Here is a 54,764-nt window from a genome sequence, read left to right as displayed (position 1 = left end):
TGGAGCAGATGGAGAAGTCCGGCCTGGTCTCGGCCATGGCCACCAATGGCAATCGCGACATCGTCGTGCCGCGCCGCAACGAGGAATGATGAAGTTCAAGTCCCTGATCGCCGGTGCTTCCCTGCTGGCCACCGCTGCGGCCCAGGCAGCTGGCCTGGAGCAGTTGCTGCGTTTCCAGAAGGAGATCCAGAGCGCGCGGGTGCAGTTCGTGCAGACCGTCAGCTCGCCCGACGGCAAGAAGCAGAAGCACAACAAGGGTCAGTTCGAGTTCCAGCGCCCCAACCGCTTCCGCTTTGACTACGCCGCCCCGCAAAACCAGGTGCTGATCGGCGATGGCAAGAAGGTTTGGATGGTCGATCCGGACCTGAACCAGGCCAGCAGCCGTCCACTGGATGCGGTGCTCTCCAGCACCCCGGTGGCTCTGCTGGCCGGTGCCTCGTTGGGCGAGGCGTTCCAGCTCAAGGACGACGGTGAGCAGGGCGACATCGCCTGGGTGGCGGCCACGCCCAAGCAGGCGGATCAAGGCATCCAGAGCCTGCGCATCGGCTTGAAGGGCCGTGAGCTCGCGGCACTTGAGATCGTCGATGGTCTGGGCCAGCGCTCGCGTCTGGTTTTCAGCGGCTTCGAGGCCAATGCCAAGCTGGATGCCGAGCGCCTGCGCTTCACGCCGGCGCCGGGCATGGACGTGATCGACGGCAAGTGAGCGCTTCCGGCGACCTTTTTGCCGCCGGCACGCCGGCCCCGCTAGCCGAGCGCCTGCGGCCTCATCGGGTGGACGAGGTGGTGGGCCAACAGCATCTGCTCGGGCCGGGCAAGGTGCTGCGCATGGCCGTGGAGCGCAAACAGCTGCACTCGATGATCCTGTGGGGGCCACCGGGAGTGGGCAAGACCACCCTGGCGCGTCTGCTGGCGGAATCCAGCGGGCTGCCCTTCATCGCCATCAGTGCGGTGCTGGGGGGTGTCAAGGACATCCGCGAGGCGGTCGAGCAAGCGCGCATCCAGGGCCAGGCAGTGGTCTTTGTTGATGAGGTGCACCGCTTCAACAAGGCCCAGCAGGATGCGTTCCTGCCCCATGTCGAGTCGGGCTTGTTCGTGTTCATCGGCGCCACCACCGAGAACCCGAGCTTCGAGGTCAACGCGGCCTTGCTTTCGCGCGCCCGGGTGCATGTGCTACAGAGCTTGAGCGAGGACGAGCAGCGCCAACTGCTGGCGCGCGGTGCCCAGGCCATGAGAGTGGCGCTGGACGGGCCCAGCGGCGATGCCCTGCTGGCATGGGCCGATGGTGACGCCCGGCGCCTGCTGAACGCCGTCGAGGCCGTGGCCCAGGGGGGCGAACCCATCACGCCCGAGCTCGTGCTGCAGGTGCTGGGGAGCCGGCAACGCCGCTTCGACAAGGGCGGTGACAGCTTCTACGACCAGCTCTCGGCCTTCCACAAGTCGGTACGCGGGTCGGACCCCGATGCCGCCATCTACTGGCTGGTGCGCATGCTCGATGGCGGTGCCGACGGCAAGGTGCTGAGCCGGCGCATGCTGGCCATCGCGGCGGAAGACGTGGGGCTGGCCGACCCGCGCGCCTTGCAGCTCACCGTGGCCGCAGCCGAAACCTTCGAGCGCCTGGGCTCGCCAGAGGGCGAACTGGCGCTGGCGGAGGCGGCGCTCTATCTGGCCGTGGCGCCCAAGTCCAATGCCGGATACCTGGCGCTGAAGGCGGCGCGCGCGCTCGTCGAGGCCGATGGGGCGCGGCCCGTGCCCCTGCACCTGCGCAATGCCCCGACGAAGCTGATGAAGCAGCTGGGTGCCGGCGCCGAGTACCGCTATGCCCATGATGAGCCGGATGCCTTCGCGGCCGGCCAACGCTACCTGCCCGAGGGCTTGGAGGCGCAGCGCTTCTACGAGCCGAACGAGCGTGGCCTGGAGGCCAAGATCGCTGAGAAGCTCAGGCGTCTGCGTGAGTCCAATGCCCAGGCTGGGGTGGGCTGAGATCAGTCCCGGCTGAGGGCGAGTTCGCACTCGCCCAGGCCATCGATGCGGGCCCGCAAGGTCTCGCCGGCCTGCAAGGGCAGGGCGGGGGCGAGGGCACCAGTCGTGATCAGCTCGCCGGCCTGCAGGGCGGGCGCGCCCTGTTTGGCCAGCAGGGCCATGAGCTCTGCCAGGGCCGTCAAGGGGCTGCCGAAGACGAGGGCGCTGCTGCCGCGGCTCTGATGCGTGCCGACCTGCAACTCGGCCTGCAGTTCGCGCAGCAAGGCCGGGTCTGGCGCCCGCCAGGGGCCGACGCGCAGGCCCGCATGCACGCCGCCGGCCGCCACCGAATCGGCAACCGAAATCTGCCAGCTGGGGTAGGGCCGGTCGACGATTTCCAGCCCGAGGGCCATGGCATCGACGCAGTCGGGCAAGTCCGCCGCGCTGCGCGGGCTGTGCCGTAAGCGCAGCACGCACTCAAGCTCGACCTTGGGCTCGCGCCAGCCGGCCAGGCTCAGGCACCCGCCTAGCGGTGCCGTGCTGGCCGCGTAGAGCCAGCCCCAACTCGGACCCGCAATGCCCTGGCTCGCCCAGTTGGCACGATTGGTGTGGCCGATCTTGCGGCCGACGGCGCGCTCGCCGCGGACCAGACGTAGCTGGTGCCGGCGTGCGGCGATCTCATAGGCCTGCGGCAGACTCAGTTCCGGCCAGGGTTCCAGGAGTTCGCCCGCCTGCAGGGCGGCGGCATAGGTATCGATCGGATTCATAGCGGATAGGCCCGCAGCGGGATGACGGCGCGCATGGCAAAGGCCGTGCGTAGGCGCGCCACATGGGGCAGGGCGCTGATGCTGTGGCGGTGCACGCGCTCGTAGTCGGCCATGTCGGCCACTGCCACCCGCAGCAGGTAATCGAAATCGCCACTCATCAGATGGCACTCCAGCACAGCGGGGCAGGCGGCCACGGCACGCTCGAAGGCGTCCAGCGCCGGGCTGCCCTGGCCGGAGAGCGTGACCTCGATGAACACCGTCATCGAACGCCCGATGGCTTCCGGGCTGAGCAGGGCGCGGTAGCCGTGGATGGTGCCGCTCTGCTCCAGGCGCTGCAGGCGCCGCAGGCAGGCCGAGGGGCTGAGCGCGACCTGCTCGGCCAGCTGGGCATTGCTGAGCCGTCCGTCCTCTTGCAGCAGACGCAAGAGTTCACGGTCTATTCGGTCCAATTCGATTTCCATGCGGCGCAGTTTCAGCGAATTTTCGAACGAAGTTGCGTGAACCTAGGGTTTTCTAGGGTTGCGAACGCGATCTTCTGCGGACGCAGGCACCCGACGATGAAGCTCTTTGCATCCAACCCCTCGGAGACTTCCATGCGCATCGGCGTCCCCACCGAAATCAAGAACCACGAGTACCGCGTCGGCCTGACGCCCCCCAGCGTCCGCGAATTGGTGGCCGCCGGCCATGAGGTGTTCATTCAGGCAGGGGCCGGCAACGGCATCGGCTGCCCGGACGCCGAGTACCAAGCCATGGGCGCCAAGATCCTGGCCGACGCCACGGCGGTGTTCGAGCAGGCCGAGATGATCGTCAAGGTCAAGGAGCCCCAACCCTCCGAGACGGCGATGCTGAAGAAGGGCCAGCTGCTGTTCACCTACCTGCACCTGGCGCCGGATCCGGTGCAGGCCGAAGGCCTGATCAAGAGCGGCTGCACGGCGATCGCCTACGAAACCATCACGGATTCGCGCGGCGGCCTGCCCCTGCTGGCCCCGATGAGCGAAGTGGCCGGCCGCATGGCCATCCAGGTGGGCGCGGTGGCGCTGCAGAAGGCCAATGGTGGCCGCGGCGTGCTGCTGGGCGGCGTGCCCGGCGTGGCCCCCGCCAAGGTGGTGGTAATCGGTGGCGGCGTGGTGGGCACGCATGCGGCCCGCATGGCCATGGGCCTGGGCGCCGAGGTGGTGGTGCTGGACCGCTCGCTGCCGCGCCTGCGTCAGCTCGACGAGGTGTTCGGCGGCCGTCTCGTCACCGCCTACGCGAACCTGGACAACACCGAGGCCGCCGTGTTGTCGGCCGATCTCGTCATCGGCGCTGTGCTGGTGCCGGGCGCCGCCGCACCGAAGCTGATCCGCCGCGAGCAGCTGTCGCGCATGAAGCCGGGTTCGGTCATCGTTGACGTTGCCATCGACCAGGGCGGCTGCTTCGAAACCTCGCACGCGACCACGCATGCCGAGCCGACCTACGAGGTGGATGGCGTGGTGCACTACTGCGTGGCGAACATGCCCGGAGCAGTGCCGCGCACCTCGGCCTTCGCGCTGAACAACGCCACCTTGCCGTTCACGCTGGCCCTGGCCAACAAGGGCTGGCGCGCCGCCTGCGCCGCCGATCTCCATCTGGCGGCCGGCCTCAATGTGCACGAAGGTCAGATCACCTACGAAGCCGTGGCGCGCGAACTGGGCAAGCCCTTCGTCGACCCCAAGCAACTGCTGGCCTGAGCGCAGCAGCGCGGAACGACGGGGCGCCCTGCGGGGCGCCCTTGTTTTTTGGCCGCCAAGTCCAGCGGGTTATCCCAGGCAGGAAGGCGGGAAGGGCCTTCACATAATCGGCCGCAACCTGTGCCCTGGCGCACTGCCAAGGAGAACGACTTGGAAGTCCTGATTCAGCAAATCATCAACGGCCTGGTCCTGGGGAGCATGTATGCCCTGGTGGCCCTGGGCTACACGATGGTCTACGGCATCATCAACCTCATCAATTTCGCCCACGGCGAGATCCTGATGATTGGCGCGCTGACGAGTTGGACCGTCATCGGCGCACTGGCCGGCTCGGGCCTGCCCGGCTGGGCCCTGATGATCGTGGCCCTGGGCTGTGCCATCGTGGTCTGCTCCGCCGTCAACTTCACGATCGAGAAGATCGCCTACCGGCCGCTGCGCAGCGCGCCGCGCCTGGCCCCGCTGATCACCGCCATGGGTATGAGCCTGATGCTGCAGACGCTCGCCATGGTGATCTGGAAGCCCAATCCCAAACCCTTCCCGCTGCTGCTGCCCACCGATCCGATCAACCTCGGCGGCCCGGTCATTTCCGTCACCCAGGTGCTGATCCTGGTGACCACCGGGGTGCTGCTGGCCGCGCTGATGTGGCTGGTCAACAAGACCAAGCTGGGCCGCGCCATGCGCGCCACGGCCGAGAACCCCAAGGTCGCCTCGCTAATGGGCGTCAAGCCCGATTTCGTGATCTCGGCCACCTTCGTCATCGGTGCGGCGCTCGCCGCCGTGGCCGGCCTGATGTGGGCCGCCAACTACGGCACCGCGCAGCACACCATGGGCTTCATGCCGGGTTTGAAGGCCTTCACGGCCGCGGTGCTGGGCGGCATTGGCAACCTGGCGGGCGCGATGGTGGGCGGCATCCTGCTCGGCCTGATCGAAGCCATCGGCGCGGGTTACCTGGGTGAGCTGACCGGCGGCGTGCTGGGCAGCCACTACGCCGACATCTTTGCCTTCGTGGCCCTGATCCTCGTCCTCACGTTGCGCCCCTCCGGCTTGCTGGGCGAACGCGTGGCCGACCGCGCCTGAGGGAGTTCGCATGCAACAGACCAAGAAACTCGCCGTCTTCCTGGCCAGTGCGCTGGCCCTGCTGATCCTGCCGCTGATCGCGCAGCAATTCGGTTCCGGCCCGGTGCGCATCATGGACACGGCCTTGCTGTACGTGATGCTGGCCCTGGGCCTGAACATCGTGGTGGGCTACGCCGGCCTGCTGGACCTGGGCTATGTGGCGTTCTACGCCGTGGGCGCCTACATGTTCGCGCTGCTGGCCAGCCCCCATCTCTGGGACACCTTCCCGGCCATTGCGCAGATGTTCCCCGACGGCCTGCACACGCCGCTCTGGGTCACCATCCCGCTCGGCGCCGGGCTGGCGGCGCTGGCAGGGGTGCTGCTGGGGGCGCCCACGCTGAAACTGCGCGGTGACTATTTGGCCATCGTGACCCTGGGCTTCGGCGAAATCATCCGCGTCTTCATGAACAACCTGGAGCACCCGGTCAACATCACCAACGGGCCGCGCGGTCTGGGTCAGATCGACTCGATCGCCGTCTTCGGTGTGCCGCTCTCGCAGAAGACCTCGCTGTTCGGCTTCGAGCTGCCCGGCGTGACCCTGCACTACTACCTGTTCCTGACGCTGGTGGTGGTGTCGGTCTTGATCTGTTACCGCCTGGAGAACTCGCGCATCGGCCGCGCGTGGATGGCCATCCGCGAAGACGAGATCGCCGCCAAGGCCATGGGCATCAACACCCGCAACCTCAAGCTGCTGGCCTTCGGCATGGGCGCCACCTTCGGCGGCGTGGCCGGTGCGATGTTCGCGGGCTTCCAGGGCTTCGTCAGCCCCGAGTCCTTCAGCCTGCAGGAGTCGGTGCTGATCGTCGCCATGGTGGTGCTCGGCGGCATGGGCCATCTGCCTGGCGTCATCCTGGGCGCGCTGCTGCTGGCCGCGCTGCCCGAGGTGCTGCGCTACGTGGCCGGGGACATCCAGCAGATGACCGACGGCCGCATCGATGCCGCCATCCTGCGCCAGGCCCTGGTGGCGCTGGCGATGATCGTCATCATGCTGATGCGTCCGCGCGGCCTGTGGCCTGCGCCCGAGCACGGCAAGCCCGCTCCAAACACTCCTGCCTGAACACCATGAGCACGGACATCGTCTTGAAAGTCCAGGGGGTCTCCAAGCGCTTCGGCGGCTTGCAGGCGCTCTCCGAGGTCGGCGTTGAGATCCGCAAGGGCCAGGTCTATGGCCTGATCGGCCCCAACGGCGCCGGCAAGACCACCTTCTTCAATGTCATCACGGGGCTGTACACGCCGGATGGCGGCAGCTTCGAGTTGGGCGGCATGCCCTACCGGCCGGCCGCCGTGCACCTGGTGGCCAAGGCGGGCATCGCCCGCACCTTTCAGAACATCCGTCTCTTCCCCGAGATGACGGCCCTGGAAAACGTCATGGTGGGTCGCCATGTACGCACGCACAGCGGGCTGCTCGGCGCGATCTTCCGCACGCCGTCCTTCAAGAAGGAGGAAGCCGAGATCGCCCAGCGTGCGCGCGAGCTGCTTGAGTACGTGGGCATCGGTCGGCATGCCGAGTTCCGTGCGCGCACCTTGAGCTACGGCGACCAGCGGCGCCTGGAGATTGCGCGCGCCCTCGCCACCGACCCCCAGCTGATTGCCCTGGACGAGCCGGCCGCCGGCATGAACCAGACCGAGAAGGTGGTGCTGCGCGAGCTGATCGACCGCATCCGCAAGGACGGCCGCACCATCCTGCTGATCGAGCACGACGTGAAGCTGGTGATGGGGCTGTGCGACCGCGTCACGGTGCTGGACTACGGCAAGCAGATTGCCGAAGGCACGCCGGCCGAGGTGCAGAGCAACGAAAAGGTCATCGAGGCCTATCTGGGTGCCGGCCATGCGCAGGCGCCCGCCGCCACCCACTGAGGAAGCGCCCATGGCAGATGATGTGTTGTTGCAGGTCTCGAACCTGAAGGTGGCCTACGGCGGCATTCAGGCCGTCAAGGGCGTGAATTTCGAAGTCCGCGCTGGGGAACTGGTCAGCCTGATCGGTGCCAACGGCGCCGGCAAGACCACCACGCTCAAGGCCGTCACCGGCCTGCAGCCGGTGGCTGATGGCGACGTGCTCTACCTGGGCAAGTCCATCAAGGGCCAGGGCGCCTGGGATCTGGCCAAGCAGGGCCTGGTGATGGTGCCGGAAGGGCGGGGCACCTTCACGCGCATGACCATCGTCGAAAACCTGCAGATGGGCGCCTACACGCGCAATGACAAGGCGGGCATCGACGCCGACATGGAGCGCGTGTTCACCTTTTTCCCGCGCCTGAAGGAGCGGCGCGACCAGCTGGCCGGCACCATGTCCGGCGGCGAGCAGCAGATGCTGGCCATGGGCCGCGCGCTGATGGCCCGCCCCAAGGTGCTGCTGCTGGACGAACCCTCGATGGGCCTGTCGCCCATCATGGTCGACAAGATTTTCGAGGTCGTGAACGAGATCCACGGCCAGGGCGTGACCGTGTTGCTGGTGGAGCAAAACGCCAGCCGCGCGCTGCAGCTGGCGAACCGTGGCTATGTGATGGAGTCCGGCCTGGTCACGATGACGGGGCCAGGGGCGGAGCTGCTGGCCGACCCCAAGGTGCGCGCCGCCTACCTCGGCGAGTAAGCCCTCAGGAAGGCCGGCACAGCTGGGTGATCAGCTGGCTGGCCATGTCGGTGGCCTGCGCCTGCACCAGTTCCAGGAAGGCGTTGCTGACGTCGGCGCCGGCGTAGGACTCTTCACGCCCCATCGCGCTCGCGACTTCCTGGCCGCTCGCGCTGATAAGGCTCAGCGCGGCGTTCACCGACACCTCGTTGACACGCAGCAGGTGGTGGCGGTTCGCGGTGCTGCTCACCGTGCCCTGCACCACGTAGCCGCCCGCCTGGCCGACCTTCATGCCGGCCTGGCGCAGACGCTGGGCCAAGGCCACGCTGAACTGTCCGCCCCCGGACTCGCTGAGCTTGAGTTGGACACGCGCCTGCCGACGCGCCGGCGCGCATTCCAGCGAGGCGAGCGTGCGCTCGAAGGCCACCTCACGCCCGGCCGCCGTGGCGCGGTCCATCTTGGCTTCCTCTTCCGAGAACGAGAAGCCCCCGGTGGAGCGGGCAACGTTCTGCCGCCCCAGCGCTGCGGGTGCTGCCGCGCCCTGGGTGGCAGGTGCGGTAGCCGCTACCAGCTGCGCGGCCTGCACACGCGCCTGCTCGGCATAGCGGCCATTCGGAAAACGCTCCAGATAGGCGCGGTAGGCCGAGGGCTTGCCGGATTCGGCCACCAGCTGCCACATCTCCTGGTCCAGATCGGCCGGCAGCGCCGCGCTTGCCGAGCCGGCGCCGGCATTGCCAGTGAAGAAGAAGTCGCCTTCCAGCGAGGTGCTTTCCCAGGGGATCTGGCGGCCGTTCGAGGCCTGGCGCACCGCCACGCGGGTGCGCTTGAACACGTCCTCCACTTTGAGGCCCGGCGTGTTCATATTGCGCAGCAGATGGCTGGTGTAGAGCCCGTTGTTGCCGGCCCCGTCGGCGGCTTCGGCGCCGGGCGCCGTGGCGAAGGCAATGATGGAGCCGGTGGGGGCATCCATCTGTGCCAGGCCACTGGCACCCGAGCGGGCGCCACGCGTGAAGGGGTTGTTGCGGCAGGCGTCCAGGATGACGATGTTGAGCGGGTTCTTCGCGCTCTCCATCTTCTCCAGCACCTGGCCGATGTCGAAGGCCTTGTAGGCCACCTCGTCCTCGCGCTCGATGTGGGCGTCCACCGGCACCAGGAAATTGCGGCCTTTGACCTGGACGCCGTGCCCGGCGTAATAGAAGAGCCCGACACCATCTTTCAGCTGATCACCGAACTCTCGCGTGGCGTCGAACATCTGCTTTTGCGAGGCGTTCTCCAGGCTGATGACCTTGAAGCCGAGGCGCCGCAGGCTGTCCGACACCGCACGGGCATCGTTCAACGGATTGGCCAGGGGCGAGCTCTTGTAGGCCGCATTGCCGATGACCAGGGCGATGCGCTTGCCCTTGTCCAGACTGGAGGCTGCGGCCGGCCAGGCGGCCAGCGCCCACAGCAACAGGGAAAGCAGGAAGGTGCGCATGGCCATGGCCCTCGGGTCTTACTTGTGACGGGCGTCAATTTCCGACACCCCGCGTTGCACCAGGCGTTGCACCAGGGTGTCAAGCCCCACGCCACCGGTGGCGTTGCTGCGCACGCCGGCAATGGAGGTCACCTTAGCGCCCACTTCCATCTTTTCCTCGAAGTAGCCGTTGGCCACCTGCTCCGAGGTGTTGGCATCCAGGATCTTGTAGCGCATGCCCACGTTCCAGACCACGGCCTGCTGGTCGGTCCGCACCGAGCCCGCGACGGTGGAGCCGGCAGCGGCGGCCTTGCCGCGGCCGAAGATGTTGAGCAGGTTCGCTGCGGTGCTGCCGTCGATGCCGCCACCCGAGGAAGCCACCGGCTCGGCCTTGAGCACATCGAACTTCACGACCCAGCGGGTGGTGGAGATCTTGCCCTTCTGGAAGGCGCGCTGGGCCTGCTTGACGTCGCCCACGTTGTAGGCCAACTCAACTTCGCGCAGCAGCGCCCCCAACTGGGCGCGCTCCAGCACCGTGAAATTGGCGCGCGTCAACTCCAGCTCGACGAAGTCGGCGATGTTGTTGGCGGTGACGCGCTGGGTGAAGGTGGCGTTGGCGCCCTTGATTTCACCGGGCAGCACGATGATGCGCGGGCCTTTCTTGGCGGCATTCGCGTACTCGATGGCCTGGTACTGGCCCATGTCGGCGCGGCGGTTGGCGTCGTTGGAGACCGCCGAACCTGCCACCGGCGAGGGGTTGTTGCCCATGCCGCCGCCGGCCGCGCAGGCCGTCAGCAGCACCACCAGCAGCGCGCCGGCGCCGCGTCGAACGAGAGATTTCAAAGCCTCGGAGTTCATGTCCGTCTCCATCGCTGCAGGCCCCCTGGCCCGCTCTGTTTCGCAGTGTAAGGAGCGGTGCGCCAGGGCGACATGGGTCACAGCCGAGGCAGGGGGGCGAGCACAAAAAAGCCCTGGGCGCGCCCAGGGCTTCGTAGTGGGGCGCTGGCGCTCAGGGCTTGACGAGCAGGCTCTGCGCCCAGGCATCGGCCTCGGCCGCGGGGGTGCGGCCGCTGGTCTTGATACGCACCAGCAATTCGTTCACGCGCTCGGCGATGCGGCTCACTTCGGCCATCACCGCGCCTTCTTCGCCTTCGCCGCGGTATTCGCGCGCCACGGAGATGATGCCGCCGGCATTCACCAGGTAGTCCGGAAGGTAGGTGATGCCGCGCTTGGCCAGCTCATCACCGTCGTGCGGCAGGGCCAGCTGGTTGTTGGCGGCGCCGCAGATCAGCTTGGCCTGCAGCGTGGGGATGCTGGTGGCGTTCAGCGAGGCACCGAGGGCGCAGGGTGCCAGCACGTCGCAGGGGGCGGCCAGGATCTGATCCACCGTCACCACCTCGGCACCGAACTGGGCCTGGGCCTTGGCGGTCTTGGCGGGGTCGATGTCGGCCACCACCAGCTGGGCGCCGGCCTTGTGCAGGAACTCGGCGAGGTGCCAACCCACGGCACCCAGGCCCTGGATGGCGACCTTCAGGCCCTGCAGGTCGCTGCGGCCCAGCACGGTCTTCGCGCCGGCCTCGATGGAGACGAACACGCCCCAAGCGGTCTTGGGGCTGGGGTCGCCGCCAAAGGCGCCTTCGCGCGGGATGCCGGAGACGTACTTCGTCAGGGCCTGCACGCCGCGCATGTCGGCGGTGGTGGTGCCCACGTCCTCGGCGGTGATGTAGGCGCCTTGCAGGCTGTCCACGGCGCGGGCGAAGGCGGCAAACAGCTTGGCGCGGTCGAACTCACCTTTGGGCTTGACGATCACGGCCTTCCCGCCGCCGAAGGGCAGACCGGCCAGGGCGTTCTTCATGCTCATGCCTTGGGAGAGGCGCAGCGCGTCGTGGTGGGCGGCCAGGTCGTTTTCATAGGCCCAGAGGCGGCAGCCGCCGAAGGCGGGGCCGCGGGCGGTGCTGTGCACGGCAATCATGGTGCGCAGGCCGGATTCGGCGTCGGCGGCGATCAGCACGCGTTCGTGCGGGGCTTGGTGGGGCAGGCCGAAGAAGGAAGGCATGGGGTAGGGCTTTCGCTTGGGGAGGTTCAAACGCCGTCCGCGCTTGTGGCGCAGGGGCGAGGAGCACGTTCAGGGGCCTTGAAAGCCGCCGGAACGCAGGGTGATCACGAGGGTATCGCGGTGGCCGCGTGCCGCCCCATCGGGTTGGATGGGCGTGGCTTCGTGAATCATGCGGGGGTCGTCGAGTAGCAGCAGGCTGCCGGGTTCGGTCAGCGTGAAGCGCTGGCCGGCCGGGCCAGTGGCCTCGAAGACACGGGTCTCGCCGCCCTTGATGTGCTGGCGTGCCAGCAGCAACACCGCCACCAGGTCCACGCCGTCGCGGTGGGCGCCCTCGGGCGTCGGGCGGCCGATGCCGCCTTCGGTGTCGATGCGGAAGGGGTGGACCTCGATGAACCAGGGCTGAGCACCGCGCAAGCGATCGGCGCTGCGTGCCAGGCGGCGTAGCAAGGCCTGGAACGCCGGGTGCACGGCCATGGCGGGGTCCACGGGTTCGTACCAGCGCTCGATGCCGCCGTGCAGGGCGTTGTAGTCCAGCGGCTGCCAGTGGGCGCGGCGCGGGGTTTCGGTGACGGCGCTGCCGTCGACGACGAAGCAGCTGTGGCGGCGCGAGCGGTAGCGGCCGCCGTCCTTCAGGTAACCGTCCGGGCGCAGGTCGTCCCAGTAGGGCTGCAGCGCCAGCAGTTCAGGCAGCGGCAGGCCCAGCCACCCGGCCGTGCCCTGCGGCGACAGCACGGCCTGGCCGCTTTGCAGCAGGGACTCATCGGCCGCCGAGGCGGCCACGAAGGGCGGCTGGAACATCAGGCGGTGGCGCCGTGCTTGTCGGCTTCGCTGGTGAAAGCGTCGGCGAAGAAGCAGTCATCCGGCAGCCCGGCGCTGGCGTAATCGCGCTTGGCCGATTCGATGACGATCGGGGCGCCGCAAGCGTAGACCTCGTAGCCGGCGAGATCCGGCAGGTCCTGCAGCACGGCCCGGTGCACAAAGCCGCTGCGGCCGCTCCAGCCGTCCTCGGGCAGGGCATCCGAGCACACCGGCACGTACTGCAGCCAGGGCAGGCGGGCCGCGGCCTCGCGCACCCAGGCGTCCAGGTACAGATCGGCCGGACGGCGGCCACCCCAGTACAGGCTGACCGGCCGGGTGTTGCCGTCCGCTTCGAGTTGTTCGATCAAGGCCTTGATGGGGGCGAAACCCGTGCCGCTGGCCAGGAAGACCATCGGCTTGTCGGATTCGCGGCGCAGGAAGAAGCTGCCGAACGGCCCCTCGGCGCGCAGGATGTCGCGCTCCTTGAGGCTGCTGAAGGCGTGGTCGGTGAACTTGCCACCCGGCATGTGGCGGATGTGGAGCTCGATCGCCGGCGGGTCGCCCAGTTGGGACGGGGCGGTGGCCATCGAATAGGCGCGGCGGCTGCCATCGCGCAGGATGAACTCGAGGTACTGGCCGGCATGGAACTGGAAGTTCTGCGTGGCCGGCAGTTGCAGGCGCAGGCGCAGCACATCGGGAGCGGGCTTCTCGGCGGAGATCACGCGCACTGGCAGCTTCAGTACCGGGTGCAGGCCCTCGGCCGGCACGCTACGCGCCTCGATCGTGCAATCCGTCTGTGGCGTGGCGCAGCAGGTGAGGATGAATCCTGCGGCTTCCTCTTCGCTGCTCAGTGCCTTGGCCTGGTGTACGCCGTGGATGACCCGGCCTTCGAGCAGCCGGCTCTTGCAGGAACCGCAGGCGCCGTCCTTGCAGCCATAGGGCAGGCCGATGCCCTGTTCGATGGCGGCAGACAGGATGGTGGCGTCGCGTGGCACTTCGATGCTGCGGCCGGCGGGTTGAACGGTGACGGTCAGGGTCATGGGGACGGAAGCGGAGAGGAAACCTAGACTGGGCGGCGATTGTCCGGGAGGAATGCAGACGATGCGGGTCTTGGTGGTGGGATGTGGCGATGTCGGGCAGCGCTTGCTGCGGCTGGTGCCGCCAGGGGTGCAGATGCTGGTGCTGGCGCGCGAGCCGGAGCGCCTGGCGGCTTGGCGCGCAAGCGGCGTGCGCTTGCTGCGCGGCGATCTGGACGATCCAGCCAGCCTGCGCCGCCTGGCCGGCCTGGCCGATGCCGTGGTGCACCTGGCGCCGCCGCCGGGGCAGGGCGAGGGCGACCCGCGCACCGCGGCCTTGTTGGCGGCCTTGGCGCGCGGCCGCGCGCCGCGCGCCTTCGTCTACGTGTCCACCACCGGTGTGTACGGCGATTGGGGCGGGGCGCGGATCGACGAGACCGCGGTGCGCCGGGCTCAGACGGCGCGGGCCCTGCGCCGTGTGGACGCCGAAGAGCGCTTGCGGGTCTGGGCCCGCGAGCGCAGCGTGCGCCTGAGCCTGCTGCGCGCGCCCGGCATCTATGCCGCCGACCGCGAAGGCCATCCGCGCGAGCGCCTGCTGGCCGGCCGGCCGCTGCTGCGCGCCGAGGACGATGTGTTCACCAACCACATCCAGGCCGATGACCTGGCCCGGGCCTGCTGGCGCGCGCTCTTCCTGGGCAAGCCGCTGCGCGCCGTGAACGTGGTGGACGACAGCGAGCGCCGCATGGGCGAGCACTTCGACCTGGCAGCCGCCCGCCTGGGCCTGCCGCGCGCGCCGCGCATCAGCCGTGCCGAGGCGTCCGTGCAGATGACGCCCATGCAACTGAGCTTCCTCAGCGAGAGCCGGCGCATTGGCAACCAGCGCCTCAAGCGCGAACTGCGCCTGCGCTTGCGCTACCCGCTGCCCGAGCTCGGCTGGTAAGGCCTATTTCTTCTTCAGCACGTGGACGAATTCGTCCTGCTGCTGCGCCTGTTCGATCAGCTCATGGCCGGTCTGGCGCGCAAAGGCCTGGAAGTCGCGGGTCGAGCCCGGATCCGTGGCCAGGATACGCAGCACCTGGCCGCTTTCCAGCTCGGCCAGGGCCTTCTTGGCCTTGAGGATGGGCAGAGGGCAGTTGAGGCCGCGCACATCCAGTTCGCGGTCGAAGGGTGGATTCATTCGAAAAACTCGGGTTCGATGCCGCGCTGCCGCAGATAGGTGGCCAGGGCCTGGCCCGTGCCCTGCGGCCAGCAGCGCACCTTGTCGGGGGGAATCAGCTTGTACTCGGCCAGCTCGGGGCTGAGCACGATCTCGCCAGCGGTCGGCACGTGGTAGGCCACGATCAGCTGGTTCTTCTTCTGGAAATCCCACACGCCCAGCAGGCGGGGCGGGGCGCTGGCCTGCAGGCCGGTCTCTTCGGCCACCTCGCGCAGGATGCCGTCTTCCGGCGTCTCACCCGCTTCCATGAAGCCGGTGATCAGGCCGAAGAAGCGCCCCGGCCAAGCGGCATTGCGCGCCAGCAGCAACTGGCCCTCGCGGTCCGTGCACTCGACCACGGCGGCCAGCACCGGGGTCGGGTTGTTCCAGTGCGTGAAGCCGCAGGCCGGGCAGCGCAGTCGCGTCTTGGGGCCGCCGTCCTCCAGTTGCTCGATGTCCGCCAGCGGCGTCGTGCACTCCGGGCAGAACTTCATGCGGGAAAGACTCCGGTGGAGAGATAGCGGTCGCCACGATCGCAGACCACGAAGACGATGGTGGCGTCGCGCACCACGCGGGCGATGCTCAGCGCCACGCAGCAGGCACCCGCAGCCGAAATGCCACCGAACAGGCCTTCTTCGCGCGCCAGCCGGCGTGCCATTGTCTCGGCGTCCGCCTGGCTGACCAGCACCAGTTCGTCCACGCCGCTCGGGTCGTAGATCTTGGGCAGGTAGGCCTCGGGCCATTTGCGGATGCCCGGAATGCGCGAGCCCTCCTGCGGCTGGGCTCCGACGATGCGCACTGCGGGGTTCCGCTCCTTCAGATACCGCGAGACCCCGGTGATGGTGCCGGTGGTGCCCATGGCCGACACGAAATGCGTGACGCGCCCACCGGTGTCCTGCCAGATCTCGGGCCCGGTGGTTTCGTAGTGCACGCGCGGGTTGTCGGCGTTGGCGAACTGGTCGAGCACGCGGCCCTTGCCCTCGTTCTGCATCTGTTCGGCGAGATCGCGCGCGTACTCCATGCCGCCGCTGCGCGGCGTGAGGATCAACTCGGCGCCGAAGGCCTTCATGGTCTGGGCGCGCTCGATGGAAAGGTCCTCCGGCATGATCAAGACCATGCGGTAGCCGCGGATCGCGGCGGCCATGGCCAGGGCGATGCCGGTGTTGCCGCTGGTGGCCTCGATGAGGGTGTCGCCGGGCTTGATGTCGCCACGCTCTTCGGCGCGCCGAATCATGCTGATGGCGGGGCGGTCCTTCACGGAGCCCGCAGGGTTGTTGCCCTCCAGCTTGGCCAGCAGCACATTGCCGCGGCTGTCGCTGCCCAGCAGGCGTTGCATACGCACCAGCGGGGTGCGGCCGATCACGTCTTCCAGCGTGGGGTAGGGGATGCTCATGCGAGCCATTGTGCCGGCCGCCCCAAAGACTTCGCTTCGCTATGGCAGAATCGCGGCCCTCCGAGCAAGGCGATGCCTTGCCAGCAACCTGCACACGGGTTGCGCACCTGCCCAGGTGGCGAAATCGGTAGACGCAGGGGACTCAAAATCCCCCGCCGCAAGGTGTGCCGGTTCGAGTCCGGCCCTGGGCACCAAGATTCCCGCTCATACACTCACGCCGCCCCAAGACCCGGGGTGCGTTTCCGAGTGAGCCCATGCCCCCGATGATGCCCGTCACCAAGGCCTTGATGCTGATCTGCGTCGGCATGTTCTGCCTGGGCGAACTCTGGCCTTACCTGGCCGGCTGGCTGGCGCTGTACCCGATTGCTTCGGGCTTCTTCCTGCCCTGGCAGCCGCTGACCTACGCCTTCCTGCATGGCGACGTGCTGCACCTGTTCTTCAACATGCTCGGCCTGTGGATGTTCGGTACCGAGTTGGAGCGCGTGCTGGGGCAAAAGCGCTATGTTCAGCTGCTGCTGGCGGGCGTGCTGAGCGCCGCTGCGGTGCAACTGGTGTTCACGGCGGCGATCGGCAGCAACGTGCCCACCGTGGGGGCTTCCGGTGCGCTGTACGGCCTGCTGCTGTGCTTTGGCATGCTGTTCCCGGATCGGGTCATCATGCCGCTGTTCCCCCCCATCCCCATGAAGGCCAAGGTCTTCGTGGCGGTGTTCGGCGGCTTGGAGCTGCTGATGGGACTGACAGGCGGCGGCGGCGTGGCGCACTTCGCCCACCTGGGCGGCATGCTGGGCGCCTACGCCCTGATGCGCTACTGGCGGCGCGGACGCTGAGCGTGGGCCGAGGCGAGCCCTGAGGGCTCGCCGACGCCTTGCGAAGGGGGCACCACGTCCAGCGGGGTGAGCGCGGCCTGCAAGGCCGCTGAATCAGAGCGCCAGGCCTTGCAGATACTGGCGGAAGCCCGGGCCGAGCTGCGGGTGCGCCAAGGCCAGCTCGACATTCGCCTCCAGAAAGCCTTCCTTGCTGCCGCAGTCGTAGCGCCGGCCTTCGTAGCGGTAGGCGAACACCTTCTCGCGGCGCAGCAGGCCGGCAATGCCATCCGTCAGCTGGATCTCGCCGCCCACGCCACGCGGCTGGTTGGCGATCTCGCGCAGCACGCCGGGCGTGAGGATGTAGCGGCCCGCCACCCCCAGCCTTGAAGGCGCGACTTCCGGCGCGGGCTTCTCGACGATGCGGTTGATGTCCAGCAGGCGCTCGTTGACCTCGGTACCCGCCACGATGCCGTAGCGCCGCGTGTGCTCGGCCGGCACTTCCTGCACCGCGATGATGCTGGCGCGCCATTCGGCGAACTGCTCAGCCATCTGCTGCAGGATGGGCTTCTCGCCCACCATCAGGTCATCGGCCAGCAGCACGGCGAAGGGGTCATTGCCGATCAGGCGCTGCGCGCACAGCACCGCATGCCCGAGGCCCAGGGCCTGGGCCTGGCGCACGTAGATGCACTCCATGTCGTCGGGCTTGACCGAGCGCACCACATCCAGCAGCTCCTGCTTGTTGGCCTGCTGCAGCGCCACCTCCAGCTCGAAGGTCATGTCGAAGTGGTCTTCGATCGGCCGCTTGTGGCGGCCGGTGACGAAGATCATTTCGCGCACGCCGGCCGCATAGGCCTCCTCGACCGCGTACTGGATCAGCGGCTTGTCCACCACCGGCAGCATTTCCTTGGGCTGCGCCTTGGTGGCGGGCAGGAAGCGGGTGCCGAGCCCGGCGACGGGAAAGACGGCCTTGGTGACGGCTGCGCTCACGGCGTGTCCTCAGCCCAGACGGGCCAGTTGTTCGCGTTGCTGGCTCAGTTGGGCCTCGAAGTCGGCCAGGCGTTGGCGCTCCTGAGCGACCACCGCCTCGGGGGCGCGAGCCACAAAGCTCTCATTGCCTAGCTTGGCCTGGGCCTTGGTGATCTCGCCTTCGAGGCGCGCCACTTCCTTGGCCACACGGGTCCGCTCGGCATCGATGTCGATCTGGACTTCCAGCGCCAGCTTGGCCTGGCCCAGCACCAGCACCGGGGCGAGGCGGCTGGCCTCGGCGAAGGCGGCTTCATCCAGCACGCGCAGCTCGCTGAGCTTGGCCAGGGCCTTGAGCAGCGGGGCGGCCTCGGCCAGGAAGGCGGTGTCGCCACTGACCAGCAGCGGCACCCGTTCGGCCGGGCTGAGCTTCATTTCCGAGCGCAGGCTGCGGCAGATGCCCACAGCTTCCTTCAGGCGCGCGACCCAGGCTTCCGAGGTTTCGTCCAGCTTGTCCAGCTGCGCCTGGGGGTAGGCGGCGCTGACGATGCGCCGCCCGTCGTCGGGCTTCTTGCGGTCGGCCACCACCGCCACCGTTTGCCACAGCTCCTCGGTGATGAAGGGCGTGATGGGATGCAGGGCGCGCAGCACGGTTTCGAGCACGCGGATCAAGGTGCGGCGGGTGCCGCGCGCGGCGGCCTCGTTGCCGGCGGCCTTGGCCTCCTGCAGCTGCACCTTGGCGATCTCCAGGTACCAATCGCAGTACTCGTCCCAGACGAAGCTGTACAGCGTGTTGGCGACCAGATCGAGGCGGTAGTCCTCGAAGGCCTTGGCGACCTCGGCCTCGACGCGCTGCAGGCGGCTGACGATCCAGCGATCGGCCGCGCTGAAGTGGTTGAAGCCCGGCGGGCACACGCCACCCGGGTGCTCGCGGAAGCCGCAGTCCTGGCCTTCCGTGTTCATCAGCACGAAGCGGGTCGCGTTCCAGAGCTTGTTGCAGAAATTGCGGTAGCCCTCGCAGCGCTTGCTGTCGAAGTTGATGGAGCGGCCCAGCGTGGCCAGCGAGGCGAAGGTGAAGCGCAGCGCGTCGGCGCCGTAGCCGGGAATGCCTTCGGGGAATTCCTGTTCGGTGGCCTTGCGCACCTTGGGTGCGGTCTCGGGCTTGCGCAGGCCGGTGGTGCGCTTGTCCAGCAGCGGGGCCAGCTCGATGCCGTCGATCAGGTCCACCGGGTCGAGCACATTGCCTTCGCTTTTGCTCATCTTCTTGCCATGGGCGTCGAGCACCAGGCCGTGGATGTAGACATGGCGGAAGGGCGGTTTGCCGGTGAAGTGCTTGGTCATCATGATCATCCGGGCGACCCAGAAGAAGATGATGTCGTAGCCGGTCACCAGCACGCTGCTGGGAAGGAACAGGTCCTGCTCCTGCGTGTTCAGCGTGGAGAAGGGCACCAGGGCCGAGGAGTACCAGGTGTCGAGCACGTCCTCGTCACGGGTGAGCTTCTTGCCAGGCGCCTGCGCCTGGGCCTCGGCCTCGCTGCGCGCCACGTAGACCTGGCCGTCTTCGTCATACCAGGCCGGAATCTGGTGGCCCCACCAGAGCTGGCGGCTGATGCACCAGTCCTGGATGTTCTTCATCCACTGGTTGTAGGTGTTGACCCAGTTTTCGGGCACGAACTTCACCTCGCCCGATTCGACCGCCTCGATGGCGCCCTGGGCGATCGACTTGCCATGCTTGCCCGGCTTGCTCATGGCGACGAACCATTGGTCCGTCAGCATCGGCTCGATGACCTGACCGGTGCGGGCGCAGCGCGGCACCATCAGCTTGTGCTTCTTGACCTCGACCAGCAGGCCTTCGCTCTCCAGCTGGGCCACGATGGCCTTGCGGGCAGCGAAGCGATCCTGGCCGACATAGGTGGCCGGAATGTCTGCGGCCTCATGGGCGCTGACCTTGGCCTCCAGATCGAAGATGGTCAGCATTGGCAGGCTGTGGCGCAGACCGACCTGGTAGTCGTTCTGATCATGCGCGGGCGTGACCTTGACGACGCCGGTACCGAAGGCCTTGTCGACGTACTCGTCCGCGATCACCGGCACCAGGCGGCCGGTGATGGGCAGGCGCACCTGCTTGCCGATCAGGTGCACATAGCGCTCGTCTTCCGGGTGCACCATGACGGCGGTGTCGCCCAGCATGGTTTCCGGTCGCGTGGTGGCCACCACCAAGGAATCCGAGCCTTCCGCCAGCGGGTAGCGGATGTGCCAGAGCGAGCCATCCTCTTCTTCGCTCTCCACCTCCAGATCGGAAACGGCGGACTTGAGGATCGGGTCCCAGCTCACCAGGCGCTTGCCGCGGTAGATCAGGCCTTCCTCGTACAGCTTGACGAAGGTGTCGGTGACGGTGGCCGAGAGCTTCTCGTCCATCGTGAAGTACTCGTGGTCCCAGCTCACCGAGGCGCCCATGCGGCGCATCTGGCGGGTGATGGTGTTGCCCGACTCTTCCTTCCACTCCCAGACCTTGGCGACGAAGTTCTTGCGCCCCAGGTCATGGCGGCTCACGCCCTGGCCCTGCAGCTGGCGCTCCACCACGATCTGGGTGGCGATGCCGGCGTGGTCGGTGCCCGGCACCCACAGGGTGTTGTGGCCCTTCATGCGGTGCAGCCGGGTCAACGCGTCCATGATGGTCTGGTTGAACGCGTGGCCCATATGCAGGGTGCCAGTCACATTCGGTGGCGGCAGCTGGATGCAGAAGCTGGGCTTGGCCTTGTCCAGGGTCGGGGCGTAGAGGCCTTCGCGCTCCCAGGTCGGGCCCCAGTGGGCTTCCAGGGCGGCGGGTTCAAAGGACTTGGCGAGTTCGGTCATGGCGCGGATGGGGACTGCGGCCCAGAGCGGGCCAAAGGGAGGCGGATTCTAGGGAGGGGCAGGGCCTGTGGCCGTGCCGAGCGGCAGGTTCTGGAGCCGCGGCTCCAGCCTTGGCAGCCGCCAGGCCTGGGGCCCTGCCTACACTGCGCCGCCACAACATCGATACCCGGAGACCCCCCATGTTCGACGCCGTCATCACCGGTACCGGCCTGTACCGGCCGCCGCATCAGATTTCGAATGCCGAGCTGGTGGAGGCCTTCAATGCCTATGTCGAGCGGCACAACCGCGAGCATGCGGCCGCCATCGCCGCCGGGGAGCGCGAGGCCCTGCAGCCCTCCAGCGTCGAGTTCATTGAGAAGGCCAGCGGCATCAAGAGCCGCTACGTGATGGACAAGCAGGGCGTGCTGGACCCGGCGCGCATGTACCCGCGCATCGCGGCGCGGCCCGATGACGCGCTTTCGCTGATGGCCGAGATCGCCGTGGATGCTGCCCGCCAGGCCTGCGCCGCCGCCGGGCGCCAGACCTCCGACATCGACGCCGTGTACTGCGCCGCCGCAAACATGCAGCGTGCCTATCCGGCGATGGCCTGCGAGATCCAGGCCGCGCTGGGCGCCAAGGGCTACGGTTTCGATATGAACGTGGCCTGCTCCTCGGCCACCTTCGCCATCGAGCAGGCCGTCAATGCCGTGAAGGTGGGCAGTGCCCAATGCGTGCTGGTGGTCAACCCGGAGATCACCTCGGCCCACCTGGAATGGCGCGATCGCGATTGCCACTTCATTTTTGGCGACACCTGCACCGCCGTCCTGATCGAGCGCGCCGACCTGGCCGTCAGCCCGGAGCGCTGGAAGATCGAGGGTACGCAGCTCGCCACGCAGTACTCGAACAACATCCGCAACAACTTCGGCTTCATGAACCGCTGCGAGGACAGCAACTGGCAGGAACGGGACAAGACCTTCCGCCAGGAAGGACGCAAGGTCTTCAAGGAAGTGGTGCCGATGGCCGCCGCCCACATCGAAACGCACTTGCAGCGTCTGGGCATGAAGCCGGCCGACATGCGCCGCTACTGGCTGCACCAGGCCAATCTGGGCATGAACCAGCTGGTCATCAAGAAGCTGGTGGGAGCCGAGGCCGGCTCCAGCGTGGCACCGCTGATCCTGGACGAGTGGGCCAACACCGCCTCGGCCGGTTCCATCATTGCCTTCCACGAGCACCGGGCCGACATGCAGCCCGGCGACCGTGGCGTGATTTGCTCCTTTGGCGCGGGCTACTCGATCGGCAGCGTGGTACTTACCCGCCAGTAGCCGACGCGGCACTGGCCGCCGGCGCCGGGCTGCCGATCCAGGCACGCGCGGCGCTGCCGGCGAACTCTTCGTAGAACCATTCGCCGTCGAGCTGCACCAGCCCGTCCTCGGGCGGCTGCAGCGGTGCAGGGGCCACCCCTTTGAGCGCGGCGCGCAGCGTGTCCACCCAGACCGGCAGGGCCAGGCCGCCGCCCGATTCGCGCTCGCCCAGCGAGCGCGGCTGCGGGTAGCCGATCCACACCGCGGCGGCGCGCTGCGCCTGAAAGCCCACGAACCAGGCATCCACGGCGTCGTTGGTGGTGCCCGTCTTGCCGTACAAATCCTGGCGTTGCAGCGCCGCACTGGCGCGTGCGCCCGTGCCTTGAAGCATCACGGCATTCAGCAGTTGGGACGTCATGAAGGCATTGCGGGGCGAAATTGCCTGGGCGCGCTGCGGCTCCGCTGCGGCGTAAAGCTGTTCGCCCTTGCTGTCGGTCACCTTGCTGATCAGCCGCGGCTCCACTTTCAGGCCGCCGCTGGCAAACACCGCGTAGGCGCGCGCCATCTGCAGCGGAGTGGCAGCGCCCGAGCCCAGCGCCAGGGTCAGATTGAGGGGCTGGCGCTCGGCTTCAAGGCCGAACTGCGCGGCCCAGGCCCGCACCTCCTGCGGGCCCAGCTCCTGCACCAGGCGGATGGTGGGCATGTTCTTGCTGCGCGCCAGGGCTTCGCGCAGGCTGAGCTCGCTCTGGTACTCACCGTCGTAGTTCTGCGGGCTCCAGTCGCCGATGTGCAGGGCCTCGTCACTGACATGGGTGCGCGCGTGCGCGCCCTTCTCAATGGCGGCCGAGTAGACGAAGGGTTTGAAGGCCGAACCCGGTTGCCGGTAGGCCTGGGTGGCGTGGTTGAACTGCAGGCGCTGGAAGTCGAACCCGCCGACGAGCGCCCGGATGCTGCCGTCCTGCGGGTCCAGGCTCACCACTGCGCCCTCGGCCTGCGGACGCTGCGCAAGCTGCCAGCCCCCGGGGGCCAGCTCCTGCACCCGGACCTTCGCGCCGCGCTGCAGGCGCTTGGCCACCGGCACCTGGGGGCCGATGAAGGGCAGGGCGGGGCGCAGGGCGGCGCCGCTGAGCGCCACGCGTCGCCCATCGCGCAGCTGGATCTCCAGGGCGTCGCGGCTCACCGCCCTCACGATGCCGGCCAGCGCGTCATCCACGTCGGGGAAGTCGCTGAAGCTGCCGTCGTGGATGTCACCGTCGGCCTCCAGCTCGGCCATGCCTTCTTCCACGCCGCGGTAGGCCTGGCGACGCTCCAGCGCCCAGAGCGCCTTGTGCAGGGCCTGGTGGGCGGCCAGTTGCTCGCCCGCCATCAAGGTGGTGTGGGCCACCAGGCCGCGCGTGTAGAGCTCCTCGCCATAGCGCTCGAAGAGCTCCGCCCGCACCATTTCCAGCGCGTGGTCGGACTTGCCGGCCAGCGCGGAGGGCTGGCGCAGCTTCAGCGGCAGCTTGCGCGCGGCTTCGGCCTGCGCGGCGGTGAGCAGGCCCACCGCCTGCATGCGCCCCAGCACATGGTGCTGGCGCTTGATGGCGCGCGGCAGGTTGACGGCCGGGTTCACATGCTGCGGGTTCTGCGGCAGACCGGCCAGCATGGCCACCTCGGCCGTATTGAGTTCGTCGAGCTGCTTGCCGAAATAGCGCTCGGCGGCGGCGGCGAATCCGTAGGAGCGATGACCCAGATAGATCTGGTTCATGTAGACCTCGAGGATCTTGGCCTTGCCCAGCTCGCGTTCCATCTTCAGGGCCAGCAACATCTCCACCAGCTTGCGGCTGAGGATCTGCTTCTTGGTCAGGTACATGTCCCGCGCCAGCTGCTGCGTGATGGTCGAGGCGCCCTGGCGGCGCTCGCTCCATAGGTTGTTCCACACCGCGCGCAGGATGCCGCTGAAATCCAGCCCCGGGTGGTTCCAGAAGTCCACGTCTTCCACGGCCAGCAGGGCGTCCTGCAGGCCTTTGGGGATCTGCGCCAGCGGCACGAAACGGCGGCGCTCGCTGCCGAACTCACCCAGCAGCTCCCCCTCGGCGCTGAGCACGCGCAGCGGCTGCTTGGGCTGGTAGTCGGACAAGGCGTCCAGATCCGGCAGTTGCTGCCAGATGAAGGCGGCCGCCAGGGCGGTGATCAGGCTCAGGGCGAGCAGGGGGCCGATGACCCAGTACAGCAGGCGTTTCAAGACAGGTGGGGCCGGCAAGCCGGACAGGCCATGGGGGCGCGAATTATGCTGAGCCCATGTCCGCACCCCTGAGCTTCTACTGGCACGACTACGAGACCTTCGGCCGCAATCCGCGGCTGGACCGGCCGGCCCAGTTTGCCGGCATCCGCACCGACGCCGAACTCAACGAGATCGGCAGCCCACTGATGCAGTACTGCCAGCCGGGCGACGACACGCTGCCTGACCCGGAGTCCTGCCTGATCACCGGCATCCTGCCGCAGACCTGCCAGGCCCGCGGCGTGCCCGAACCCACCTTTGCCGCCGCCATCGAGCGCGAGCTCGGGGCGCCAGGCACGGTGGGCTGTGGCTACAACACCCTGCGCTTTGACGACGAGTTCACCCGCCATCTGTTCTGGCGCAACCTGCTCGACCCCTACGCCCGTGAATGGCAGAACGGCTGCGGGCGCTGGGACTTGCTCGATCTGGTGCGCGCGGCCTATGCGTTGCGTCCGGAAGGCATCGAATGGCCCTTGGGCGATGACGGTCGCACAAGCTTCAAGCTGGAGAAGCTCTCGGCCGCCAATGGCCTGGCGCATGAGGCGGCGCACGATGCTTTGTCGGACGTGCGCGCCACGATTGCGCTGGCCCGGCTGCTGAAGCAGCGCCAGCCGCGCCTCTTTGACTTCGCACTCAAGCTGCGCCGCAAGGAGGCGGTCTGGGCCGAGGTGGGCGAGGCGCCGCGGCCCCTGCTGCATGTATCGGGCATGTACGGCGTCGAGCGCGGTTGTCTGGCCCTGGTCTGGCCGCTGGGCATGCACCCGCGCAACAAAAACGAGCTGATCCTTTGGGATCTGGCTGCTGACCCCGCCGAACTGTTCGACCTGCGCCCCGAGGAGATCCGCGCCCGTCTGTTCGTGCGCCAGTCCGAACTGCCCGAGGGCGTGTTGCGCCTGCCGATCAAGACCCTGCATGCCAACAAGTCGCCGTTCGTCGTCAGCAGTCTGCAGACCTTGAGGCTGGAACTGGCCGAGCGTTGGGGTCTCAATTTGCAAGTGCAGCTCGGCCATGCCGAGCTCTTGCGTCAGCGTGGCCGGCAGCTGGACGGGCTCTGGTCAGAGGTCTACGCCAGCGCGCCGACGGAGTCGGTCGATCCCGAGGCCGATCTGTACGGCGGTTTCGTGGCGGATGCCGACCGCAAGGCGCTGATCCAGCTGCGCGGCTGGAATGCGGCCGAACTGGCCGAGCGGGCGCGTTCGGGCCGCCTGCACCTGAGCGACGCGCGCCTGGAAGAGCTGGTGTGGCGTTACCGGGCCCGCCACCAGGGCGAGCAGCTGGATGCCGCCGAGCGCCAGCGCTGGCTGGCCCAACGAGCGCGCCGCCTGCATCTGGGCGAGGGCGGCGGTCTGCCGCTGGCCGACTACCTGGACCGCCTGGATCAACTGCAGGCCCAGCACGACGATGAGCGCAGCCAAGCTCTGCTGGAGGCGCTGGTGGACTGGGTGGAGGGCATCGCGCCGCCGCACCCGGACGAATTGCGGGATAGCGCCGCTTGACCGCCCCACTTCTTGGGTGAAGATCGCCCCATTCCCCTGCCAGGAGCCGTCATGACCGACCCCCTCGCCGCCAACCGCCTGCAGGCCCTGCTGGTGCGGTCCCCCGTGGCCGCCGCCTTTGTCAGCCAGGGGCAGTTCACGGTCGTCAGCGAACCCTTCAACCACATGTTCGGGCAGGGTGACGACCACGACCTGGGCAGCCAGCCGATCCGGGCCGTGTTTGTCTCTGACGCCTCCCACGCGGCGGTGTCCGAGCGCCTGGCGGCGGCCTATCAGTCTGGCCAGCCCCTGAATGAGGAAGTCGAGTTCGTGCGGCGCGATGGCGGCCGCTTCTGGGGCAAGCTCAGCGCCAGCCCGCTGGACTGGCAGGACCCCAAGGGTGAGGCGCTGTGGATCGTCGAGGACGTCACGGCGGCCCGTGCGGCCCGTCTGGCGCCGACCTGGACGGCCAAGCACGACCCGGTCACCGAGCTGGCCAACCGCCGCGAGTTCGAACGTCGCCTCTCGGATCACGTGGGCAGCCGCCGCAACGAGCCAGTGACCGTGCTTTGGCTGGATCTGGACAAGTTCGGCGAGATCGTCACCGGCATGGGCAACGAGACCGCCGATCACTTCCTTTACGGCATCGGCCAGCTGCTGCAGGCTCGGGTGCGGGCTTCGGATACCGTGGCGCGCATCGAAAAGGACCGCTTTGCCGTGCTGTTGCCCGATTGCAACCAGCACTACGCCGAGATCGTGGCTGAAAAGATGCGGTCTGCCATCGCCGCCTACCGGCTGCGCTGGGGCCTGCATCGGGCGCGGGTCAAGGTCAGCATCGGCGTGGTGCTGCTGCAGAACAGCCTGGAAACCCCGGACTCCGTGCTCGCAGCGGCCAGCTTGGCCTGTGGCGAAGCGAAGGCCGCCGGGGGTGATTGCGTGCGGGTGTTTGTGTCGGCAGGCAGCTTTGAGGCGGTGGCCGGCTGATAATTGGGCCGTTTTCACCCCGGAGTTCCTGAGATGGCTGTCGAGTTGTCCACTGCCTTGGCGGGCTTGTCGGCGGCGCAGGAGCGGCTGCGGGCGTCGGCCAACAACGTGGCGCTGTCGTCCGTCAAGCTCATGCGCACCGAGCCTGAGTCGCGTCCCGACCTGAACCAGGGGGCTGCCTCCGAGTTTCAGCTGCAGGCGCGAGACCCTGACCTGGCGCGTTCGCTGGTCGAACAACGCACCGCGACGTACCAGTTCATCGCCAACTTGCGCGTGCTGCAGACGCAACTGGCAGTGTCCGGCGTGATGCTGGACATCTACGCCTGATCAGCGCCCGCCCAGGCTGAAGCGCTGCAGGCCGGCTTCGGGCTGGCCCAGGGTGTTCACGCCCGGCGTTTGCTCCAGATGTCGAGCGGCCTCCGCCAGGCCCCGGAACACCAGACGGGTGCCCGGCACCGGCTGGATCCACCAGTTCTGGTCCGGCACGGTCGAAACCGTGCCGAGTTGCCGCATGTGATCCAGCAGCACCTGGCGGCTGTCTGCACGACCTTCTGCCACCACTTCTGCGCCCTGCAGCGCCGCAAAGCGGCCACCGCCCTCGGCCCGGTAGCTGTTCGTTGCCACGACGAACTCCTGCTCCGGGCGCACCGGCTGGCCCTGGTACTCCAGCAGCGCGACGCGCTGACCGCCATCCGGGCGGCGCTGGCCGTAGCTTGTGTAGCGCGGGCGCTGCGTCAGGTCGAAGGCATAGCGCACGCCGTCGATGACATCGAAGTTGTACGAGGGGTAGTCCGGGTCGAGCAGCTCCTGCTCGGCCGGGCCGGCCGGGTCGATGGTGCGGAATTGCCCGGCCACCATTTCCAGCCAGTCGCGCAGCTGCGCGCCGTTGACCTTCAAGGCCTTGAAGCGGTTCTGGTAGGGGTAGAGGTCGACCGCATGCTTGAGCGCCAGCGGGCCGACCGGGATATCGGCCGCCTGGCCGTGCAGGCTGGTGGTCTTGAACGGGGAGGCCGCGGAGAGCCGCGGCAAGGCCTCCCAGCGGCTGCCCTTCAATTCGCGATCGAGCTGCGCCAGCTGCGCCTCGTTCAGCAATTGCAGCGCGGCGCTGTCCAGCAGCTGGGCAAAGTGGGTGTGCAGGGGCACCCGGCTTTGGGCCACCGGCTGCTGCACCCAGGCCCGCGTGGCCTCGTGCTCCTGCTGGATCAGCGGCGCCACCCAGGTGGCGGGCTCAGCCCGTGCGCGCTGCTGCTGGGCATCCCACACCGGGCGCAGCACGCTGCGCGATTCGCGCACCTGCCAGCGGCCGTGCCGGCGTTCCAGCAGCAGGTCGATCAGGCCCAGATGGTCGCCCCAGCGGCCGGCCATCACGGCCGGCACCTTGCCGATGCGTCCGTGCTCGACATCGACGCCGGGGTGCTGGGCATAGGCCGGGGAGGGAAACAGGCCGTGCGCATGCCCAAGCAGCAGGGCATCCACCCCCGGCAGCTCCGCCAGCGCCAGCGCCACGTTGTCGTCCAGCGGTCGGGCAGTCTGGCCGGCCGGCTCCAAGCCGGTATGGGCCAGCAGCAGCACCAGGTCGGCCCCCTGCCGGCGTAGTTGGCGCACCCAGTGGCGGGCGCTTGTCACCGCGTCTTGGGTGCGCAGGCGCCCCAGCAGCTGTTCGCGCAGCAAGGCCACGCTGCGCGGCGGCGCCAGGCCAATGACGCCCACACGCAGCCGATGCACCCGGCCCTGCTCATCGCGCCAGCGCCGCTCCAGCATCACGGCCGGCTTGAATGCGGGCTTGCCGCTGCGACTGTCCAGCAGGTTGGCACTCAGCACCGGGAAGGGAACGCCTTGCAGCGCGCGGCGCAGAAAGGGCAGGCCGAAGTCGAATTCATGGTTGCCCAGGTTGGCGGCGTCTACCTGAAGGGCGCGCAGCACGCGGTAGGCCGGGTGCAGTTGCGCGGGCGGCCAGTTGCCCTGGTGCGCCAGCCAGTCGCCGAGCGGGCTGCCCTGCAGCAGGTCACCGTTGTCAAACAGCAGGTGGTTGGGTGCCTCTGCACGCGCCTGCTCGATCAAGCTGGCCGTGCGGGCCAGGCCGAACTGTGGACTGGGGCGATCCAGCGTGTAGTCGTGGTCAAGCAGCTGCATGTGCACGTCGGTCGTCAGCAGCAAGCGCAGCGGCAGGCGCTGGGCCGCGCCAGGCAGGCTGAGTAACAGACCGAACAGCAGCGCCAGCAGGTGGCGGGGCAGGGACACAATCATGGTCTCCATCCTAGGGGCCGTGCCCGGCCCACCTTGCCACCGCGGGCAGGTGGGTGAGCGAGAACCCCAACGAACTGCAGGTGATCGATGAGCGCAGCGCCCGAACCGTCTCCCAACCCCGGCACCTGGTACCAGGAGCTGGGGGCCGATGCCACCGCCAGCACTTTTTGGCAGATGTTTGAAACCCTGGGGGCGATGCTGTCGGTCAAGTCGATTGCGCAGGGCCGCTATGTGCAGGCGTCCGAAGGACTGGATCGCCTGTTCGAGCGCAGTGAATCCAGCCTGGTGGGCTCCAGCGACGGTGACCTGATGCGCCCTGACGAGGCCGCGGCGATGCGGCGAGTCGAGCTGCAGGTGCTGCAAAGCCGCAGCGTCTCCGTCAGCGAGCACCGCCTGGAGCTGAGTGGGCGGCGGCGCGAATTCACCCTGGTGCGCGCCCCGCTGGGCCCGCAGCACGTGATGGCTGCCTGGCTGGAGCGCACGCAGGAGCGGCAGCGCGAAATGCACCTGCAGCGCGCGCTGGCGCAGATCGAGCAGCACCAGACCGAGATCGAGAACCTGCGCCGCCAGGCCCAGGCCGGTAGCGGGCGCGACGAAACCACCGGCCTGCAGCAGCGTGGCCCCTTCGATGAGCTGCTGCAGCGCGAGATGGACCTTTCGACCCGCGAACACCGCGAGTTCGCGTTGGTGCTGATCGCGCTGGACCTGCCCAGCGCCTTGATGGGCGACGAGCACGCGCCCGCGCGCCAGCGTTTGATCGAGGCGATCGGACGCCTGCTGCGCAGCAACACCCGGGCGATGGACGCGGCCTGCCGCATTGGAGATCCGTACTTTGCCGTGCTGCTTTCCGGCGTGGGCCTGGCCACGGCGCATGCGCGCATGGAGCAACTGCGCCGCCAGTGCAACCAGCAGATCGTCGCCCTGAACGGCCAGGATCTGGGGCTCTCGGTGTCGATGGGCATCGCCAGCTTCCCCCATACCGCGGCCGACCATGGGGCCTTGCTCGGCGCCAGCCAGGAGGCGCTGGCCCAGGCGCAGCGCCGGGGCGGCAATCAAATCGTCCTGGCCGCCATTCCCTTCGGCGCTTGAGCGACGCAGCGCGCCTCAGCCGCTCAGGCTGCGGCGCGCCATGTCGGCGGCCAGCACCAGCAACAGCAGGGCAAAGCCGCGCTTGAGTTTTTTCACCGGCAAGGCGTGCGCGGCGCGTGCGCCCAAGGGTGCGGTCAGCATGGTGCAGGGCAGCAGCACCGCCAGGGCGGGCAGGTAGAGGTAGCCGACGGCGCCGGACACAGCAGGCTCCAGCGACCAGCCGCCCCAGACGTAGCCCAAGGTGCTGGCCAGTGCAATGGGGAAGCCCAGCGCCGCGCTGCTGGCCACGGCCTGATGGATGGGCACGGCACACCAGCTCAGGAAGGGCACGGTGAGAAAGCCGCCCCCGGCGCCCACCAGGCCCGAGAGCAGACCGATCACCAGCCCGACACCCAGCAGACCGGCCCGCGGCGGCAGGCTGCGTTCGGCGGGCGCCTGGGCGCCGCTCCACATCTGCCAGGCGGACAGCAGCACAAAGCCGCTGAACAAGGCCGCCAACCACTGACCGCGCAGCAGGCCGAACAACGCTGCGCCTGACAGCAGCCCACCCAACAGCACGCCTGGGGCCAAGCTGGCGACCACCGGCCAGCGCACGGCACCGCGGCGATGGTGGGCACGCAGGCTCGATAGCGAAGTACCCGTGATGCAAGCCATCGCCGTGGCAATGGCCATCTTGACCGTCAGCGGCGTCGCCACGCCTTGCCATTGCAGCAGGGCGCTCAGCGCCGGCACGAGCACCATGCCCCCGCCGATGCCCAGCAAGCCGGCCAGGAAGCCCGTCAGCGTGCCCAGCAGGGCCAGGCCGAGCAGGAGCTCGATGCTCATGCCAGCAAGGGCTCTAGCAGGCGCCACTCGGCGTCGGTCACGGGCGTGATCGAGAGCCGGCTGCCCTTTTGCAGCACCTGAAGGCTCGCCAGCTCCGGCCGTTCGCGCAGCTCTTTCAAGCTCAGCAGGCGCGTCTTGCGGTCGAACGAGACGTCCACCAGCAGCCATCGAGGTGCCTCGGGCTTGGACTTCGGGTCGTGGTACGGGCTGGCGGGATCGAACTGGGTTGGATCCGGGTACGCCGCCGAGGCCAACCGCGCCAGACCTGCAATGCCGGGCTCGGCGCAGGAGGAGTGATAGAAAAGCACGCGGTCGCCCAGTTGGAAGGCATCGCGCATGAAGTTGCGCGCCTGGTAATTGCGCACCCCGGTCCAGGGCAGCCGGCCCAGCCGCTGCAGATCGTCGATGGACGCCTCTTCAGGCTCCGACTTCATCAACCAAGTCTGCATGGTCGAAATACTCATTGACCTGGGGCCACCGTGGAACTGGCTTCGCCAGGCCACTGGTGGCGCCCCCTTGAGGGGGAGGCGCCGCAGGCGCTTCGGGGGTGGGCGGAGTTCGTGGTGTCCATCGCGCACCGCGGGCCGCATTCCTGAACCCTAGGGGTACAGGTGGGCGAGGTCAGCCGGGCTTCGGGTTCATCTGACGCGAGACGATCACGCCCGCCGGGCATGTTCCAAGCCCTTGCTCGCGAGAGCATCGGTTCAAGGAAATAAAAACCCGCGCGAACGCAATGGACGGGGGTGATTGTGTCAGAGCAGATTGCCGTCGGAGGCCAGCGCTCGGTCCAGCCGCTGCAGCAAATCACCCAATTCCACGTCACCGGTGGCGCCGGCATTGGCGCTGGGGGCGGCAGCCCGGGGCGTCTGCGCCAGTTGGTAGGCCAGGTTCAGTGCGGCCAGCACGGCGATGCGCTCGCGCGCGCGGATCTTGCCGGCGTCGCGAATGGCGCACATCTCCTCGTCGACCTGGGCCACGGCACGCTGCAGCGCGGCTTCGCCGCCTTCCGGGCAGGACAGCAGATAGCTCTGTCCCATGATGTTGACTTCGATCTGCTTCATGCCAGGGGCCCTTCGCCTTCAACCGGGAGCCGCTGCAGCAGCACATCGATGCGCTGGCGCGCGGCCGCCAAGCGCGAGCGCAGGCTGTCGCGTTCTTCGCTCAAGGTCTTCAGCTGATCCATCAGCAAGGCATTGGTACGGGCCAGCTCGTCGTGACGCACCAACAGGCGCTCAACGCGATCAAGCAATTCGGGGAGCTGGGCCATGGCAGCAGACAGCGAAGGAAAGCCGGCGATTTTAGGCGTCGCGGCCGAGGTCGCAGTGCGCACGTACCTGGCATTGATCGCACAGCGGTCGGCGCGCCTGGCAGACATAGCGGCCGTGCAGGATCAGCCAATGGTGGGCGTGCAGCCGGTAGGGCGCCGGAATGCGCTTCAGCAGGCCCTGCTCGACTTCCAGCGGGTTCTTGCCGGGCGCCAGCCCGGTGCGGTTGCTGACGCGAAAGATGTGGGTGTCCACCGCCATCGTGGGCTCGCCAAAGGCGACGTTGAGCACCACGTTGGCAGTCTTGCGGCCCACGCCGGGCAGGGCTTCCAGGCTTGCCCGCTCCTGCGGCACGCGGCCGCCATGCTGGTCGACCAGGATGCGGCAGGTCTGCATCAGGTGCCGGGCCTTGCTGCGGAACAGGCCAATCGTCTTGATGCAGTCCACCAACCCGGCCTCGCCCAGGTCCAGCATGCGCTGCGGCGTCGGTGCCAGGGCGAACAGTCGGCGCGTCGCCTTATTGACCCCGACATCCGTGGCCTGGGCCGACAGCAACACGGCCACGAGCAATTCGAAAGTGCTGGCATACACCAGCTCGGTTTCCGGGTGCGGGTTGGCCGCCTGCAGCGTGGCGAAGAAGGCCCCGATGGCTGCTGGCTTCATCGTCATGGCGTGCGAGCGGCGCGCGCGCGGGCTTTGGCCAGCGCCGCTTCCACCACGGCGCGCTTGCGCTCGGCCTCGCTCGGGGCCTTGAGCGCACCGGCCAGATCCTGCAGCTTGGCTTCGGCCTTGTCGGCCAGGCGCTCGGCCTGCCGGCGTTGGGCCTCGGCCTGGCGCTGCTGGTGATGCCGGTAGCGCAGCCGCGAGTCGTGCGCTTGCTCGGCTGTCCAGGCCTGCCAGGCCATGCGGCCCGGTGTCACCGAATCCATGCGGATGCAGTCCACCGGGCATACGGGCACGCACAGTTCGCAGCCGTTGCAGGCCTCGGCCAGCACGGTGTGCATTTGCTTGGCAGCTCCCAGGATGGCATCGACGGGGCAGGCCTTGATGCACAGCGTGCAGCCGATGCACCAGTCTTCGTCGATGACGGCCAGCGCCCGCTCGGCCTCGATCCCGCATGCCGCATCTAGCGGCAGCTCGGGCCGCTGCGTCAGTCGGCTGAGTCGGCGCACCCCTTCCTGACCGCCAGGTGGGCAGCGGTTGATGGCGGCCCCTTCCTCCGCGATCGCCTGGGCATAGCGGCGGCAATCCGGGTAGCCGCAGCGCGTGCACTGCGTCTGCGGCAGCGCTGCGTCCAGCCGGTCGACCAGCTCGGCCAGGCTCATGCCTTGCGGCGCTGCCGTTTGACCGGCTCGTCGCGTTGGCGGCGGTCGTGGGCAAGGATGAAGTCGCGGATCACCGGATAGGCCAGCTCGCGCCAGCGCCGCCCCGAGAAGATGCCGTAATGACCGGCTCCCTTGACGTCGAAGTGCTGCTGATGTTCCTTGGGAATGCCGGTGCACAGCTCGTGCGCCGCGCGCGTCTGGCCGGCGCCGGAGATGTCATCCAGCTCGCCCTCAACCGTCAGCAGGCCGCAGCCACGGATGTCCTGCGGGCGCACGCGCTGGCCGCGCACGTCCCAGGTGCCATTGACCAGAGCGAAGTCCTGGAACACGGTCTTGATGGTGTCCAGGTAGTACTCGGCCGGCAGATCCAGCACGGCGTTGTACTCGTCGTAGAAGTCGCGGTGGGAGTCAGCCGATTCCTCGTCGCCGCGCACCAGGTCGAGGAAGTAGTCGTAGTGGCTGCTGAGATGCCGCCCCGGGTTCATGGCGATGAAGCCGGTGTGCTGCAGGAAGCCCGGGTAGACCAGGCGGCCGGCGCCGGGGAAATTGGTCGGCACGCGGTAGATGACGTTGTTCTCGAACCAGGAATAGCTCTTGTTCATCGCCAGGTTGTTCACCGCCGTGGGGCTCTTCCTGGCGTCGATCGGGCCGCCCATCATGGTCAGCGAGCGCGGCACGACGTCCTTGTCGGTGGCCTGCAGGGACACCGCCGCCAGCACCGGCACGGTCGGTTGGCAGACGGAGATCACATGCACGTGGGCGCCAATGTGGCGGATGAACTCACGCACATAGTCGACGTAGTCATCCAAATGGAAGGCACCCTTGTCGATGGGCACCATGCGGGCGTCGGTCCAGTCGGTGATGAAGACCTTGTGCTCGCGCAGCAGCTGACGCACGGTGTCGCGCAGCAGGGTGGCGTGGTGGCCCGACAGCGGTGCGACCACCAGCACGGTGGGCTGGTCCTTCATGCGCGCCAGCTGTTCACCGTCGTCGGTGAATCGCTTGAAGCGCAGCAGGCGGCAGAAATCCTTTTCGATGACGACCTGCTCCTGCACCGCCACGCTGATGCCATCGACATCCACGCGGTCGATGCCGAAGGGCGGCTTTTCGTACGCCTTGGCAAGCCGGTGCATCAGGTCCAGGCTGGCTGCCACGCGCGGGGCCAGCGGGCCGTGGGCAAACGGGGACATCGGGTGGCTGTAGAGCTGCCCGGCCGCCGAGGCGAACTCGGCAAAGGGGCTCAGCAGGGCGCGCTGCGCTTCATAAAGCTGATAAAGCATGGGGGCTAGCTCCGGAAACAGATGCTTGCATCTTGCCTGAAATGCTGCGCTGCAGCATGAATGATTTTGATCGAATTGATCAAACCGAGGAGGGCTGCGCTAGGCTGACAGGTTTTCTGTCGTCATTGTCCGTTCATGCCGCAAGCCGAGGCTCCCGCTCCGCAAACAACCCAAGCGCCTGAGGTGCTACCGGGCGAGTTTGTCAGTTTTGAGGGCTCGCCTTTCCAACTCTTCCAGCCCTTTCCGCCGGCCGGCGACCAGCCCACGGCGATCGCCCAGTTGGTGGAAGGCGTCAAAGACGGCCTGGCGTACCAGACCTTGCTGGGCGTCACGGGTTCCGGCAAGACCTTCACGATGGCCAATGTGATCGCCCGGCTGGGGCGGCCGGCCATCGTGTTCGCGCCCAACAAGACCCTGGCGGCCCAGCTTTACAGCGAGTTTCGCGACTTCTTTCCCAAGAACGCGGTCGAGTACTTCGTCAGCTATTACGACTACTACCAGCCCGAGGCCTATGTGCCGCAGCGCGATCTGTTCATCGAGAAGGACAGCGCGATCAATGAGCAGATCGAGCAGTTGCGGCTTTCCTGCACGAAGAGCCTGCTGGAGCGCCGTGACGTGGTGATCGTGGCCTCGGTGTCGGCCATTTACGGCATCGGCAACCCGAGCGACTACCACCAGATGGTGCTGACCTTGCGCGTGGGCGACACGATCGGGCAGCGCGAGTTGATTGCCCAGTTGGTGCGCATGCAGTACCAGCGCAACGAGCTGGAGTTCACGCGCGGGCACTTCCGCGTGCGCGGCGACACGGTGGATGTCTTCCCGGCCGAACACTCGGAGCTGGCGCTGCGCATCGAGCTGTTCGACGACGAGGTGGAGTCGATGAGCCTGTTCGACCCCCTGACCGGGCAGATCCGCCAGAAGCTGGCGCGCTTCACGGTGTATCCCAGCAGCCATTACGTCACGCCGCGCGAGCGTGTGCTGGCGGCGATCGACACCATCAAGGAAGAGCTGCGCCAGCGCGTGGGCGAGTTCCTGAAGGACGGCAAGCTGGTGGAGGCCCAGCGGCTGGAGCAACGCACGCGCTTCGACATCGAGATGCTGCAGGAAGTGGGGCACTGCAAGGGCATCGAGAACTACACACGCCATCTGAGTGGCGCCGCGCCGGGCGAGGCGCCGCCGACGCTGGTGGACTACCTGCCGCCCGACGCCCTGATGTTCCTGGACGAGAGCCATGTGCTGATCGGTCAGTTCGGCGGCATGTACAACGGCGACCGGGCGCGCAAGACCACCCTGGTTGAGTACGGCTTTCGCCTGCCATCGGCACTCGACAACCGTCCGCTCAAGTTCGAAGAATTTGAACGAAAAATGCGGCAGGCCGTCTTCGTTTCGGCCACGCCGGCCGATTACGAAAAGCGCCAGGCTGGCCAGGTGGTGGAGCAAGTGGTGCGCCCGACCGGGTTGGTTGACCCGGTCGTCAGCGTGCGGCCGGCCACCCACCAAGTGGACGATGTGCTGGGTGAGATCCGCTTGCGTGTCGAGGCGCAGGAGCGTGTGCTCATCACCGTGCTGACCAAGCGCATGGCCGAGCAGTTGACCGACTACCTCGGTGAGAACGGCGTCAAGGTGCGCTACCTGCATTCGGATGTCGACACCGTCGAGCGGGTCGAGATCATTCGGGACCTGCGTCTGGGCATGTTCGATGTGCTGGTCGGCATTAACCTGCTGCGCGAAGGCTTGGACATCCCGGAGGTGAGCCTGGTGGCGATCCTGGATGCCGACAAGGAAGGCTTCCTGCGCAGCGAGCGCAGCCTGATCCAGACGATCGGCCGGGCCGCGCGCCACCTCAATGGCATGGCCATCCTGTACGCCGATCGGGTCACGGATTCGATGCGGCGTGCCATCGGTGAGACCGAGCGGCGGCGCATCAAGCAGTTGGCGCACAACGCCGAACATGGCATCACCCCGCGTGGGGTGGCCAAACGGGTGCGCGACCTGATCGATGGTGTGGTGTCCGACAAGGGCAAGGAGCTGGTGGCGCCCGACTTGCCGAATGTCGAGGGACTCAGCGAGAAGGAAGTGGGGCGTCGCATACAGCAGCTCGAAAAGCAGATGTACGAGCACGCCCGCAATCTGGAGTTCGAGCAGGCGGCGCGCCTGCGCGACCAGTTGGCGCTGCTGCGCGAACAGCTGCTGGGCGCCAGCAAGCATGATGCGGGGCTATCGGGCTGATAGCCCCATTCGAAGGCCGGCTCCGAAATAGACGACTAAAATGCTCGGCAATTACCTCGGGTTAGTCCTGATCGCAACTGTTTTGCTCAGGTATTCGGGGTTCAGGAGAGCAGGATGCGCCTCACCACCAAGGGCCGATTCGCCGTGACCGCCATGGTCGATCTGGCGCTGCGCGAGCACAGCGGCCCCGTCGCTCTGGCTGCCATCGCCCAACGGCAGCAGATTTCCCTCTCTTACCTCGAGCAGCTGTTCGGCAAGTTGCGCCGGGCTGAACTGGTGGAAAGCACGCGTGGCCCCGGCGGCGGCTACAAGCTGGGCCGCTCCAGCGCCTCCATCACCGTGGCCGACGTCATCCTGGCCGTGGACGAGGCTCTGGATGCCACCGGCTGCGGTGGCAAGGAAAATTGCATGGGCCACGACACGGGGGCGTGCCTGACCCACGACCTGTGGACCCGCCTGAACGAGCGCATGCTGGATTACCTGCGCTCGGTCAGCCTCAAGCAGATCGTCGAGGAGCAGCGCGCCAAGGGAGTGGTGGTGGACGAGCCGCAGATCAGCTCGCTCAAGCGCGCCTTCTCTCCTTCGCCCGTTGCCAAACCCATCCGCGTCACCGCTCCGAATTCCGTTTTCGACCTCGGCACCGCGCTGAGCAAGTGAATCCATGACCCCTCATCTGCCCATTTACCTTGACTACGGCGCCACGACGCCGGTGGACCCGCGTGTGGTTGACGCCATGATTCCGTGGCTGCGTGAGCACTTTGGCAATGCCGCTTCCCGCAGTCATGCCTATGGTTGGGAAGCCGAGGCGGCCATCGAGAAGGCGCGCGAACAGGTGGCTGCGCTGATCGGTGCGGACCCGCGTGAGATCGTCTGGACCAGCGGGGCGACCGAGTCCAACAATCTGGCCATCAAGGGTGCGGCCGAGTTCTACAAGTCGCGTGGCAAGCACATCGTCACCGTCAAGACCGAACACAAGGCGGTGCTGGACACCTGCCGCGAACTGGAACGACGCGGCTTCGAGGTGACCTATCTGGATGTCTTGCCCAATGGCCTGCTGGACCTAGACGTCTTCAAGGCGGCCGTCAGCAAGCCGGGCACTATCCTGGCGTCCGTGATGGCGGTCAATAACGAGATCGGCGTGATCCAGGACATGACCGCTCTGGGCAATCTGTGCCGTGAACGGGGCGTGATCTTCCATGTCGACGCCGCACAGGCGACGGGCAAGATGCCGATCGACCTGGGCACGCTGCCGGTCGATCTGATGAGCCTGGCTTCGCACAAGAGCTATGGCCCGAAGGGCATTGGTGCGCTTTATGTGCGCCGCAAGCCCCGCGTGCGTCTGGAGGCGCAGATGCATGGCGGCGGGCATGAACGCGGCATGCGCTCGGGCACGCTGCCCACGCACCAGATCGTCGGCATGGGAGAAGCCTTCCGCATCGCCCGCGAAGAAATGGGCACGGAGCTGGAGCGCGTCCGCATGCTGCAGCAGCGTCTCTTGAAGGGCCTCGCCACCATCGAGGAAAGCTACCTGAACGGCGACACCGAGCGCCGCGTGCCGCACAACGTCAATATCTCCTTCAACTACGTCGAAGGGGAGTCCTTGATCATGGGTGTGAAGGAGCTGGCCGTGTCGTCGGGCTCGGCCTGCACCTCGGCCAGTTTGGAGCCCAGCTATGTGCTGCGCGCGCTGGGCCGCTCGGACGAACTGGCGCATTCCAGCCTGCGCATGACCATCGGCCGATTCACCACCGAAGAAGACATCGATACCGCCATCCGCCTGCTGCAGGATCGGGTGGCCAAGCTGCGCGAGCTCTCGCCCCTGTGGGAGATGTTCAAGGATGGCGTCGATCTTTCGACCATCCAATGGACTGCGCACTGAACCAGGAGATCAGACATGGCATACAGCGACAAGGTCGTCGACCACTACGAGAACCCGCGCAATGTGGGCAGCTTCGACAAGGGCGATGCAGCGGTGGGCACCGGCATGGTGGGGGCACCAGCCTGCGGGGATGTGATGAAGCTGCAGATCAAGGTCAACCCGGCTACCGGGCTGATCGAGGATGCGCGCTTCAAGACCTATGGCTGCGGGTCGGCCATCGCCTCGAGCTCGCTGGTCACCGAGTGGGTCAAAGGCAAGAGCCTGGACGAAGCCACCCAGATCAAGAACTCGGAGATTGCCGAGGAACTGGCGCTGCCGCCGGTGAAGATCCACTGCTCCATCCTGGCAGAGGACGCCATCAAGGCGGCCGTGGCCGATTACCGCGCCAAGCACAGCGGAGCTTGAAATGGCCATCACCCTGACCGAAGCAGCGGCCCGTCACGTCACCAAATACCTCGCCCGGCGTGGCAAGGGCGTGGGTGTGCGCCTGGGCGTCAAGACCACCGGCTGCTCCGGGCTGGCCTACAAGCTCGAGTACGCCGACGAGGTGGCGCCTGAGGACATGGTGTTCGAGGACCAGGGCGTCAAGGTTCTGATCGACCCCAAGAGCCTGGCGTACCTGGATGGCACTGAACTGGACTTCGTGCGGGAAGGCCTGAACGAGGGCTTCAAGTTCCGCAACCCGCAGGAGAAGGACCGCTGTGGCTGCGGTGAGTCCTTCCGTGTCTGATCCGTTCATCGTCTGAAGCGGCGCGGCCCGAGGGCCGCGCCTTTTCTTTTCGCCCACCATGCAACTTGCTGCCCGCGACGACTTCGAGCTCTTCGGCCTGGAGCCCCGCTACCGGCTCGATCGTGCTGAACTGGATGCGCGCTGGAAACGCCTGGCCGCGCAGGTGCACCCGGACCGGCACCTGGGGCAGGGCGCTGCGGCGCAGGCTCAGGCCATGCAATGGGCGCTGCGTGTGAACGAGGCCTACCGTCGGTTGCGGGACCCACTGCAACGGGGTGCCTACCTGTGCGAGCAGCGCGGCGCCCCCATCCAGGCCGAGAGCAACACCCATATGTGCATGGCCTTCCTGGGTGAACAGATGGCATGGCGCGAGGCGCTTGATGAAGCTGACGAAGAATCGGCCATCGACCAACTGCAGGCCCAGGTCAAGCGTCGTCAGCACGGCCTGTTCGACACCGTGGCGCGAGAACTGGACGACGCCGACGGCAGTCCCCAGCGTGCCGCCCAAGCCGTGCGCTCCCTGATGTTCGTGGCGCGCTTTCTGCAAGACATCGAGCGTCGTCGTGACGCCCTGTTTCCTCTCTGATCCATGGCCCTGCTGCAGATTTCCGAACCCGGCCAGTCCCCTGATCCGCATCAACGGCGCATCGCGGTTGGCATCGACCTGGGTACCACCCACTCCTTGGTAGCTGCGGTGCGCCACGGTCAGCCCGAGTGCCTGCCCGATGCGCGGGGCAATGTCATCCTGCCCTCGGTGGTGCACTACTTGGGGGAAGGGCGCCGCCAAATCGGTGCGGCGGCCCTGGCCCAGGCCGCCGAGGATCCGGCCAACACCATTGCGTCGGTCAAGCGCCTGATGGGGCGCCGTCTGGCCGATGTGCAGGAGGCGACCAAGCTGCCCTACACGCTGGAAGATGGCCCGGGCATGGTGGGCGTGCTGACGCGTGAGGGTCACAAGTCGCCGGTCGAGGTCTCGGCGGAGATCCTGGCCACGCTGCGCCAGCGCGCCGAAGACAGCTTCGACGACCTGCTGTACGGCGCCGTCATCACCGTGCCGGCCTACTTCGACGACGCCCAGCGCCAGGCCACCAAGGACGCTGCCGAGCTCGCGGGCCTGAAAGTGCTGCGTCTGATCAATGAGCCCACCGCGGCGGCCATCGCCTATGGCCTGGACCATGCCTCCGAAGGCCTCTATGCCGTCTACGACCTGGGCGGCGGCACCTTCGATGTTTCGCTCCTGCGTTTGGCGCGCGGCGTCTTTGAGGTGGTGGCCACGGGCGGCGACGCGCAACTCGGTGGCGACGACTTTGACCAGGCGCTGGGCGACTGGGCGTTGGCGCGTCAGGGCCGCGCAACCCGCAGTGCCGCCGACCGCCAGCGCCTGCGTGCGGCGGCGCGCTTGGCCAAGGAAGCCCTTTCCGAGGAAGAGTCGGTGGAGCTGCGCGCCCAACTGGACGACGGCCCCCTGATCCAGCGTGTCGAGCGCACCGAGTTCGAGGCCTGCACCAAGCCCCTGGTGGATCGCACGCTGTCGGTGGTGCGCCGGGTCTTGCGCGATGCCGATGTCGTGGCTGACGAGGTGCAGGGCGTGGTGATGGTGGGTGGCTCGACGCGCATGCCCGTGGTGCGCACCCGGGTCAGCCAGCTGTTCGGGCGCGAAGTGCTGACCGATCTGAATCCTGACGAGGTGGTGGCGCTGGGCGCGGCCGTGCAGGCCAACGCGTTGGCCGGCAACGCGCCCGACGGTGAACTGCTGCTGCTGGACGTGATCCCGCTCTCGCTGGGCTTGGAGACCATGGGCGGTCTGGTCGAGCGCATCGTCGAGCGCAATGCCACGCTGCCGGTGGCCAAGGCGCAGGACTTCACCACCTTCAAGGACGGTCAGACCGCCCTGGCCCTGCATGTGGTGCAAGGCGAGCGCGATCTCGTCAGTGAATGCCGTTCGCTCGCCCGCTTCGAGCTGCGCGGCATTCCGCCGATGGCAGCTGGGGCGGCGCGCATCCGGGTCAGCTTCCAGGTCGATGCCGATGGCCTGCTGTCCGTTTCGGCGCGCGAGCTGGTCTCGGGTGTGGAGGCGGCCATCAGCGTCAAGCCCAGCTACGGCCTGAGCGATGAGCAAGTGGCCGCCATGCTGCGTGATGGTTTTGCCAGCGCGCAGGTCGACCGCGAGGCACGCCAGCTGCGCGAGGCACGGGTGGAGGGCGAGCGCATGTGCATGGCACTGGAGGCGGCGCTGGCGGCCGATGGCGATTTGCTGTCGGCCGACGAGCGTGCGGCGTTGGACCACGGTCTTGGCGTCTTGCGCCGTGCGATGGGGCAGGGTGCCGCGGCCGAGATCGATGCCGCTGTGCAGGCCTTGGCCAAAACCTCCGAAGGATTCGCTGCTGCGCGCATGAACCGCAGCATCCAGCAGGCCTTGGCGGGCCGCTCGGTCGAGGAAATCTGAATGCCCACCATCACCATCCTGCCCCACCCCGAGTACTGCCCCGACGGGCGCCAGGTCAGCGCACCGGCCGGTACCTCGATTTGTGAAGCCTTGCTGGACAACGGCGTGGAGATCGAGCACGCCTGCGATCAGGTCTGCGCCTGCACCACTTGCCATGTGGTCGTGCGCAAGGGTTTTGCATCGCTTTCCGAAATGGAAGAGAACGAGGAGGACATGCTGGACCGTGCCTGGGGCTTGGAAGCAGATTCGCGCCTGTCCTGTCAGGCCATCATTGGGCGAGAGGACCTGACGGTCGAGATCCCGCGCTACTCGATCAACCACGCGAAAGAGAAGAAGGCGTGAACGCCGCACGGCCGCCCCGAAGGTGTTCGCGCCCCATTGGGCGTGCGACGCATGGCGCCTGGGGGGCTGAATGAGCTGGCGGGTCCTTGGCATCGAGTCCAGCTGCGACGAGACCGGGGTGGCGGTGGTGGAGTGCAGCCCAGGCGCCCCGCCGCGCCTGCTGGCGCAGGGGCTGCATAGCCAGATCGCCATGCACCAGGCCTATGGCGGCGTCGTGCCTGAGCTCGCCTCGCGCGACCACATCCGCCGCGTGCTGCCGCTCACGCGCCAGGCGCTGGCCGAGGCCGGGCTGGCCTTGGCTGATCTGGATGCCATTGCCTACACGCAAGGGCCCGGCTTGGCCGGCGCCTTGCTGGTGGGGGCAGGCGCCGCGGTGGCTTTGGCCGCCAGCCTGGGGCTGCCGGCCCTGCCGGTGCATCACCTCGAAGGGCATTTGCTCTCGCCCTTTCTTTCCGCCGATCCGCCCGAGTTTCCGTTCGTCTGCCTGCTGGTCTCTGGAGGCCACACGCAGCTGATGCGGGTGCAGGGCGTGAGTGAGTACGAGTTGCTCGGTGAGACCATTGACGACGCCGCTGGCGAGGCCTTCGACAAAAGTGCCAAGCTGCTGGGGCTGCCTTATCCAGGGGGCCCTCATCTGGCGCGTCTGGCCGAGCAGGGCAGGGCCGATGCCTTCCCGCTGCCGCGTCCGCTCCTGCACAGTGGCGATCTGAATTTCAGCTTTGCCGGCCTGAAAACCGCTGTGTTGACGCAGGCCCGCAAGTTGCCCGCGGGCGACGCGCAGACGCAGGCCAATCTGGCGGCCTCCACCCAGGCTGCGATCGTCGAGGTGTTGGTGCGCAAGAGTCTGGCGGCGCTCAAGCTGACGGGCCTGAAGCGCTTGGTGGTGGCCGGCGGCGTGGGGGCGAACCGGCGTCTGCGCGAGCAACTGAATGAGGCCTGCCAGCGCCGCGGCGTGCGCGTGCACTACCCGGAGCTGGCCCTGTGCACCGACAACGGCGCCATGATTGCGCTGGCCGCCGCCATGCGCTGGCAGACCCAGGTGGCGGATGCCCAGCCCACCTACAGCTTCGAGGTGCATCCTCGCTGGCCATTGGCCATGGTCTGATACACTCCGCAGGTTTTGCGCCAGCCAGGTGCAGAGCCGTCGCAAGACGCATCGCACGACGAGGGTCGGTTTCACTCTCGCTCGCAAGTCCAACCCCGGAAACCGCTCGACCCGACCGCAGGTTTGGCGACGGCTTTCCAACACCAGGAAACACCATGTCCGTCGCCGATCTGAACAAAGCCGATATCGTCAAGGCCCACGCCCGTGCCGCCAATGACACCGGCAGCCCCGAAGTGCAAGTCGCTCTGCTGACCGCTCGCATCAACGAGCTGACCCCTCACTTCAAGGCCAACCCCAAGGACCATCATGGCCGCCGCGGCCTGCTGAAGATGGTCAATTCGCGCAAGCGCCTGCTGGCCTATCTGAAGAGCCGTGACAGCGCCCGCTACGTCGAGCTGATCAAGAAGCTCGGCCTGCGCAAGTAAGCACCCCTTGAGAGAGCCTGCCCCGCAGGCTCTTTCTCCATCCCGCCGGAGACCCGCAACCCGTGATCGCGTGTGCCATTCCAAAGCCGCTGCGTGCAGTGCCTTTGGAATGACATGGCGAACGGCTTGCCGAGCCCGGCTCTTTTCCTTCTAGGAGCCATTCATGACCATGTTCCAAAAAGTCAGCAAGACCTTTCAATGGGGATCGCACACCGTCACGATGGAGACGGGTGAGATTGCCCGCCAGTCGACCGGCGCCGTGCTGGTCAACATCGACGACACCGTCGTGCTTGCCACCGTCGTGGCGCGCAAGGAAGCCAAAGCCGGCCAGGACTTCTTCCCTCTGACTGTCGACTACATCGAGAAGACCTATGCCGCCGGCAAGATCCCCGGCAGCTTCTTCAAGCGCGAGGGCCGCCCCAGCGAGTTGGAGACCCTAACCAGCCGCCTGATCGACCGTCCGATCCGCCCGCTGTTCCCGGAAGGCTTCTTCAATGAAGTCCAGGTCGTCATCCACACCCTGAGCCTGAACCCCGAGGTGCAGGCCGACATCGCCGCCATGATTGCCACCAGCGCCGCGTTGGCGGTGTCGGGTATTCCGTTCAATGGCCCGATCGGTGCGGCCCGCGTGGGTTACATCAACGGCGAATACGTGCTGAACCCCGGCAAGACCGAACTGGCCAACAGCAAGCTCGACCTGGTGGTCGCCGGCACCGAAGCTGCCGTGCTGATGGTGGAGTCGGAAGCCGACCAGCTGAGCGAAGAGGTGATGCTCGGTGCCGTGGTGTTCGGCCACGAGGCAGGCAAGACCGCCATCAATGCCATCCACGAACTGGTTCGTGACGCCGGCAAGCCGAGCTGGAACTGGACCGCCCCGGCCAAGAACGAAGAGTTCATCGCCAAGGTCACCCAGTTGGCCGAGGAAGCGCTGCGCGCCGCCTACCAGATCCGCAGCAAGCAGGCGCGTACCGAGGCTTGCCGTGCCGCCTACGCCAACGTGAAGTCCGCGCTGAAGGAAGCTGGCACAGAATTCGACGGCGTCGAGGTCGACAACCTGCTGTTCGAGATCGAAGCCCGCATCGTGCGCAGCCAGATCCTGAACGGCGAGCCGCGCATCGATGGCCGCGACACCCGCACCGTGCGCGCCATCGAGATCCGCACCGGCCTGCTGCCGCGTACCCACGGTTCGGCTCTGTTCACTCGTGGCGAAACCCAGGCCCTCGTGGTCACCACCCTGGGTACGGACCGCGACGCGCAACTCATTGACGCCCTGGCCGGTGAGTTCAGCGACCGTTTCATGCTGCACTACAACATGCCTCCGTTCGCCACCGGCGAGACGGGCCGCGTGGGCAGCCCCAAGCGCCGCGAAATCGGCCACGGCCGCCTGGCCAAGCGAGCACTGATGGCCGTGCTGCCCAGCAAGGAAGAGTTCCCCTACACCCTGCGCGTGGTCTCGGAGATCACCGAGTCGAACGGCTCGTCGTCGATGGCCTCGGTCTGCGGCGGCTGCCTGGCCATGATGGACGCCGGCGTGCCGTTGAAGGCGCACGTCGCCGGCATCGCCATGGGCCTGATCAAGGAAGGCAACCGCTTCGCCGTGCTGACCGACATCCTGGGCGATGAAGATCACCTCGGCGACATGGACTTCAAGGTGGCCGGCACCAACGGTGGCGTTACGGCGCTGCAGATGGACATCAAGATCCAGGGTATCACCAAGGAAATCATGCAGGTCGCCCTGGCTCAGGCCAAGGAAGCCCGCCTGCACATCCTGGGCAAGATGGTTGAGGCCGTGGCAGGTGCGAACACCGAGGTCTCCGACTTCGCGCCGCGCCTCTACACCATGAAGATCAATCCCGAGAAGATCCGTGACGTGATCGGCAAGGGCGGCGCCACCATCCGCGCGCTGACCGAAGAGACCGGCACCACGATCGACATCGGTGACGACGGCACCATCACCATCGCCTCCACCGATGCAGCCAAGGCCGAACTGGCCAAGAAACGCATCGAGGACATCACCGCCGAGGCGGTGATCGGCAAGGTCTACGAAGGTCCGGTCGTCAAGATCCTCGACTTCGGCGCCCTGGTGCAGATCCTGCCGAACAAGGATGGCCTGGTGCACATCAGCGAGATCGCCCATCGCCGCATCGACAAGGTCACCGACGTGCTGAAGGAAGGCGAGATCGTCAAGGTCAAGGTGCTGGACACTGACGAGAAGGGCCGCGTCAAGCTGTCGATCAAGGCCCTGGTCGATCGGCCGGCTCCGGCTCCCGCGCAGGAGTAAGACCTTGCGAGGCATTGGCTTTGCGCAGCCGGGCGGTCCAGAGGTGCTCACCCTGGGTGAGCACCCGGAGCCGCAGGCCGGCGCGGGCGAATGCCAGATTCGCGTGGTGGCGTCGGGCGTCAATCGTCCCGATGTGCTGCAACGCAAGGGCCTATATCCACCGCCGCCGGGCGTCAGCCTGCTGCCGGGCTTGGAGGTCGCCGGATTCATCGAGTCCGGTGACGCCGACGCCCTGCAGGCGGCCGGTTTGTCGCTCGGCGATGCCGTGTGTGCCCTGGTGGCGGGTGGGGGCTATGCCGAGCGCTGCGTGGCGCCGATTGCGCAGTGCCTGCCCGTGCCGAAGGGTTGGAGCTTGGTGGAAGCCGCCGGGTTGCCGGAGACCTGCTTCACCGTCTGGTCGAACTTGTTCGATCAAGGGGGTCTGCGGGCGGGTGATCGCGTGCTGATCCACGGCGGCTCCAGCGGCATCGGCGTGAGCGCGATCCAACTGGCCAAGGCGTTTGGTGCCCAGGTCTGGGTCACGGTGGGCCATGCCGACAAGGCCAAGGCCTGTCTGTCCCTGGGGGCGGATGGGGCCATCAACTACCGCGAGCAGGACTTTGTCGCCGAAGGACTGCGCGCGACTCAGGGGCGGGGCTTTGACCTGATCCTCGACATGGTGGCGGGCCCCTATATCGCCCGCAACCAGCAGGTGCTGGCCGAAGAGGGGCGCCTGCTGGTGATTGCGGTGCAGGGCGGAACCAAGGCTGAGTTGGACGCCGGCGTCTTGTTGCGAAAGCGTCAGCGCATCAGCGGCAATACCCTGCGCAGCCGCCCGTTGGCCTTTAAGGCGGCGATCGGGGCGCAGTTGCGGGCCAAGGTCTGGCCCCTGTTGGCGCAAGGTGTCGTGCGCCCGGTGATCCATCGGGTCTGGCCTGCGGCCCAAGCGGCCGAGGCGCACCGCGAACTGGAGGCTGGGGCACATGTCGGCAAGCTGGTGCTGTCCTGGCAAGGAGATTGAAGATGCAACGCAAGAAATTGGTGGTTGGCAACTGGAAGATGCATGGCGGCAAGGGCTTCATTGAGGCGCTGCTGGCCGAGCTGAAGGGCCGCGGTCCATGGCCCAGCGATGTGGCGGTCTGTCCGCCGGCGCTCTACCTGCCGCAGTGCGAGCAACTGCTCGCCAGCACTCCTATCGCCTGGGGTGCGCAGGACGTGTCCGCGCACAACGGACAAGGGGCCTACACCGGTGAAATCTCAGCCACCATGCTGAAGGAGTTCGGCGCGCGCTACGCCATCGTGGGTCACAGCGAGCGCCGCAGCTACCACGCCGAGAATGACCAGCTGGTGGCAGCCAAGGCCAAGGCGGCGCTGGCACAGGATCTGACCCCGATCGTCTGCGTGGGCGAAACCCGTGCCGAGCGCGAGGCCGGTCACACCGAGGCGGTGGTCCAGCGGCAGCTGGGTACCTTGATCCGCAACCTCGGTGCTCGCATCGGCGAGGTGGTCGTGGCTTATGAGCCCGTTTGGGCTATCGGCACCGGCCTGACGGCGAGCCCGGAGCAAGCCCAGGACGTGCATGCCCGACTGCGCCAACAGCTGCTGGCCGCAACCCCTGCTGCAGCACAGATGCGCATCCTGTACGGCGGCAGCGTCAAGCCGGACAACGCCGCGCAGCTGTTTGCTCAACCCGATATCGATGGCGGGCTGATCGGTGGGGCGGCCTTGAAGGCGGCCGACTTCGACGCGATCTGCCGCGCCTGAACCCAATAAGGAGAACCTGACGATGCAATTCCTGATGAATCTGTTGCTGGTGGTGCAGTTGCTGAGTGCGCTGGCCATGATCGGCTTGGTGCTGGTTCAGCACGGCAAGGGTGCCGACATGGGGGCCTCTTTTGGTGCAGGTGCCTCGGGTACCTTGTTCGGTGCCACCGGCAGTGCCAATGTGTTGTCCAAGTCGACGGCCATCTGTGCCACGCTCTTCTTCGTGTGCACGCTGTTCCTGGCCTACTTCGGCAACGCACGCAATAGCGCGGGCACGGACAAGGGTTCCTTCCTGGATGCCCCGGCTGCCGTGGCCTCGCAACCGGCCCAAACGGGTGCCGCCGCCATTCCCGGGCTTGCTGCACCAGCCGCCAACCTGGCCTCGGCTCCGGCTGCGGTTGCATCGGAAGCTTCGGCCCCTGCAAAAGACTAAATTTTCGCTATAGAATGCGAGGCTGTTCGCTGCAGACCAAACCTCACTGGTCCGAGCAACGCGGCGAATAGTGAAAACAAGCGGTCGTGGTGAAATTGGTAGACACGCTATCTTGAGGGGGTAGTGGCGAAAGCTGTGCGAGTTCGAGTCTCGCCGACCGCACCAAATTCCAGCGGCAATCTCTCGATTGACGAATCGCAAAGACGGGCGCTTAGCAATACCAGCCAAGCGCCCGTTTTCGTTTCTAGCGCGTAACATGCCGCGGTTTTTTGCCCGGCAGACATGACCATGAGTTTGGAACAGTACCTCCCTGTCATCCTTTTCATCCTGGTCGGTGCCGCCGTCGGCGTCATCCCCCAAGTGCTCGGCGCGCTGCTGGGCCCGCATCGCCCTGATGCGGCAAAGAACTCCCCTTACGAATGCGGCTTCGAGGCCTTTGAAGACGCGCGCATGAAATTCGATGTGCGCTATTACCTCGTGGCCATTCTGTTCATCCTGTTTGACCTGGAAATTGCCTTCCTGTTCCCTTGGGCCGTTGCGCTCAAGGAAATCGGACCGACGGGCTTCTGGGCCATGATGGTTTTCCTCGGCATCCTCGTCGTCGGCTTTGCCTACGAGTGGAAAAAGGGCGCGTTGGACTGGGAATAAGCAATGGGTATTGAAGGCGTTCTCAAGGAAGGCTTCGTCACCACCTCGGTCGACAAGCTGATCAACTGGTCCAAGACCGGCTCGCTGTGGCCGATGACCTTTGGCCTGGCCTGCTGCGCGGTGGAAATGATGCACGCCGGTGCGGCGCGCTATGACATTGACCGCTTCGGCATGCTGTTTCGCCCGAGCCCGCGCCAGAGTGATCTGATGATCGTGGCGGGCACGCTGTGCAACAAGATGGCGCCGGCGCTGCGCAAGGTCTACGACCAGATGGCCGAGCCCCGCTGGGTGCTGTCGATGGGTAGCTGCGCCAATGGCGGTGGCTACTACCACTACAGCTATTCGGTGGTGCGCGGCTGCGATCGCATCGTTCCCGTGGATGTCTACGTGCCGGGCTGCCCGCCCACCGCCGAGGCGTTGCTCTATGGCGTGCTGCAACTGCAGGCCAAGATCCGCCGCGAAAACACGATTGCCCGCTGAAGGCACAGCCGATGAGCGTTACCCCTTGTTTGGACCGGCTGGAAACCAGCCTCAAGAATGCGCTCGGCGAGCGCATCCGCAAACTGACCCGGACCCTGGGCGAGATCACCGTGGAAGTGGCGGCAGCCGATTACTACGCCGCCGCCAAGACCTTGCGCGATCACTCCGAGCTGCGCTTCGAGCAGTTGATCGACCTCTGCGGCCTGGACTACTCCAGCTATGGCAACGCCGCCTGGGAAGGCCCCCGTTTTTGCGTCGCCTCGCAGCTGCTGTCGGTCAGCTTGAACCAGCGTGTGCGGCTGAAAGTGTTCGCGCCCGACGATGACCTGCCCCTGGTGGCGTCCGTCACGCCGCTGTGGACGTCGGCCAACTGGTTTGAGCGCGAGGCTTTCGACCTCTACGGCATCTTGTTCGATGGCCATGAGGATCTGCGCCGCATCCTCACCGACTACGGCTTCATCGGCCACCCGATGCGCAAGGACTTCCCGGTGTCGGGTCACGTCGAAATGCGCTACGACGCCGAACAGCGCCGCGTGATCTACCTGCCGGTGTCCATCGAACCGCGTGAGATCACGCCGCGCGTGATCCGCGAAGACCACTACGGGGGTCTGAACTGATGTCCGAAATCAAGAACTACACCCTCAACTTCGGCCCCCAGCACCCGGCAGCGCACGGGGTGCTGCGCCTGGTGCTGGAGTTGGACGGCGAAGTGATCCAGCGCGCCGATCCGCACATCGGTCTGCTACACCGCGCCACCGAAAAGCTGGCGGAGAGCAAGACCTACATCCAGTCGCTGCCCTATATGGACCGGCTGGATTACGTCTCGATGATGTGCAACGAGCACGCCTACTGCCTGGCCATCGAGAAGATGCTGGGCTTGCAGGTGCCACTGCGCGCCCAGTACATCCGTGTCATGTTCAGCGAGCTGACCCGCCTGCTGAACCACCTGCTCTGGCTCGGTTGCCACGGCCTCGACTGCGGCGCGATGAACATCTTCATCTACGCCTTCCGCGAGCGCGAAGACATCTTCGACATGTACGAGGCGGTGTCGGGTGCGCGCATGCACGCGGCCTACTTCCGTCCGGGCGGCGTTTACCGTGACCTGCCGGACGTGATGCCGCAGTACCAGGCCAGCAAGGTTCGCAACGCCAAGACCATGGCCAAGCTGAACGAGAACCGCAAGGGCTCGCTGCTGGACTTCATCGAAGACTTCACCAAGCGCTTCCCGGCCTGCGTGGACGATTACGAGACCCTGCTGACCGACAACCGCATCTGGAAGCAGCGCACCGTGGGCATCGGCGTGGTCACGCCGGAGCGCGCGCTGAACCTGGGCTTCACCGGCGCCATGCTGCGCGGCTCGGGCATCGCCTGGGATCTGCGCAAGCAGCAGCCGTACGACTGCTATGCGGACCTCGACTTCGACGTGCCGGTGGGTGTCAACGGTGACACCTACGACCGCTATCTGGTGCGCATGGAAGAGATGCGCCAGAGCAATCGCATCATTCAGCAGTGCGTGGCCTGGCTGAAAGCCAACCCTGGTCCGGTGATCACCGACAACCACAAGGTGGCGCCGCCGGCCCGCGAGTCCATGAAGTCGAACATGGAAGAGCTGATCCACCACTTCAAGCTCTTCACCGAAGGCTTCCGCGTGCCCGAAGGCGAGGCCTATGCCGCGGTAGAGCATCCGAAGGGCGAGTTCGGCATCTACATGGTCAGCGACGGCGCCAACAAGCCGTACCGCCTGAAGATTCGCGCCCCCGGCTTCGCGCATTTGGCGGCGCTCGATGAGATGAGCCGCGGCCACATGATTGCGGACGCAGTGGCCATCATCGGCACCATGGACATCGTGTTCGGCGAGATCGATCGATGAGCAGCTACACCTTGAGTGACGCGACGCGCGCCCGTTGGGACCGCGAAGTCGCCAAATACCCTGCAGAGCAGAAGCAGTCGGCCGTGATGGCCTGCTTGTCCATCATCCAGCAGGAAGAAGGCCATGTCTCGCGTGAGTCCGAGGAGGTGCTGGCGGCCTATCTCGGCATGGCGCCGATTGCGGTGCACGAGGTCACGACCTTCTACAACATGTACAACCAGCAGCCGGTTGGCAAGTTCAAGCTGAACGTCTGCACCAACCTGCCCTGCCAACTGCGGGGTGGTCAACAGGCGCTGGAGCACGTGCTGAACAAGCTCGGCGTGGAGGCCGGCGGCACCACGGCCGACGGACTCTTCACCGTGCAGCAGTGCGAGTGCCTGGGTGCCTGCGCTGATGCGCCGGTGATGCTGGTCAATGACCGTCAGATGTGCAGCTACATGAGCCACGAGCGGCTCGACGAGCTGCTCGACGTGCTGAAGAAGGCCTGAGCATGATCGACCTGTCGAAATTCCAGAGCACCGGCGACCTGACCTGCTTCCACGGGCGCCACATCCAGCCGCAGATCTATGCCGAGCTGAACGGCAAGAACTGGGGCCTGAAAGACTATGAGGCGCGCGGCGGCTACCAGGCCCTGCGCAAGATCCTGGCCGCTGATGGCGGCATGACGCCCGAGCAGGTGATTGCCGAGGTCAAGGCCTCGTCGCTGCGCGGCCGCGGCGGCGCCGGTTTCCCCACCGGTCTGAAGTGGAGCTTCATGCCGCGCCAGTTCCCGGGTGCGAAATACCTGGTCTGCAACTCGGACGAAGGCGAGCCGGGCACCTGCAAGGACCGCGACATCCTGATGTTCAACCCGCACTCGGTGATCGAGGGCATGGCCATCGCGGCCTACGCGATGGGCATCAGCGTGGGCTACAACTACATCCACGGCGAAATCTTCGAGGTCTACGAGCGCTTCGAGGCCGCCCTTGAGGAGGCCCGTGCCGCCGGCCTGCTGGGCGACAAGATCCTCGGCTCCGGCTTCAGTTTCCAGCTGCACGCCCATCACGGCTTCGGCGCCTACATCTGCGGCGAAGAAACCGCGCTGCTCGAATCGCTGGAAGGCAAGAAGGGCCAGCCGCGCTTCAAGCCGCCGTTCCCGGCCAGCTTCGGCCTGTACGGCAAGCCGACGACGATCAACAACACCGAGACCTTCGCCGCAGTGCCCTGGATCATCCGCAACGGCGGCCAGGCCTACCTCGAAGTGGGCAAGCCGAACAACGGCGGCACCAAGATCTTCTCGGTCAGCGGTGACGTCAACCGTCCCGGCAATTACGAGGTGCCGATGGGTACGCCCTTCAGCACCCTGCTGGAGTTGGCGGGCGGGGTGCGCACAGGCCGCACGCTGAAGGCCGTCATTCCCGGCGGCTCGTCGGCGCCCGTGCTGCCGGCCGACGTGATGATGCAGTGCACGATGGACTATGACTCCATCGCCAAGGCGGGCTCGATGCTGGGTTCGGGCGCCGTCATCGTGATGGACGACTCGCGCTGCATGGTGAACTCGCTGCTGCGCCTCTCCTACTTCTACATGCACGAGAGCTGTGGCCAGTGCACGCCCTGCCGTGAAGGTACGGGCTGGATGTGGCGGGTGATCGAGCGCATTGCGCATGGCAAAGGCCGCCCGGAAGACATCGACCTGCTGAACAGCGTGGCCGACAACATCCAGGGCCGCACCATCTGCGCGCTGGGCGACGCCGCCGCCATGCCGGTGCGCGCGATGCTCAAGCACTTCAAGCACGAATTCGTGCAAATGATCGAAGCCGCCAACGCGAAGAAGGCCGCCTGAGATGGTTGAAATCGAAATCGACGGCCAGAAAGTGGCCGTACCAGAAGGCAGCATGGTCATGCATGCGGCCGAGAAGGTCGGCACCTATGTGCCGCACTTCTGCTATCACAAGAAACTGAGCATCGCGGCCAACTGCCGCATGTGCCTGGTCGACGTCGAGAAGGCGCCCAAGCCCATGCCCGCCTGCGCCACGCCGGTCACGCCCGGCATGATCGTGCGGACCAAGAGCGAGAAGGCGGTCAAGGCCCAGCAGGGGGTGATGGAGTTCCTGCTCATCAACCACCCGCTTGACTGCCCGATCTGCGACCAAGGTGGCGAGTGCCAGCTGCAGGATCTGGCGGTGGGCTATGGCGGAAGCAAGAGCCGCTACACCGAAGAAAAGCGCGTCGTCTTCCACAAGAACGTCGGCCCGCTGATCTCGATGGAAGAGATGAGCCGCTGCATCCACTGCACCCGCTGCGTGCGCTTCGGTCAGGAGATCGCCGGCGTGATGGAGCTGGGCATGCCCAACCGGGGTGAGCACAGCGAGATCACCACCTTCGTCGGCCGCACGGTGGATTCCGAGCTGAGCGGCAACATGATCGACCTCTGCCCGGTCGGCGCGCTCACCAGCAAGCCCTTCCGCTACAGCGCCCGCACCTGGGAGTTGTCGCGCCGCAAGAGCGTGAGCCCGCATGATTCGACCGGCGCCAATCTGATCGTTCAGATCAAGAACAACCGCGTGCTGCGCGTGGTGCCGCAGGAGAACGAGGCCGTCAACGAGTGCTGGATCGCCGACCGCGACCGCTTCAGCTACGAGGGCCTGAACGCCGACAACCGCCTGACCCGCCCGATGCTCAAGCAAGGTGGCGCCTGGCAGATGGTGGACTGGGCGACGGCGCTCGACTACGTCGCCAAGGGTCTGAGTGCCATCCGCACCGAACACGGGGCCGGCCAGCTGGCGGCACTGGTGTCGCCGCATGCCACCCTGGAAGAGGCGGCCCTGGCCGCGCAACTGATGCGCGCGCTGGGCAGTGAAAACATTGATGCGGCGCTGCGCCAGCAGGACGATGCATTGCGCGCCGCCCAGGGCGAGGCCTTCACGCTGGGCCGCAGCATCAGTTCGCTGTCGCAGCTCGATGCGGCCTTCGTGATCGGTGCCAACCTGCGCAAGGACCATCCGCTGTTCGCACAGCGCCTGCGCCAGACCGCACGGCATGGCGCTGCCATCGCCGGCCTGCACGCCGTGGCGGACGATGAGGCCATGCCCGTGCGTCTGCAAGCGCTGCGTCGTCCGGAGCAGTGGGTGGGCTTCCTGGCCGAAGTCGCAGCGGCCGTGGCCGAAGGGCAGGGTGGCCAAGCGCCCCAAGCCGTGGACGCCGTGTCGGCTGAAGCGCGTTCGATCGCCACCCTGCTGAGTCAGGGCGACCACAAGGCCCTGCTGCTGGGCAACGCGGCGGCGGAGCATCCGCAGGCCAGCCAGCTGCATGCGCTGGCCAGCTGGATTGCGCAAGCCTGTGGTGCCACGGTGGGTTTCTTGGGCGAAGCGGCGAACACCGTGGGTGCCCAACTCGCCGGTGCACGCCCCGGTCCCGGTGGCCGCAGCGCCCGCGCTCTGCTTAGCGAAGCGCCCGCCAAGGGTGTGCTGCTGGTGGGAGCCGACCCCTTGCTGGAC

The 54,764-nt window shown here is 67.0% G+C and carries 57 protein-coding genes, 2 tRNA genes and 1 other RNA gene (2 of these 60 only partly in view); 38 read left to right on the top strand and 22 right to left on the bottom strand.

The window, feature by feature from the left end; all coding sequences use genetic code 11:
- The 3 genes in view from I7X39_RS02530 to I7X39_RS02520 are tightly spaced (each overlapping or abutting the next) and all read left to right on the top strand, a layout consistent with a single transcriptional unit that may run on beyond the window.
- Positions 1-89, top strand: the 3' end of a protein-coding gene (locus I7X39_RS02530) for a DNA translocase FtsK (protein WP_232351677.1). Its footprint begins 2,173 nt before the window's first position; only the last 89 of its 2,262 coding nucleotides appear in the window; the start codon falls outside the window, past its left edge; the stop codon is at positions 87-89.
- Complete coding sequence (lolA, locus tag I7X39_RS02525; protein ID WP_198109367.1) at positions 89-703, top strand: outer membrane lipoprotein periplasmic chaperone LolA; 615 nt, start codon at positions 89-91, stop codon at positions 701-703. The genes I7X39_RS02530 and lolA overlap by 1 nt, the downstream gene beginning before the upstream one ends.
- Entirely contained in the window at positions 700-1,980 is a 1,281-nt protein-coding gene (locus I7X39_RS02520) for a replication-associated recombination protein A (RefSeq protein ID WP_198109366.1), read from the top strand. Before lolA ends, I7X39_RS02520 begins: the two co-directional genes overlap by 4 nt.
- A gap of 2 nt (positions 1,981-1,982) precedes the next feature.
- On the opposite strand, the gene I7X39_RS02515 is transcribed toward I7X39_RS02520, so the two are convergent.
- Together I7X39_RS02515 and I7X39_RS02510 are read right to left on the bottom strand one after the other, a co-directional pair.
- A complete protein-coding gene (locus I7X39_RS02515; protein WP_198109365.1) occupies positions 1,983-2,726 on the bottom strand; it encodes a 2-keto-4-pentenoate hydratase in 744 nt (247 codons plus the stop codon).
- Positions 2,723-3,187 (bottom strand): Lrp/AsnC family transcriptional regulator, encoded by a 465-nt coding sequence (locus tag I7X39_RS02510; RefSeq protein WP_198109364.1) that lies wholly within the window; start codon positions 3,185-3,187, stop codon positions 2,723-2,725. The genes I7X39_RS02515 and I7X39_RS02510 overlap by 4 nt, the downstream gene beginning before the upstream one ends.
- 132 nt (positions 3,188-3,319) lie before the next feature.
- Between I7X39_RS02510 and ald the strand changes: the two genes are divergently transcribed.
- From ald to I7X39_RS02485, 5 genes are all read left to right on the top strand, one after another.
- On the top strand, positions 3,320-4,435 hold the full coding sequence (ald, locus tag I7X39_RS02505; protein WP_198109363.1) for an alanine dehydrogenase: 1,116 nt from the start codon (positions 3,320-3,322) through the stop codon (positions 4,433-4,435).
- A 150-nt stretch (positions 4,436-4,585) separates the two neighbouring features.
- Entirely contained in the window at positions 4,586-5,509 is a 924-nt protein-coding gene (locus tag I7X39_RS02500; protein WP_198109362.1) for a branched-chain amino acid ABC transporter permease, read from the top strand.
- Between the two features lie 10 nt (positions 5,510-5,519).
- On the top strand, positions 5,520-6,605 hold the full coding sequence (locus I7X39_RS02495; RefSeq protein WP_198109361.1) for a branched-chain amino acid ABC transporter permease: 1,086 nt from the start codon (positions 5,520-5,522) through the stop codon (positions 6,603-6,605).
- Positions 6,606-6,610: 5 nt separating this feature from the next.
- Entirely contained in the window at positions 6,611-7,405 is a 795-nt protein-coding gene (locus tag I7X39_RS02490; RefSeq protein ID WP_198109360.1) for an ABC transporter ATP-binding protein, read from the top strand.
- Positions 7,406-7,415: 10 nt separating this feature from the next.
- Entirely contained in the window at positions 7,416-8,135 is a 720-nt protein-coding gene (locus tag I7X39_RS02485; RefSeq protein WP_198109359.1) for an ABC transporter ATP-binding protein, read from the top strand.
- Between the two features lie 4 nt (positions 8,136-8,139).
- Here I7X39_RS02485 and I7X39_RS02480 read toward each other — a convergent pair whose 3' ends face one another.
- The 5 genes from I7X39_RS02480 to I7X39_RS02460 form a co-directional block, all read right to left on the bottom strand.
- Positions 8,140-9,594, bottom strand: coding sequence for a caspase family protein (locus I7X39_RS02480; protein ID WP_198109358.1), 1,455 nt, complete (start codon positions 9,592-9,594; stop codon positions 8,140-8,142).
- A 12-nt stretch (positions 9,595-9,606) separates the two neighbouring features.
- Positions 9,607-10,425, bottom strand: coding sequence for a CsgG/HfaB family protein (locus I7X39_RS02475; protein ID WP_198109357.1), 819 nt, complete (start codon positions 10,423-10,425; stop codon positions 9,607-9,609).
- 151 nt (positions 10,426-10,576) lie between these two features.
- The gene (locus I7X39_RS02470) at positions 10,577-11,623 is read right to left on the bottom strand and encodes a Leu/Phe/Val dehydrogenase (RefSeq protein WP_198109356.1); all 1,047 of its coding nucleotides are present in this window, start codon (positions 11,621-11,623) and stop codon (positions 10,577-10,579) included.
- Between the two features lie 69 nt (positions 11,624-11,692).
- Positions 11,693-12,421, bottom strand: a complete 729-nt coding sequence (locus tag I7X39_RS02465; RefSeq protein WP_198109355.1) for a 2OG-Fe dioxygenase family protein — start codon at positions 12,419-12,421, stop codon at positions 11,693-11,695.
- Positions 12,421-13,461 carry a CDP-6-deoxy-delta-3,4-glucoseen reductase gene (locus I7X39_RS02460; RefSeq protein WP_198109354.1) on the bottom strand — a complete coding sequence of 347 codons (1,041 nt, stop codon included), beginning with the start codon at positions 13,459-13,461 and terminating at the stop codon, positions 12,421-12,423. Before I7X39_RS02460 ends, I7X39_RS02465 begins: the two co-directional genes overlap by 1 nt.
- A gap of 61 nt (positions 13,462-13,522) precedes the next feature.
- Between I7X39_RS02460 and I7X39_RS02455 the strand changes: the two genes are divergently transcribed.
- Positions 13,523-14,377, top strand: a complete 855-nt coding sequence (locus I7X39_RS02455; RefSeq protein WP_232351639.1) for an NAD(P)H-binding protein — start codon at positions 13,523-13,525, stop codon at positions 14,375-14,377.
- A 3-nt stretch (positions 14,378-14,380) separates the two neighbouring features.
- Here I7X39_RS02455 and I7X39_RS02450 read toward each other — a convergent pair whose 3' ends face one another.
- Genes I7X39_RS02450 through cysM form a run of 3 tightly spaced genes read right to left on the bottom strand, consistent with a single transcriptional unit; the run spans position 14,381 to position 16,019 of the window.
- Positions 14,381-14,614 (bottom strand): sulfurtransferase TusA family protein, encoded by a 234-nt coding sequence (locus I7X39_RS02450; protein ID WP_198109352.1) that lies wholly within the window; start codon positions 14,612-14,614, stop codon positions 14,381-14,383.
- The gene (locus I7X39_RS02445; protein ID WP_198109351.1) at positions 14,611-15,126 is read right to left on the bottom strand and encodes an NUDIX hydrolase; all 516 of its coding nucleotides are present in this window, start codon (positions 15,124-15,126) and stop codon (positions 14,611-14,613) included. The genes I7X39_RS02450 and I7X39_RS02445 overlap by 4 nt, the downstream gene beginning before the upstream one ends.
- The gene (gene cysM, locus I7X39_RS02440; protein WP_198109413.1) at positions 15,123-16,019 is read right to left on the bottom strand and encodes a cysteine synthase CysM; all 897 of its coding nucleotides are present in this window, start codon (positions 16,017-16,019) and stop codon (positions 15,123-15,125) included. Before cysM ends, I7X39_RS02445 begins: the two co-directional genes overlap by 4 nt.
- A 115-nt stretch (positions 16,020-16,134) precedes the next feature.
- Between cysM and I7X39_RS02435 the strand changes: the two genes are divergently transcribed.
- A tRNA-Leu gene (locus I7X39_RS02435) sits at positions 16,135-16,219 on the top strand.
- A gap of 60 nt (positions 16,220-16,279) precedes the next feature.
- Positions 16,280-16,852 (top strand): rhomboid family intramembrane serine protease, encoded by a 573-nt coding sequence (locus tag I7X39_RS02430; protein WP_198109350.1) that lies wholly within the window; start codon positions 16,280-16,282, stop codon positions 16,850-16,852.
- Between the two features lie 93 nt (positions 16,853-16,945).
- On the opposite strand, the gene galU is transcribed toward I7X39_RS02430, so the two are convergent.
- Together galU and I7X39_RS02420 are read right to left on the bottom strand one after the other, a co-directional pair.
- Complete coding sequence (galU, locus tag I7X39_RS02425; protein ID WP_198109349.1) at positions 16,946-17,818, bottom strand: UTP--glucose-1-phosphate uridylyltransferase GalU; 873 nt, start codon at positions 17,816-17,818, stop codon at positions 16,946-16,948.
- A 9-nt stretch (positions 17,819-17,827) separates the two neighbouring features.
- Complete coding sequence (locus I7X39_RS02420) at positions 17,828-20,647, bottom strand: valine--tRNA ligase (protein WP_198109348.1); 2,820 nt, start codon at positions 20,645-20,647, stop codon at positions 17,828-17,830.
- A gap of 179 nt (positions 20,648-20,826) precedes the next feature.
- Here I7X39_RS02420 and I7X39_RS02415 point away from each other — a divergent pair, with 179 nt between their 5' ends.
- Positions 20,827-21,948 carry a beta-ketoacyl-ACP synthase III gene (locus I7X39_RS02415; protein WP_198109347.1) on the top strand — a complete coding sequence of 374 codons (1,122 nt, stop codon included), beginning with the start codon at positions 20,827-20,829 and terminating at the stop codon, positions 21,946-21,948.
- Here the strand turns inward: I7X39_RS02415 and I7X39_RS02410 are convergent.
- Positions 21,935-24,151: a penicillin-binding protein 1A gene (locus I7X39_RS02410; protein ID WP_198109346.1), complete on the bottom strand. Its 2,217-nt coding sequence runs from the start codon at positions 24,149-24,151 to the stop codon at positions 21,935-21,937. The genes I7X39_RS02415 and I7X39_RS02410 overlap by 14 nt on opposite strands.
- Positions 24,152-24,207: 56 nt before the next feature.
- Here I7X39_RS02410 and sbcB point away from each other — a divergent pair, with 56 nt between their 5' ends.
- From sbcB to I7X39_RS02395, 3 genes are read left to right on the top strand one after another with little or no spacing between them, the layout of a single operon-like run.
- On the top strand, positions 24,208-25,683 hold the full coding sequence (gene sbcB / locus I7X39_RS02405) for an exodeoxyribonuclease I (RefSeq protein ID WP_198109345.1): 1,476 nt from the start codon (positions 24,208-24,210) through the stop codon (positions 25,681-25,683).
- Positions 25,684-25,734: 51 nt separating this feature from the next.
- Positions 25,735-26,646, top strand: a complete 912-nt coding sequence (locus tag I7X39_RS02400; protein WP_198109344.1) for a GGDEF domain-containing protein — start codon at positions 25,735-25,737, stop codon at positions 26,644-26,646.
- A gap of 33 nt (positions 26,647-26,679) precedes the next feature.
- Entirely contained in the window at positions 26,680-26,973 is a 294-nt protein-coding gene (locus tag I7X39_RS02395) for a hypothetical protein (RefSeq protein ID WP_198109343.1), read from the top strand.
- On the opposite strand, the gene I7X39_RS02390 is transcribed toward I7X39_RS02395, so the two are convergent.
- Positions 26,974-28,893, bottom strand: coding sequence for a bifunctional 2',3'-cyclic-nucleotide 2'-phosphodiesterase/3'-nucleotidase (locus tag I7X39_RS02390; RefSeq protein ID WP_198109342.1), 1,920 nt, complete (start codon positions 28,891-28,893; stop codon positions 26,974-26,976).
- Positions 28,894-28,980: 87 nt separating this feature from the next.
- Here I7X39_RS02390 and I7X39_RS02385 point away from each other — a divergent pair, with 87 nt between their 5' ends.
- Complete coding sequence (locus tag I7X39_RS02385) at positions 28,981-29,982, top strand: GGDEF domain-containing protein (RefSeq protein ID WP_198109341.1); 1,002 nt, start codon at positions 28,981-28,983, stop codon at positions 29,980-29,982.
- Positions 29,983-29,997: 15 nt separating this feature from the next.
- Here the strand turns inward: I7X39_RS02385 and I7X39_RS02380 are convergent, their stop codons facing one another.
- The 8 genes from I7X39_RS02380 to I7X39_RS02350 form a co-directional block, all read right to left on the bottom strand.
- Positions 29,998-30,807 carry a sulfite exporter TauE/SafE family protein gene (locus I7X39_RS02380; RefSeq protein ID WP_198109340.1) on the bottom strand — a complete coding sequence of 270 codons (810 nt, stop codon included), beginning with the start codon at positions 30,805-30,807 and terminating at the stop codon, positions 29,998-30,000.
- Positions 30,804-31,256, bottom strand: coding sequence for an EVE domain-containing protein (locus I7X39_RS02375; RefSeq protein ID WP_198109339.1), 453 nt, complete (start codon positions 31,254-31,256; stop codon positions 30,804-30,806). The genes I7X39_RS02380 and I7X39_RS02375 overlap by 4 nt, the downstream gene beginning before the upstream one ends.
- Before the next feature lie 114 nt (positions 31,257-31,370).
- Positions 31,371-31,547, bottom strand: a non-coding RNA gene (gene ssrS, locus I7X39_RS23860) — 6S RNA.
- A 12-nt stretch (positions 31,548-31,559) separates the two neighbouring features.
- Positions 31,560-31,868, bottom strand: a complete 309-nt coding sequence (locus I7X39_RS02370; RefSeq protein WP_198109338.1) for a cell division protein ZapA — start codon at positions 31,866-31,868, stop codon at positions 31,560-31,562.
- Entirely contained in the window at positions 31,865-32,074 is a 210-nt protein-coding gene (locus I7X39_RS02365; RefSeq protein WP_198109337.1) for a DUF904 domain-containing protein, read from the bottom strand. The genes I7X39_RS02370 and I7X39_RS02365 overlap by 4 nt, the downstream gene beginning before the upstream one ends.
- A gap of 31 nt (positions 32,075-32,105) precedes the next feature.
- Positions 32,106-32,735, bottom strand: coding sequence for an endonuclease III (gene nth / locus I7X39_RS02360; protein WP_198109412.1), 630 nt, complete (start codon positions 32,733-32,735; stop codon positions 32,106-32,108).
- Positions 32,736-32,737: 2 nt separating this feature from the next.
- Positions 32,738-33,397, bottom strand: a complete 660-nt coding sequence (gene rsxB / locus I7X39_RS02355; protein ID WP_198109336.1) for an electron transport complex subunit RsxB — start codon at positions 33,395-33,397, stop codon at positions 32,738-32,740.
- Positions 33,394-34,677 carry a polyhydroxyalkanoate depolymerase gene (locus tag I7X39_RS02350; protein ID WP_198109335.1) on the bottom strand — a complete coding sequence of 428 codons (1,284 nt, stop codon included), beginning with the start codon at positions 34,675-34,677 and terminating at the stop codon, positions 33,394-33,396. Before I7X39_RS02350 ends, rsxB begins: the two co-directional genes overlap by 4 nt.
- A 135-nt stretch (positions 34,678-34,812) precedes the next feature.
- Between I7X39_RS02350 and uvrB the strand changes: the two genes are divergently transcribed.
- The 22 genes from uvrB to nuoG all read left to right on the top strand — a co-directional run.
- Entirely contained in the window at positions 34,813-36,906 is a 2,094-nt protein-coding gene (gene uvrB / locus I7X39_RS02345; protein ID WP_198109334.1) for an excinuclease ABC subunit UvrB, read from the top strand.
- A 114-nt stretch (positions 36,907-37,020) separates the two neighbouring features.
- On the top strand, positions 37,021-37,563 hold the full coding sequence (locus tag I7X39_RS02340; protein WP_198109333.1) for an Rrf2 family transcriptional regulator: 543 nt from the start codon (positions 37,021-37,023) through the stop codon (positions 37,561-37,563).
- Positions 37,564-37,567: 4 nt separating this feature from the next.
- Entirely contained in the window at positions 37,568-38,785 is a 1,218-nt protein-coding gene (locus I7X39_RS02335; protein WP_198109332.1) for an IscS subfamily cysteine desulfurase, read from the top strand.
- Positions 38,786-38,800: 15 nt separating this feature from the next.
- Complete coding sequence (gene iscU / locus I7X39_RS02330) at positions 38,801-39,190, top strand: Fe-S cluster assembly scaffold IscU (RefSeq protein ID WP_198109331.1); 390 nt, start codon at positions 38,801-38,803, stop codon at positions 39,188-39,190.
- Position 39,191: 1 nt separating this feature from the next.
- Positions 39,192-39,515, top strand: a complete 324-nt coding sequence (iscA, locus tag I7X39_RS02325) for an iron-sulfur cluster assembly protein IscA (protein ID WP_198109330.1) — start codon at positions 39,192-39,194, stop codon at positions 39,513-39,515.
- 58 nt (positions 39,516-39,573) lie between these two features.
- Positions 39,574-40,101 (top strand): Fe-S protein assembly co-chaperone HscB, encoded by a 528-nt coding sequence (gene hscB / locus I7X39_RS02320; RefSeq protein ID WP_198109329.1) that lies wholly within the window; start codon positions 39,574-39,576, stop codon positions 40,099-40,101.
- A gap of 3 nt (positions 40,102-40,104) precedes the next feature.
- Positions 40,105-41,961 carry a Fe-S protein assembly chaperone HscA gene (gene hscA, locus I7X39_RS02315; RefSeq protein ID WP_198109328.1) on the top strand — a complete coding sequence of 619 codons (1,857 nt, stop codon included), beginning with the start codon at positions 40,105-40,107 and terminating at the stop codon, positions 41,959-41,961.
- On the top strand, positions 41,962-42,303 hold the full coding sequence (gene fdx / locus I7X39_RS02310; RefSeq protein ID WP_198109327.1) for an ISC system 2Fe-2S type ferredoxin: 342 nt from the start codon (positions 41,962-41,964) through the stop codon (positions 42,301-42,303).
- A gap of 70 nt (positions 42,304-42,373) precedes the next feature.
- Positions 42,374-43,408, top strand: a complete 1,035-nt coding sequence (tsaD, locus tag I7X39_RS02305; protein WP_198109326.1) for a tRNA (adenosine(37)-N6)-threonylcarbamoyltransferase complex transferase subunit TsaD — start codon at positions 42,374-42,376, stop codon at positions 43,406-43,408.
- Positions 43,409-43,563: 155 nt separating this feature from the next.
- Positions 43,564-43,833, top strand: coding sequence for a 30S ribosomal protein S15 (rpsO, locus tag I7X39_RS02300; protein ID WP_198109325.1), 270 nt, complete (start codon positions 43,564-43,566; stop codon positions 43,831-43,833).
- A 163-nt stretch (positions 43,834-43,996) separates the two neighbouring features.
- Positions 43,997-46,114 (top strand): polyribonucleotide nucleotidyltransferase, encoded by a 2,118-nt coding sequence (pnp, locus tag I7X39_RS02295; RefSeq protein WP_198109324.1) that lies wholly within the window; start codon positions 43,997-43,999, stop codon positions 46,112-46,114.
- 4 nt (positions 46,115-46,118) lie between these two features.
- Positions 46,119-47,114 carry an NAD(P)H-quinone oxidoreductase gene (locus I7X39_RS02290; protein ID WP_198109323.1) on the top strand — a complete coding sequence of 332 codons (996 nt, stop codon included), beginning with the start codon at positions 46,119-46,121 and terminating at the stop codon, positions 47,112-47,114.
- 2 nt (positions 47,115-47,116) lie between these two features.
- Positions 47,117-47,857 carry a triose-phosphate isomerase gene (gene tpiA / locus I7X39_RS02285; RefSeq protein ID WP_198109322.1) on the top strand — a complete coding sequence of 247 codons (741 nt, stop codon included), beginning with the start codon at positions 47,117-47,119 and terminating at the stop codon, positions 47,855-47,857.
- Between the two features lie 22 nt (positions 47,858-47,879).
- Positions 47,880-48,290 carry a preprotein translocase subunit SecG gene (secG, locus tag I7X39_RS02280; protein WP_198109321.1) on the top strand — a complete coding sequence of 137 codons (411 nt, stop codon included), beginning with the start codon at positions 47,880-47,882 and terminating at the stop codon, positions 48,288-48,290.
- An 80-nt stretch (positions 48,291-48,370) separates the two neighbouring features.
- Positions 48,371-48,455 (top strand) — tRNA-Leu (locus I7X39_RS02275).
- Between the two features lie 123 nt (positions 48,456-48,578).
- Positions 48,579-48,938: an NADH-quinone oxidoreductase subunit A gene (locus tag I7X39_RS02270; protein WP_198109320.1), complete on the top strand. Its 360-nt coding sequence runs from the start codon at positions 48,579-48,581 to the stop codon at positions 48,936-48,938.
- A 3-nt stretch (positions 48,939-48,941) separates the two neighbouring features.
- Positions 48,942-49,418, top strand: coding sequence for a NuoB/complex I 20 kDa subunit family protein (locus I7X39_RS02265; protein WP_198109319.1), 477 nt, complete (start codon positions 48,942-48,944; stop codon positions 49,416-49,418).
- 11 nt (positions 49,419-49,429) lie between these two features.
- Positions 49,430-50,035 carry an NADH-quinone oxidoreductase subunit C gene (locus tag I7X39_RS02260; protein WP_198109318.1) on the top strand — a complete coding sequence of 202 codons (606 nt, stop codon included), beginning with the start codon at positions 49,430-49,432 and terminating at the stop codon, positions 50,033-50,035.
- The gene (locus I7X39_RS02255; RefSeq protein WP_198109317.1) at positions 50,035-51,288 is read left to right on the top strand and encodes an NADH-quinone oxidoreductase subunit D; all 1,254 of its coding nucleotides are present in this window, start codon (positions 50,035-50,037) and stop codon (positions 51,286-51,288) included. The genes I7X39_RS02260 and I7X39_RS02255 overlap by 1 nt, the downstream gene beginning before the upstream one ends.
- Positions 51,285-51,776 carry an NADH-quinone oxidoreductase subunit NuoE gene (gene nuoE / locus I7X39_RS02250; RefSeq protein WP_198109316.1) on the top strand — a complete coding sequence of 164 codons (492 nt, stop codon included), beginning with the start codon at positions 51,285-51,287 and terminating at the stop codon, positions 51,774-51,776. Before I7X39_RS02255 ends, nuoE begins: the two co-directional genes overlap by 4 nt.
- 2 nt (positions 51,777-51,778) lie before the next feature.
- On the top strand, positions 51,779-53,110 hold the full coding sequence (nuoF, locus tag I7X39_RS02245) for an NADH-quinone oxidoreductase subunit NuoF (RefSeq protein ID WP_198109315.1): 1,332 nt from the start codon (positions 51,779-51,781) through the stop codon (positions 53,108-53,110).
- Between the two features lies 1 nt (position 53,111).
- A protein-coding gene (nuoG, locus tag I7X39_RS02240; RefSeq protein WP_198109314.1) for an NADH-quinone oxidoreductase subunit NuoG crosses the window boundary here: on the top strand, positions 53,112-54,764 show its 5' portion. Its footprint extends 666 nt past the window's final position; 1,653 of the gene's 2,319 nt are visible here — the first part of the coding sequence; it begins with the start codon at positions 53,112-53,114; the stop codon falls past the right edge of the window.

The sequence above is a fragment of the Inhella proteolytica genome, from assembly GCF_016093275.1.
Taxonomy (GTDB): Bacteria; Pseudomonadota; Gammaproteobacteria; order Burkholderiales; family Burkholderiaceae_C; genus Inhella; species Inhella proteolytica.
This window is presented reverse-complemented; position numbering and strand designations above follow the sequence as displayed.

Bases quoted from the DNA above. Each gene is read 5' to 3' on its own strand.
- hscB (WP_198109329.1), top strand. From the start codon at position 39,574: ATGCAACTTGCTGCCCGCGACGACTTCGAGCTCTTCGGCCTGGAGCCC.
- I7X39_RS02420 (WP_198109348.1), bottom strand. From the start codon at position 20,647: ATGACCGAACTCGCCAAGTCCTTTGAACCCGCCGCCCTGGAAGCCCAC.
- I7X39_RS02335 (WP_198109332.1), top strand. From the start codon at position 37,568: ATGACCCCTCATCTGCCCATTTACCTTGACTACGGCGCCACGACGCCG.
- I7X39_RS02340 (WP_198109333.1), top strand. From the start codon at position 37,021: ATGCGCCTCACCACCAAGGGCCGATTCGCCGTGACCGCCATGGTCGAT.
- sbcB (WP_198109345.1), top strand. From the start codon at position 24,208: ATGTCCGCACCCCTGAGCTTCTACTGGCACGACTACGAGACCTTCGGC.
- I7X39_RS02395 (WP_198109343.1), top strand. From the start codon at position 26,680: ATGGCTGTCGAGTTGTCCACTGCCTTGGCGGGCTTGTCGGCGGCGCAG.
- I7X39_RS02485 (WP_198109359.1), top strand. From the start codon at position 7,416: ATGGCAGATGATGTGTTGTTGCAGGTCTCGAACCTGAAGGTGGCCTAC.
- iscA (WP_198109330.1), top strand. From the start codon at position 39,192: ATGGCCATCACCCTGACCGAAGCAGCGGCCCGTCACGTCACCAAATAC.
- rpsO (WP_198109325.1), top strand. From the start codon at position 43,564: ATGTCCGTCGCCGATCTGAACAAAGCCGATATCGTCAAGGCCCACGCC.
- I7X39_RS02430 (WP_198109350.1), top strand. From the start codon at position 16,280: ATGCCCCCGATGATGCCCGTCACCAAGGCCTTGATGCTGATCTGCGTC.
- I7X39_RS02255 (WP_198109317.1), top strand. From the start codon at position 50,035: ATGTCCGAAATCAAGAACTACACCCTCAACTTCGGCCCCCAGCACCCG.
- ald (WP_198109363.1), top strand. From the start codon at position 3,320: ATGCGCATCGGCGTCCCCACCGAAATCAAGAACCACGAGTACCGCGTC.
- nth (WP_198109412.1), bottom strand. From the start codon at position 32,735: ATGAAGCCAGCAGCCATCGGGGCCTTCTTCGCCACGCTGCAGGCGGCC.
- I7X39_RS02415 (WP_198109347.1), top strand. From the start codon at position 20,827: ATGTTCGACGCCGTCATCACCGGTACCGGCCTGTACCGGCCGCCGCAT.
- I7X39_RS02510 (WP_198109364.1), bottom strand. From the start codon at position 3,187: ATGGAAATCGAATTGGACCGAATAGACCGTGAACTCTTGCGTCTGCTG.
- uvrB (WP_198109334.1), top strand. From the start codon at position 34,813: ATGCCGCAAGCCGAGGCTCCCGCTCCGCAAACAACCCAAGCGCCTGAG.
- I7X39_RS02390 (WP_198109342.1), bottom strand. From the start codon at position 28,893: ATGATTGTGTCCCTGCCCCGCCACCTGCTGGCGCTGCTGTTCGGTCTG.
- secG (WP_198109321.1), top strand. From the start codon at position 47,880: ATGCAATTCCTGATGAATCTGTTGCTGGTGGTGCAGTTGCTGAGTGCG.
- I7X39_RS02515 (WP_198109365.1), bottom strand. From the start codon at position 2,726: ATGAATCCGATCGATACCTATGCCGCCGCCCTGCAGGCGGGCGAACTC.
- tpiA (WP_198109322.1), top strand. From the start codon at position 47,117: ATGCAACGCAAGAAATTGGTGGTTGGCAACTGGAAGATGCATGGCGGC.
- lolA (WP_198109367.1), top strand. From the start codon at position 89: ATGAAGTTCAAGTCCCTGATCGCCGGTGCTTCCCTGCTGGCCACCGCT.
- I7X39_RS02365 (WP_198109337.1), bottom strand. From the start codon at position 32,074: ATGGCCCAGCTCCCCGAATTGCTTGATCGCGTTGAGCGCCTGTTGGTG.
- rsxB (WP_198109336.1), bottom strand. From the start codon at position 33,397: ATGAGCCTGGCCGAGCTGGTCGACCGGCTGGACGCAGCGCTGCCGCAG.
- nuoE (WP_198109316.1), top strand. From the start codon at position 51,285: ATGAGCAGCTACACCTTGAGTGACGCGACGCGCGCCCGTTGGGACCGC.
- tsaD (WP_198109326.1), top strand. From the start codon at position 42,374: ATGAGCTGGCGGGTCCTTGGCATCGAGTCCAGCTGCGACGAGACCGGG.
- I7X39_RS02385 (WP_198109341.1), top strand. From the start codon at position 28,981: ATGAGCGCAGCGCCCGAACCGTCTCCCAACCCCGGCACCTGGTACCAG.
- I7X39_RS02460 (WP_198109354.1), bottom strand. From the start codon at position 13,461: ATGACCCTGACCGTCACCGTTCAACCCGCCGGCCGCAGCATCGAAGTG.
- I7X39_RS02490 (WP_198109360.1), top strand. From the start codon at position 6,611: ATGAGCACGGACATCGTCTTGAAAGTCCAGGGGGTCTCCAAGCGCTTC.
- I7X39_RS02350 (WP_198109335.1), bottom strand. From the start codon at position 34,677: ATGCTTTATCAGCTTTATGAAGCGCAGCGCGCCCTGCTGAGCCCCTTT.
- I7X39_RS02265 (WP_198109319.1), top strand. From the start codon at position 48,942: ATGGGTATTGAAGGCGTTCTCAAGGAAGGCTTCGTCACCACCTCGGTC.
- pnp (WP_198109324.1), top strand. From the start codon at position 43,997: ATGACCATGTTCCAAAAAGTCAGCAAGACCTTTCAATGGGGATCGCAC.
- hscA (WP_198109328.1), top strand. From the start codon at position 40,105: ATGGCCCTGCTGCAGATTTCCGAACCCGGCCAGTCCCCTGATCCGCAT.
- I7X39_RS02445 (WP_198109351.1), bottom strand. From the start codon at position 15,126: ATGAAGTTCTGCCCGGAGTGCACGACGCCGCTGGCGGACATCGAGCAA.
- I7X39_RS02270 (WP_198109320.1), top strand. From the start codon at position 48,579: ATGAGTTTGGAACAGTACCTCCCTGTCATCCTTTTCATCCTGGTCGGT.
- iscU (WP_198109331.1), top strand. From the start codon at position 38,801: ATGGCATACAGCGACAAGGTCGTCGACCACTACGAGAACCCGCGCAAT.
- nuoF (WP_198109315.1), top strand. From the start codon at position 51,779: ATGATCGACCTGTCGAAATTCCAGAGCACCGGCGACCTGACCTGCTTC.
- I7X39_RS02450 (WP_198109352.1), bottom strand. From the start codon at position 14,614: ATGAATCCACCCTTCGACCGCGAACTGGATGTGCGCGGCCTCAACTGC.
- I7X39_RS02475 (WP_198109357.1), bottom strand. From the start codon at position 10,425: ATGAACTCCGAGGCTTTGAAATCTCTCGTTCGACGCGGCGCCGGCGCG.
- I7X39_RS02465 (WP_198109355.1), bottom strand. From the start codon at position 12,421: ATGTTCCAGCCGCCCTTCGTGGCCGCCTCGGCGGCCGATGAGTCCCTG.
- I7X39_RS02375 (WP_198109339.1), bottom strand. From the start codon at position 31,256: ATGCAGACTTGGTTGATGAAGTCGGAGCCTGAAGAGGCGTCCATCGAC.
- I7X39_RS02260 (WP_198109318.1), top strand. From the start codon at position 49,430: ATGAGCGTTACCCCTTGTTTGGACCGGCTGGAAACCAGCCTCAAGAAT.
- I7X39_RS02380 (WP_198109340.1), bottom strand. From the start codon at position 30,807: ATGAGCATCGAGCTCCTGCTCGGCCTGGCCCTGCTGGGCACGCTGACG.
- I7X39_RS02400 (WP_198109344.1), top strand. From the start codon at position 25,735: ATGACCGACCCCCTCGCCGCCAACCGCCTGCAGGCCCTGCTGGTGCGG.
- I7X39_RS02480 (WP_198109358.1), bottom strand. From the start codon at position 9,594: ATGGCCATGCGCACCTTCCTGCTTTCCCTGTTGCTGTGGGCGCTGGCC.
- I7X39_RS02470 (WP_198109356.1), bottom strand. From the start codon at position 11,623: ATGCCTTCCTTCTTCGGCCTGCCCCACCAAGCCCCGCACGAACGCGTG.
- I7X39_RS02370 (WP_198109338.1), bottom strand. From the start codon at position 31,868: ATGAAGCAGATCGAAGTCAACATCATGGGACAGAGCTATCTGCTGTCC.
- I7X39_RS02495 (WP_198109361.1), top strand. From the start codon at position 5,520: ATGCAACAGACCAAGAAACTCGCCGTCTTCCTGGCCAGTGCGCTGGCC.
- fdx (WP_198109327.1), top strand. From the start codon at position 41,962: ATGCCCACCATCACCATCCTGCCCCACCCCGAGTACTGCCCCGACGGG.
- I7X39_RS02455 (WP_232351639.1), top strand. From the start codon at position 13,523: ATGCGGGTCTTGGTGGTGGGATGTGGCGATGTCGGGCAGCGCTTGCTG.